The sequence below is a fragment of the Trinickia sp. EG282A genome, assembly GCF_040965455.1.
Lineage (GTDB): Bacteria > Pseudomonadota > Gammaproteobacteria > Burkholderiales > Burkholderiaceae > Trinickia > Trinickia symbiotica.
The window spans coordinates 1-57,671 of the sequence record NZ_JBFRCC010000004.1 but is presented as its reverse complement, the minus strand read 5'-3'; the positions used below and the strand labels follow the sequence as shown (position 1 = coordinate 57,671).

Below are 57,671 nucleotides of genomic sequence, written 5' to 3'. Positions count from 1 at the left end.
TCGCGCAGCCATTCGTCGTCGCCTATGGCATGGACGGCATCGATTCGCAAGCCGTCGAAACGATATTCCTGGAGCCAGTAAAGCGCGTTTTGGGCGAAAAACTCGCGCGTCTCGAGGCGGCGAAAGTCGATCGCCGGACCCCACGGTGTGATCACGTCCTCGCGAAAGAACTGGGGTGCGTACGAAGGCAGATAGTTGCCATCCGGGCCGAAATGGTTGTAGACGACGTCGATGAGCACGGCGAGTCCAAGCTCGTGCGCGCGATCGATCATCGCCTTGAGGTCTTCAGGGCGGCCGTAGGCCGAATCGGGCGCGAACGGAAGTGTTCCATCGTATCCCCAGTTGCGGCGGCCAGGGAAATCGTTGATCGGCATCAGCTCGATGGCAGTGACGCCGAGTTCGGCGATGCGGGGCAGGCGCTTGGCCACGCTCTCGTAGCCGCCGAGCGTACCGACGTGCAGTTCGTAGACGACCATTTCTTCCCATGGCCGACCGAGCCACTGCGATTGCTGCCAGACATAGGCGCGCGGATCGATCACCTCGCTCGGCCCATGCACGTCCTCGGGTTGAAACCGTGAGGCGGGATCGGGAACGGCGGGCCCGTCGGGGCCGCCGAGCCGATAGCGATAGCGCGCGCCTGCGCCGCATTGGGCTTGCGCTTGGAACCAACCGTTGCCCGCCGGCGTCATTTCGACAGCGACCGTCGTGGAGGCGTATTCGATTTCCACGCTGACCGCCGTGTACGCTGGCGCCCAGAAGCGAAACCGCGTGTGTGGCGGCGCGCCGGAAGCGGCATCGATCAGATGGGCGCCGAACGGCAGGCAGTGCGCGTGACGCTGCTGCCGGCGATCGAGCGGATGTTCGGACATGGGGCTCATCCTTGTCTTTGCGTCGTCACCGATAAAAAGTGTAGGTCGGTCTGAGGCCGGCCGTAGCGTAGTCCTGGCTCTAGGGTTGAACGTGCTCTCCGAGCGATCGGGCGACAAGGACGGCGAAGCCGTGCTCACCGAGCTCGAGCGCGTCGCTCTCGAGCGGATGCGGCTCGGCCCCGGGCGCTGTCGTATCGAGCAGCACGTTCCATTCCAGACGGGGAGCCGGCGGCAGGAACGATAGGGGCGTATCGGCGCCGTTGAATATCATCAGCAGCACCTCGGTCGCGCCGTCGAGCCCCGCGCCCGCGCGACGCAGTACCAACGCGCGGCCTTCCGGGTCTTGCCACACTTCGCTCGTGAGCGGCTCGCCTCGCTCGTCGAACCATCCGACGTCCTTGATGCCGGCCAGCACTTCGTTGTCGCCATGCAGAAAGCGGCTATCGCGCAGGAGCGGATGATTCTTGCGCAAGGCGATGAGGCGCGCGGTAAACGTTGCGAGCGATCGCGCCTCTTCCGTATCGGCTTCGATCCAGTCGAGCCACGATGTTTCGTTGTCCTGACAATAAGCGTTGTTGTTGCCCTTCTGCGTGCGCCCGAACTCGTCGCCTGCCGTGAGCATCGGCGTGCCGAGCGACGTGAAGAGGCAGGCGAGCATGGAGCGCATGACGCGGCGGCGCGTTTCGTTGATCGTCGCGTCCTCGGTCGGCCCTTCGGCCCCCCAGTTCGAGCTGCAATTCTCGTTATGGCCGTCCGCGTTGTTTTCGCCGTTCGCTTCGTTGTGCTTTTGCTCGTACGAAACGAGGTCGGCGAGCGTGAAGCCGTCATGCGAGGCGAGGAAGTTGACCGAGGCCCACGGCCGCCTGTAGCGGTGATTGAACAGGTCCGCCGAGCCGGTGATGCGTGCCGCCAGTTCGGCGCGCATGCCCGCGTCCCCGCGCCAGAAACGCCTCACGCAGTCGCGAAATTTGTCGTTCCATTCGGCGAAACCAGGTGGATGCCGGCCGACCTGATAGCCGCCGGGCCCGACGTCCCACGGTTCCGAAATGAGCTTGCGCAGCGACAATACCGGGTCCTGGCGAATCGCATCGAAAAAGCCCGAACCAGGATCGAAGCCGTGGCCTTCGCGCCCGAGCGTCGCGCCGAGGTCGAAGCGAAAGCCATCGACGTGATAGGCGGTCGTCCAGTAGCGCAGCGAATCCATGACCATCTGCAACACGCGCGGGTGCGAGAGATTGACGGTGTTGCCGCATCCCGTGTCGTTGATGTAGTGACGCTCGTCGCCGGGAATCAACCGGTAGTAGCTTGCGTTGTCGAGACCGCGCCAGGAGACGGTCGGCCCGAGCTCGTTGCCCTCGCAGGTGTGGTTGTAGACGACATCGAGAATGACCTCGATGCCGGCGGCATGGAGCTGACGAACCGCAATGCGCATTTCGGAAAGACGCCGAGTCGAGAGGTAAGTCGGATGCGGTGCGAAAAACGCGGCCGTGTTGTAGCCCCAGTAATTCGTGAGATGCCGTTCGAGCAGGAAGCGCTCGTCGAGGAACGCGTGTACCGGCAACAGCTCGATCGCGGTGATGCCCAGCTTGACCAGATGATCGACGAAGCCCGGCGAGGCGAGTGCCGCAAAGCTGCCGCGTTCGTGCGGGCGCAGCTCGCCGTTCATCATCGAGACGCCGCGCAGATGCGCTTCGTAGATGACCGTTTCGCACCACGGCACATCGGGTCGAGCGTCGCGCGACCAGTCGAATGCTTCGTCGATGACGACACATTTCGGCACGGCCGGCGCCGAATCGCGGCGATCGAAGGAAAGATCGAGCCGGCTGGAGTGGACGCGATAGCCGAACATTGCGTCCGACCAGCGGAACCCACCCGTCAACTTCTTCGCGTACGGATCGAGCAGCAGCTTGTGCGGATTGAAGCGATGCCCGTGATGCGGCTGATAGGGTCCATGCGCGCGATAGCCGTACACGGTGCCCGGGTGCGCGCGGGGCAGGTAGCCGTGCCAGACTTCGTCGGTGCACTCGGGAAGAGGCAGCCGTCCAAGCTCTCGATGACCGGTCGGATCGAAGACGCAGAGTTCGACGCGCTGCGCGTTCGCGGAAAACACGGCGAAGTTCACCCCGAGACCATCCCACGTCGCGCCGAGCGGGTGCGGCGTACCGGTTTCGAGCCGGTCGGGTAAAGAGTTCGCCATTCGCTTGCCCCCGTTGTCCCTTGTTCGTTGATATGGACGTCACCGCACGCCCGTTTCAGGGCGCGCGCAGCACGATTGTCGCGAGTGGCGGCAGCACGAGCACGGCCGATTGCGGCTTACCGTGACTCGCAATGCTTTCGGTCACGATCGTCCCGCCGTTGCCGACGTTCGAGCCGCCATAGATGCTTGCATCCGTATTGAGAATTTCGGCCCAGTGCCCCGCGCGTTGCAGGCCGATCCGGTAGCCGTGGCGCGGCACGGGCGTGAAATTGCAGACGATCGTCAACTCCGCGCCGTTGCCGTCGCAGCGTCGATAGGCAAAGACGCTGTTGGCGCTGTCGTCGCCGATGAGCCATTCGAAGCCGCCAGGTTCCGAGTCGGTGGCATAGAGCGCCGGTTCGCTCGCATAGATGCGATTGAGGTCGCGAACGAGCATTTGCACGCCGTGATGCATCGGATCGTCGAGCAGATGCCAGCGCGGCGAGCCGTCGTGATCGAACTCCGCGTCCTGCCCGAACTCGCCGCCCATGAAAAGCAGCTTCTTGCCCGGATGCGTCCACATGAAGCCGAAGTAGGCGCGCAGATTGGCGAAGCGCTGCCAGCGATCTCCGGGCATCTTGCCGAGCAGCGAACCCTTGCCGTGGACGACTTCGTCATGTGAGAGCGGCAGCACGAAGCGTTCGGAGTAGGCGTAGATCATCCCGAACGTCATGCTGTGATGGTGATAGCGGCGGTAGACCGGATCCTCGTGCATGTAGTTGAGCGTGTCGTGCATCCACCCCATGTTCCATTTGAAGTTGAATCCAAGCCCGCCTTGCTCGACCGGCGCGCTGACGCCAGGCCATGCCGTCGATTCCTCGGCCACCGTGATCGCGCCGGGCACGCCGGGCGCATAAGCGACTTCATGATTGACGCGTTTGAGGAAGCTGATCGCTTCGAGGTTCTCGCGGCCTCCGTAGATGTTCGGCACCCACTCGCCGGCCGCGCGCGAGTAGTCGCGATAGAGCATCGAGGCAACGGCGTCCACGCGCAGTCCGTCGACGTGATAGCGCAAAAGCCATGCGAGCGCCGAGGCGATGAGGAACGCGCTGACCTCGTTGCGACCGAGGTTGTAGATCATCGTGTTCCAGTCCTGGTGATACCCCTCGCGCGGATCGGAATGCTCGTAGAGCGCGGTGCCGTCGAACTGGATAAGGCCATGCGCATCGTTCGGAAAGTGCGCGCTGACCCAATCGATGATCACGCCGAGGCCCGCCTCGTGCGCGCGGTTGACGAACTCGGCGAAGCCCTCCGGCGGACCGTAGCGAGCCGACGGCGCGAAAGGCGAAAGCGGCTGATAGCCCCACGATCCGCCGAACGGATGCTCGGCAATCGGCAGAAATTCGACATGGGTGAAGCCCATGCCGAGTGCATACGGGATCAGCCGATCCGCGAGTTCGGACCAATTCAGGCCGCGCCGGCCTTCCTCCTCGACACGCAGCCACGACTCTGCGTGCACTTCATAGATCATGATCGGCGCATGCGGCGTCTGCAGCGCCGCGCGCTTCGTCATCCATTCGCCGTCGGTCCAGGCGAACTGCTCGATGCGGCTCACCTCGGCGACGATCGATGCCGTTGCCGGCGTGCGTTCCGTCTGCATCGCGCAGGGATCGGCTTTCAGCGGGAGCGTATGGCCGTCGTGGCCGACGATTTCGTACTTGTAGCGCCCTCCGGCAGCGAGCCGCGGCACGAAGAGCTCCCAGACGCCCGCGACGTGCCGTAGACGCATCGGATGCCGGCGGCCGTCCCAGGTGTTGAAATCGCCGACCACTGAGACCCGCCGGGCGTTCGGCGCCCACACCGCGAAGCGTACGCCGGGGATGCCGTCCATCGTGCAGGGGCGGGCGCCGAGACATTGCAGCACCGCATAGGGATCGGAGCGCGCGAGTCGGTTGAGCGCGTCTTCGTCGAGCACGGGGCCGAACGAATAGGTGTCCTCGATGTCCTGCTCGACACCGTGCCAGTCGATACGCAGCCGATAGGGCGCCGCACGCTCGACGAATCCGGCGAAAAGACCGGACGGATCGATCGAGGCTAGCCGACCGAGGATCGCGCCGCTATCGCGCTCGATGACGGCGACCGCGGCGGCGCCCGGGAGCATCGCCCGTACGACGTAGCCGTCCGTCGTGCGATGCAGGCCGAGCTTCGAGAACGGATCGGGGTGCTGCGCGTCGACGAGCGCTTGAATGTCGAGCTTGTCGAGCCCGGCGGTGGAGTCGCGCTCGGCGATCGAATGAATGCGAGAGAGGGTGGATTGCTCGTTCATGGCGCGAACCCATGGAAATCAAGGCGATGGGGAAGGCGTACCGGCGCCGTCGTTGCCGTTTTGACGTTTGCCATCGCTGCCGTTACCGCCGCTGTCGCCGCCCTCCTCTCCGTTGTCGGCAGGCGCGGCCGGCTCACCGAGCAGCCGGCTCGCGAGCGCCGCGAGCCCGCGCACGGGAAGCCCGAGCCACGCGGGCCGGTTCGCGGCTTCGTAGCGGACCTCGTAAGCAGCCTTCTCGATGAGGAAAAGGTCGAGCAGCGCCGCCTCGGCTTCCACCGAGACGAGCGGCTTGACCGCCCGGCTCACGGCCTCGCGATAGCCCGCGAGGAAGCTCTCCTCGCCGCGCTCGCGGAAGTATTCATAGAGCGTGCGCTTGCGGTCAGCCGCCTGCGCCGTCAAGGTTTCGAGCGTCGGCTGGGCCGCCGCGCTCGCATACGAGAGCGAGCGCAGGAGCCCCGCCACGTCGACGAGCGGACTTCGCTTCATACGCCGCTCCTCGAGGGGGCGCGCCGGTTCGCCCTCGAAGTCGATCAGATACGCATCGTTCTGCGCGACGAGGACCTGACCGAGGTGAAAATCGCCGTGAACACGGATGCGCAGGGCATCGATTTCGAGCGGCACGTGGGTCTCGAGCGCCTGCACGAGACGCTCGCGCATCTGCATGAGACGTTGCGCCGTCGCGCGCGTCTGCTCGGGCGGATGTTCGCCCGGCTTCGCGAGCTCCGCGGCGAGCACGTCGAACGCGCCGGCGAGCATCGATTGGGCCCCGTCGATCCAGTCGCGCACGTCGGTCGGCGTGACGGCCTCCGGCGCGAAGGCGGGATCGTCGCTGGGCGCGGCGAGCGCGGCATGCAACTCGCCGAGCCGCCGGCCGATGGTGCCGGTGAGGGCGCAGTAGCCCAGGATCTTTTCCGCATCGGGCTCGTCCGTCTCCGCGGCCAGCACCATCTCTTCGATGACGCGGCGCAAGTAATCGAGCGCCCAGTTCCAGGCATCGCCCTGATTGTCGATGAAGCCCTGAATCAGGACGAGCGTGTGCGGCACACCGGCCGGATCGACGCGCACCACTTCGCCGTAAAGAGGCGCCGTATTGGCATAGCCGATCTCGGTCAGATGTCGGCTCATTTCGGCTTCCGGATGGATGCCGCCAACTACGCGCCGCACCAGCTTGAGAACCGCGCGCTCAGCGACGATGAGCGAGCTGTTGGTCTGTTCGGCGGAGATCCAGCGGATTTCCGGTGTTTCGCCCAGGTCGTCGAGCTCGCCGAAACGCGCGGTCGGGATGAAGCGGATCTCGCTTTTTTGCACCGTCTGTATCGCGGCGCGCTCGTGCATCTTTTTCAGCACGCCGTGCGCGAACTGCGGCAATGAGAATGCGTCCGTCAGGTGCCCGATCGTGCGTCCGCGCCGTACCCGGGCGAGCGCGAGCTGCGTGAAGAGCGGCACTGTCGTGTCCGCGCCCCAGGTGATCGCGAGCGGCAGCACATAGCGCTCGGTATGCGTGCCGACGTCGGCTTCGATCTCCGTGAACGCGAAGCCCGCTTGGGGGATCGTCGTCAACGCCGCGAGCCGCACGGCTTTCAGTCTTTGGTCCTTCGAGGCGAACCAGCGGCGCCGGCTCAGATACGACGGCAGCACTTCCGATTCGAGCAACCGCACGTTCTCGGGCGTCGGCCCCGTCTGCTCGGCGCGAATGACGAGCGTGACGAACTCCGGCAATTGCTCGGGGCCCGGCTGAGCCCAGGCGGGACGATCCTCGCGGCTGCAGAGAAGGAACCAGAGGAAGCCGTAAGGCGGGAACGTCAGCAGATAAGTGAGCTGGCCGATGGCCGGAAACACCGAGTCCGCCGTCATTTCGATCGGTACGCGGCCGGCGAACTCGGAGAGGTCGAGCTCGACCGCCTGCGGCGCACGCGAGAGATTGGCCACGCAAAGGATGGGCGGATGGCCCTCGAGCTCGCGCAGGTACGCGAGTATTTTGCGATTCGAGGGCTTCAGAAAACGAATGCTGCCGCGCCCGAACGTATGCGTCGAGCGACGCGTGGCGAGCATGCGGCGCGTCCAGTTCAGCAACGAATGCGGATCGCGTGTTTGCGCTTCGACGTTGACGGCGTCGAACCCGTAAAGCGTGCCCATCAGCGGCGGCAAAACGAGCTGCTCCGGATCCGCGCGCGAGAAGCCGCCGTTACGGTCGGACGACCACTGCATGGGAGTGCGCACGCCGTCTCGATCGCCGAGGTGGATGTTGTCGCCCATGCCGAGCTCGTCGCCGTAGTAGATGACGGGCGTGCCCGGCATGGAGAGCAGCACCGAGTTGATGAGCTCGATGCGGCGCCTGTCGCGCTCCATGAGCGGCGCGAGCCGCCGGCGAATGCCGAGGTTGAGCCGTGCGCGCCGATCGCTCGCATAGGCGTTCCAGAGGTAGTCGCGCTCGGAGTCCGTCACCATCTCGAGCGTCAGCTCGTCATGATTGCGCAGGAAGACCGCCCATTGACAGCTCGGCGGCAGCTCCGGCGTCTGCTTCATGATGTCGGTGATCGGAAAGCGGTCCTCGCTCGCGATCGCCATATAAATGCGCGGCATCAGCGGGAAGTGGAACGCCATGTGGCATTCATCCTCGTTGCCGAAATACTCCTGCACGTCTTCGGGCCATTGATTGGCTTCGGCGAGCAGCATCCGGTTCGGATACTCCGCGTCGATCGTCGCGCGAATCTTCTTCAGAATCGCATGGGTCTCCGGCAGGTTCTCATTGCTCGTCCCCTCGCGCTCGACGAGGTAGGGCACGGCGTCGAGCCTCAATCCGTCGATGCCCATGTCGAGCCAGAAGCGCATGACCGAGAGCACTTCGCGCAGCACCGCCGGGTTGTCGAAGTTGAGGTCCGGCTGGTGAGAGTAGAAGCGATGCCAGTAGTAGGCGCCCGCGACAGGATCGTGGGTCCAGTTCGAGGGCTCGGTGTCGATGAAGATGACACGCGTGCCCAGGTATCTCTGATCGGTGTCGGACCAGACGTAATAGTTGCGATAGTTCGATCCCGCCTTCGCGCGCCGCGCTCGTTGAAACCACGGATGCTGGTCCGACGTGTGATTGATGACGAGCTCGGTCACGACGCGGATGCCGCGCGCATGCGCGCCTTGAATAAAGCGGCGCACATCGGAGAGCGTCCCGTAATCGGGATGGACGCCTCGATAGTCGGCGATGTCATAGCCGTCGTCGCGGCGCGGCGAAGGATAGAACGGGAGCAGCCAGACCGTGTCGACGCCGAGCTCCGCGATGTAGTCGAGCTTCGCGATGAGGCCCTGGAAATCGCCGACGCCGTCGTTGTTTGCGTCGAAGAACGACTTCACGTGGACTTGGTAGATGATCGCGTCTTTGTACCAAAGAGGATCGTCGGCAAGCGGCGAGCGCTTCAAGCGGCGGCTGCCTCGCACCCGGGCGGCATGCACCGCGCTTTCGGCTTTGGCCGCTTCGGTCCCGCGCGGGGCGGACGGCGTGTGTGCCGGCGGCGTATCGATGTGTTGCTCTTCTCGCTTCATGGTCAATCTCCCCCCGGGGTGCCGACGCTCGCCGCGCCCGCCTCCACGTGAGCGCGTGCGTCGCGCGGCAATCCCGCCGCCGGCGCAATGCGCCATATCGAGAAAGGACGCGTATCCGGCTCAAGGCGAATGTGCTGACGGCGTCCACGCCATTCGAAGCGCGCGCCGCTCATCAGATCCGTCACGGCGAGCGCATCCCAGTCGTGCATGCGCCAGCGATCGAGCGTTTGCCATGGCAGATCGATGTCGGCTTCCTGCGGCGCGGACGGATCGAGGCTGATAGCCACCAGGATCACGTTGTCGCGTGCCGCCGTCGCCTTTTCGAAAAAGAGAATGCTGTCGTTGTGAGCGGGCAGGAACGTGAGGCCCAGGTGCGTCTGCAGAGCTAGGTTGGACCTGCGGATTCGATTGAGCGCCGTAATGATGTCGACGATGTTGCCGGGCCGATTCCAGTCCCACGCGCGCAACTGGTACTTCTCCGAGTCGAGGTATTCCTCGCTGTTCGGCAGCGGTGTCGACTCGCAAAGCTCGAAGCCGCAGTAGACCCCCCATAGCCCGGACAGTGTCGCCGCCAGCGCCGCGCGAATCATGAACCCGCCGCGGCCCGAAGCCTGCAGATGGCGCGGATTGATATCGGGCGTATTGACGAAGAACTGAGGGCGGAAATACTCGCGCACGTTCGTTTGCGTGAGCTCCGTCAGATAGTCGATGAAGTCCCGCTTCGATTCGCGCCATGTGAAGTACGTGTACGACTGCGAGAAGCCGAGCTTCGCGAGCCGGTACATGAGGCGCGGGCGCGTGAAAGCCTCCGCAAGAAAAATGATGTCGGGGTGCTGCGCGCGAATGTCGGCGATCATCCATTCCCAGAACGGCAACGGCTTCGTGTGCGGATTGTCGACGCGGAAGATGCGCACGCCCGCGTCGATCCAGAAGCTGATGACATCGCGCAAGGCGAGCCACAGCGCGGGCTTCGCGTCATGCGCATAGAACTCGGGGTTGACGATGTCCTGGTATTTCTTCGGCGGGTTTTCCGCGTAGCGGAGCGTGCCGTCGGGACGCCAGGCGAACCACGATGCATGCTCGCTCAGCCACGGATGATCGGGCGCGCACTGTATCGCGAAGTCGAGCGCGATCTCGAGGCCGTGCTCGTGGGCCGCTCGCAGCATTCGCTTGAAATCGTCGAGCGTGCCGAGCTCGGGGTGCACCGCCGTGTGGCCGCCTTCTTCGCTGCCGATGGCATAGGGGCTGCCCACGTCGCCAGGTTGCGCGTTGAGCGTGTTGTTGCGCCCCTTCCGATTGACTTTGCCGATCGGATGGATCGGTGGAAAGTACAGTACGTCGAAGCCCATGTCGCGAATGCGCGGCAGCTTCGCGATGACGTCGTCGAAAGTGCCGTGGCGGTTCGCATCGTCGCTCATCGAGCGCGGGAATATCTCGTACCAGCTTGCGAACCGAGCGGCGCTGCGTTCCGCGTCGATGCGGTAGACGGTCGCATCGCGCGAGAGGAATGGGCGATGGCGCGCGAGCGCGACGACTTCCGCCGTTTCGGGGGCGAGCAGAAGATCGAGTCGTGCCGGCGAGCTGGCGTGCATGAACTGCGTGGCGAGCTCTTTCAATCGATCGATCGCCGTTCGCTGAGCCTCGTGCGCGCGATGCTCATGACGAATCTCCTGGTGCTCGCCGGTGGCGTCGGCCGTCTCCGCTTCGGCCAGCACGCGCGCAATGAAATGCCGCGCTTCCTCGAGCTCGAGATCGACGGCCTGATTTGCGTTGAGTTTTTTGCGGACGTGATCGACGAGCGAGGCGAAATCGTCGCGCCAGGCGATCACGGTGAACTCGTAGCGCCCCACGCGAGTCGGCGTGATGCGCGCATGCCAGAGATCGAGGCCCGCGGGCTCGGCCGGCGTCATGCTCGTCTCACGCCACGCGACTTCATCGACGGCGCGCCAGATGACGGCGGCGGCGATCTTGTCGTGTCCCTCGCCGAAGACGGCGGCGCTGATCTCCACTTCTTCGCCGACGACGCGCTTGGCGACGAAGCGCCCGCCATCGATCGATGGCGAAACGCTTTCGATCGCGATGCGCGGCGCGGCGATCGCTTCAATGACGGCAGCCGTCGCGGCGCGCTTCGAGCCATGCCGCATCGAGACGCTTGGATTCGCGCTCGCGCGAAAGAGCCGCGCTTCTCCGGGGGCCAGCACGAACGGTTCGAGCGGCTCGGCCGGCGTCGTGCAGGCGCTCGTCATCGGCTTGAATGCGGTGAAGCTGCCGGGTACGCCGTCGAGAAAGCGAGCCGGGTCGGCGAAGGCCGGCGTGTTGAGGTCGGGATTCGCGATCAGAAGCGCGGCCTCGCGCGCGTTGCGCAGGTCGCGGCATTCGCCGCGCAGCAGGGCCGCGACGTTCGCGCCCGCGCCCGACAGCGCACGCAGCTCACCCGTCGTTCGCAACACCGGCGTGTGTTGCTGCAACGAGTTCGCCTGCGCGATTTCGGCGCCCAAATCGAATTGTGCCGCCGCGCATGCCTTGCGGTACTGCTCGGGGCTGCCCGATCGGTAGGAAAGCGGTTCCGCGATACCGTATTCGAAGCCCATTGGCAAGAGCCATCCCGTGCCGAGCGCAACGGCGGCCGCGATGGCACGGCGATAGGCGCGCTCGACGACGACGGCATCGCTTGCCCCTGTGAGCTCCGATGCGAGACGTGAACCATAAGGCGCTTCAGGGAACGCGATCGGTGCGGCGACCTGCACGAGTGCGGCGTGCTCGTCGGCGAGCCAATCTTCGCGGAAGTCCCACCAGCGGACGGACGAGAACACGCTGTCGAAACGAGCCTCCGCGAGTCGGCTGACCTCGCTTCGCGCGAGGCCGGGCGTGGCGGCGAGAAACCGCGCATCCGGATGACGCGTGCGCACGGCCGCGCCGAGTTCGCGCCAGACGTCGATGGGTACGTGATGAGGAGAATCGAAGCGAAAGCCGGCGACGCCCGCTTGCACGAGCGCCAGGAGTCGTTCGCTCCACCAGGCGCCGAGTTGAGCGGCCGCCGCCGGGTCGTCGAAGTTCGCATAGGCCGCGTTGTCCTCGCCGCGTGCGTGGCGTGGGTCGAGGCGCGCGTGCTCGGGTTCGAACGGTCTGAACCAGTGCGGATGGTCGCGGTAAAGTTCGCCGTCGGCCGCCACGCGATCGAGGACAAGATCGACGAGCAGCGCAAGCCCTTGCTCGCGTGCCGCATCGGCGAGCCGACGCAAGGTCTCGTCGGCATCGCGCTCGGATGCGAGAGCGGGATGGAGCCGGCGATGGTCGGCCACGAGCTGCAAATGGCCCGCTGCCCCCGACGCGAACGGCGAGCCGATCAGGACATGATCGAAGCCGAGCGTGGCGGCGTGCTCGAGTTGGGCCGACCAGGCGTCGAGCGGCCCGACGAGCAGAGGATGGATGAAATAGATCCGCGGCGCATACGCTTGTGGTCGTTCCATAGGTGAACAGCCCCTGGTGGCGGACGGCGATGTGGATGGCACGCACTGCGCGCGATCGCATCGCCGAACAAGGCGGCGCTTGATGGCGCGCAGTGCGGTGACGTTCCTTCGGCGTCGGTCCACGTTGGCGGCGAGCTTCAGCGCGCGAATCTGCTAAGCAGGTTGCATGCCGCGCCGGCCGCTGAGATCCCGTCGGCTGACGCCCATCGGACGAAAACAAGTATGCGCGTATCGGCGGCGGACCGTGAGCGGTTTCCGACACGGACAGGGTGGCGGCGCATCGGGTCAAACTGAAAGGTGTAAATCTGACACCGTGCCGCGGTCTATTTTTACATCGTATGTGCCCAATCTGCCGACAATCGTCGTGCCAACGATTGTCTAACGGCGCGGACGCAGCTATATTTCGTCGCAGTGGGCCCCGCCCGCGCCTCTCGCATAATGAAAGTGAAAGACCGCCGGTCGGAAGGGCGGCGTTCAAGACCGGATTCGGGGCGACTCGCCGCCGGCATGTGCCGGCAGGGTCAACGATACGACCTTGGAGCCCACATGACAGCAGATGCCAGAGAGAATCGGCCGAGCGAGGTACCGGCGGCTTTCGCCCGGAGAGAGTTCGTCCTCGGCGCGTGCGCGTCGGCGGCGGCGCTCTCGCTCGCCGCGACGCTCGGCCTTCCGTTCGGCACTGCTTCCGCCTTTGCGTTCGAGCCGCCCGCGGGCGGCGGGCTGAACGCGTTCGTCGCGCTATCTCAGAAGTTGACAGGACGCGCGAGCCTCAATGCGACGCTCGGCAAGCGAATCTACGAAGCACTCGCGCAATCGGACAGCGGCTTCCCGCAAAGCGTCGCCGCGCTCAATACCTGGCTTAAGTCTCACGGCGGTGTGCCGAGCGATACGGTCACGGCCGCCCTCGCCGTCGAGAATCCGCGCCTTGCAAAGACCGTCGGCGACGTCATGCGCGCCTGGTATCTCGGGCTCGTCGGCGAGACGCCGATGACGAAGGTCGTCGCTTACGAAAGCGCCCTCATGTTCGATCCCGTCAAAGACGTGCTGACGATTCCGTCGTATTGCCGCGACGTGCCGTTCTACTGGAGCAAGAAGCCCGGAGGCGGGTAGTCTCCCGCAGGAGATGAACCAGGGCAATGCTCGCCGCCGACACCGACTCGGCGGTCGAAGGCCCGGCAATGCATCGTGTTTCCGCTTGGCATGTGTCTTGCGGACGCGGCTTTCAAAAAAACGTCACGGTCGATCGATTTGGCTTGGCATTGCGCACATGGCTAACAACACTTCCGCCGACGTCGTCGTAGTCGGCTCCGGCGTGGCGGGCGGCCTCGTCGCTCATCAGCTGGCACTCGCCGGCGCGTCCGTGATCGTGCTCGAAGCGGGCCCGCGCATTCCGCGCTGGCAAATCGTCGAGAACTTTCGCAACTCGCCCGCGAAGGCCGACTTTGCGACGCCGTATCCGTCCATGCCGTATGCGCCGCACCCCGAGTACGCGCCGCCGAACGGCTATTTGGTTCAAAAGGGCGACTATCCATATGACTCGCAATATCTGCGCGTGGTAGGCGGCACCACCTGGCACTGGGCCGCCGCGACGTGGCGGCTGGTACCGTCCGACTTCAAGCTGAAGAGCCTTTACGGTGTAGGACGCGACTGGCCTTATCCCTACGACACGCTCGAGCCCTGGTACTACGCGGCCGAAGTGCAACTCGGCGTTTCCGGCCCGGATCTATCGATCGATCTCGGTTCGCCGCGCGCCAAGCCCTATCCGATGCCGCAGCTGCCGCTCTCGTATCTCGACGCGCGCTTCACCGAAACACTGAATGCAAACGGCTTCAAGGTCGTGCCCGAGCCTGTCGCGCGCAACAGCCTTCCATACGATGAACGCCCCACGTGCTGCGGCAACAACAATTGCATGCCGATCTGCCCGATCGCGGCAATGTACAACGGGATCGTCCATGTCGAGAAGGCGGAGCAGGCCGGCGCCCAGCTCGTGCCGCAGGCTATCGTCTATCGCATCGAAGTCGACGACAAAGGGCTCGTCGCGGCCGTCCACTACAAGGATCCGTCGGGTGGCAGCACGCGCGTGACGGGCAAGCTATTCGTTCTCGCGGCAAACGGCATCGAGACGCCGAAGCTGATGCTGATGTCGACGTCCGACAAGTTTCGGCGCGGAGTCGGCAACAGCTCCGATCAGGTGGGCCGTAATCTGATGGACCATCCCGGCACCGGCGTCAGCTTCCTGGCGAACGAAGCGCTCTGGCCTGGCCGCGGGCCGATGGAGATGACCTCAGTCGTGAATTTCCGCGACGGCAAATTCCGCTCCGACTACGCCGCGAAGAAACTGCACCTGTCGAACGGCGTGCCGACGATGGCGATCACGGCGGCGCTGCTCAAAAGAGGCGTGACCGGCGGCGAGCTCGATCGCGAGATCCGCGATCGCGCCTCGCGCACGCTGACGATCAACAGCTTTCACGAGATCCTGCCCGAGCCGCGCAATCGGATCGTGCCGTCGGCCGATCACAAAGACGCGCTCGGTATTCCGCAACCCGAGATTTACTACTCGATCGGCGATTACGTGAAGAAGAGCGCGGCTCACACTCACGAGCTCTATGCGCAGATCGCCGGGCTTTTTGGCGGTACGGAAGTGACGTTCGACGATCACTTCGCCCCGAACAATCACATCATGGGCACGACGATCATGGGAAACGATCCGGCCGATTCGGTCGTCGATGCGGATTGCCGCACGCACGATCATCGAAATCTGTTTCTCGCGACGAGCGGAGTCATGCCCTCGGCGGCTTCGGTCAATTGCACCCTGACCGTTGCCGCACTCGCTTTGCGATTGGCCGACAAGCTCAAGCATGAACTCTGAGATGAAACGGCCCCCACGCTCACTATCGTTCGCTGCCCCCCGAGGGGGTCTCAGCCTCCCTTGGGGCGGCCCGGCGGGAGGCTGAGATGACGAGACAATCCCCTCCCTCGCATCGTTCTCTGCCTCGTCCCGTTCGCATGGCGAGTGTCGCCGCCGCGTTCGCGCTCTTTGCGCTCTATCTGGCGTGGCACGCGGCGAGCGATGCCGATGGGGCGCCCGCCGACGAAATAGCGCTCTCCGCCGCGCTCGCGCAAGGCGGATCGAACTCCGCGACGAGCCCTGATGCGTCGCCCACGTCGGGCCCGACGGCTGGCCTGGCGCAATGGAGCCAGGCGAGCGACGTCGACAATCCGGACCTCGTCAAGCGCGGCGCTTACCTCGCGCGTGCCGGCGATTGCATCGCATGTCACACGGCCGACAAGAGCCGTCCCTTCGCGGGCGGCCTGCCGATCGCGACGCCGTTCGGCACCCTCTACACGCCGAACATTACGCCCGACCCCGACACGGGCATCGGCCGCTGGACCGATGCGGACTTCGTCCGTGCGATGCACGAAGGAATCGGCAAGAGCGGCGAGCGACTCTATCCGGCATTTCCTTACACCGAATACACGCGCATCACCGAGCGCGACGTGCTCGCGATCCGCGCATATTTGAACACGCTCGTGCCCATCCACTACACGCCGCCGCGCAACGATCTGAATTTCCCTTTCAATCAACGTTGGCTGATGTTTTTCTGGAACCTGTTCAATTTCCACGACGGCCGCTTCGTGCCCGATCCGAAGCAAAGCCCTCAATGGAATCGCGGTGCTTACCTGGTTGAAGGGCTCACGCACTGCGAGGAATGCCATACGCCGCGCAACTTCATGCAGGGACTGAAGACGAGCGATCGCTTTTCCGGCGCGCAGCAGGCCGGATGGCGCGCCTTCAACATCACGCCCGACAAGGCCGGCGGCATCGGCAACTGGAGCGACGACGATCTCGTCCGCTACCTCTCGACGGGGGTCGCGCCCGGCCGCGCCAATGCGGCGGGACCGATGGCCGACGTCGTGACCAACAGCACGCAATATCTGACGAGCGACGATCTGCGCGCCATCGGTGTCTATCTGCGCTCGGTGCCGCCCGTTTCGGGGGGGGCGACGCGCTCGCGCGATCAATGGGGCAAGCCGGCCGACGACGTGACCGCGCTGCGCGGCACGGCCGTAAAGGGCGTCAACGGTGCGCAGCTGTTCGTTGCCAACTGCGCGTCCTGTCACGACTGGTCGGGGCAGGGCGTTGGCGGCAACGTGCCGCTTGCCTATCCGTCGCTGATTCATAACAGCGCGACCGGCGCCGGCAACGCCGACAATTTGACGATGGTCATTCTGCATGGCGTGGCGCGGCGCACCAAGGACGCCGATGTGATGATGCCGGGGTTCGGCGACGAGCTGAACGACGAGCAGATCGCCGCCATCGCGAACTACGTGACGCAGCACTTCGGCAACCCGCGGGCGGCCATGACGGCCGCCGACGTTGCCAAGCTGCGCGCGAGGCAGCAGTGATGCGAAATCAGCGCGAGGGGGAAAAGCCAGGACCGCCTGCGGGCACAGGGCTATGATCGCGATATGGAAACGAGCCCCGAACACTTCCCCATCGTTTGCCGGCACGCTGCCAACACCGTTGGCCGCGATTTCATCGTTGGCGATCTGCACGGCTGCGTCGACGCCCTGCGCTACCTGCTGCGCGAAATCGAGTTCGACGGCACGCGTGACCGGCTCTTTTCCGTAGGCGACCTCATCGATCGCGGCAGCCAATCGGAGGAGGCGCTGACGCTGCTCGACAAGCCGTGGTTCCATGCCGTGCTCGGCAACCATGAAGAAGCGCTTTGCCTAGTGGCCGAGGGCAGCATGCGCCGCAACTGGTGGTACAGCATTGGCGGAGAGTGGGCCGATTCACTCTCGGACGAAGCGTTGCTGCACTACGCGCAGCGCTTGCGGACGTTGCCGCTCGCGCGCGTCGTGGGCAGCGGTGCCGAACGTTTCAACATCGTGCACGCCGAATTCTTCGGCAGCGACGCGGATCTCGATGCCGGCGTTTTCACGGAACGCGTGCGGCAGCAAATGCTATGGGGGCGCGAGCTCGCGTTCGGCAATGGCGACCCGGCTCGGCAGGAGGGGCTCTCGGTGACGTACTGCGGCCATACGCCGATGCGCGAGATGGGGCGCATCGGCTCGCAGATATTCGTCGATACCGGTGCGTTCGCGCTGACCGGCAAGCTTACGATCACCGAGGCGCTGACGTCACGCGCATGGTCCGTCTCGCTCGAAACCGCCCTTGCCGAAGGCGCGGCGCAAATGGCGCTGCCCTGATGGCCGCGCAGCGCTAACCGACCTGCTTCAGTTCGAAGACGCTGTCGATCGCGCTGCCGTTCCAGTTGTATTCGAGGTACGCCGCATGGCGGCAGTCGCGCAGGATAGTCGTTTTCAACGCTGCGAGGCATTCGCCGTGCGTATCGCGCACGGATGGATAGACGATGCCCGCCACAGCCGCCGCACGCACGGCACGCCCGAGCGTCTGGCCCGCGCTGTAGTCGGTGGGAGACAGAATGGCCGAATCGATCGTCTCGTCGCCGCGCAAATCGGCGACCTCGCCTTGCGCCGTCACCGTATAGAGCCGCATTTGCTGGCGTATCGGCGGCTCGTTCGTGGCCGCCAGGAACTTCGCCGAGTGAAAGCGCGTTTCGGCGATGGCCGTGCGCGCCTCGCGTGCGCAGTAGAACACGCCGTAGCTGCCGTCCGAGAATCGGCTGCCGAGCGGGTTCAGATGCGTAAAGGCGGCCATGATCGGCCCGGTGCCGGGACCGAAGCGGCGTTCCTCGCGCGGCACGAGATCGAGATCGCCGATCTCCGTGCGGAGTCGATCGTTCGTCAACGATTCGAGCGCATAGAGCGCGTCAAAATCCTCGGGCGAGGCTACGCGATCGAAAAGATTCACCGCGGGAAAGCGCGTGGGAATGACGCGATACGCGGGTGACCAGTCGATGAACGTGAGACGCCAGGGAGCCGTCACGCCCACCCGCCCCGCATCGCGTCGAGATATTGCCGCACGGCGACGAGATCGCTGACATTGCCGGCGAGCATCCGATCGAGTGCGCGGGCGCCGCCGAACGGCGGAGCGCTGTTCGGGCGCTTGACCCAGGCATCGGCTGCGGCATGTTCCGGCAGCAGTATCTGCAGCGCCTTGTAAATGCCGAGCAGCAGCGACAGGCGCTCGAGCGTATCGCGCGTGAGGCGCGCCGATTCAGGGGCGGCCTTCCACTTGAAGAACGTCGAACGGCCGGGCGAGCCGAGCAGGACGAGCTGCTCGTCGATGGAAAGATCCCAGTCGCGGGCGATATTGAAGAACGCACGCAACCCGGCCGCCGACATTTCGGCGACCGAAGCCGTCGCGCCCGAAGGCTTGACGGCGCGCGCGGTGGACGGAAAGCGATGGACGGCGGCGGCAGGCATCTGGTTCATCCAGAAACGGTCTATACGCCGATATTAGTCCATTTCTGGATTTTTACAACCGAGCTGTGGCGGGCCCGCGACGGCTGATGAGCCTGCGGCGCGGCGTTGCCCCCGGTCCGGCAGGCACTGGCAGACGATCAAGCCGGCGACCATGAGCGCGCACCCGTAGATGGCACGCAACGACAGCGTTTCGTCGAGTACGAGCCACCCTGCCAGTGCCGCGAACACGCCTTCCATGCTGAAAATGACGGCCGCATGAGCCGGCGCGGCGTCACGTTGCGTGACGACCTGGATCGTGTAGCCGACGCCGACCGAAAACGCGCCGCTGTAGAGGATCGTCGGCAGCGCGTCGACGATCGCCGATCCGCGAATCGGCTCAATCAGCAGCGCCACGAAGACGCAAATGAAGCCGCACGTCGCGAACTGGACGAAGGAGAGGGCGAGTACATCGATCGAGCGCGCGTAGCGGCCGACGAGCAAAACCTGCAGCGAAACGATGACGGCGCATCCGAGCTGATAGAAGTCGCCGCTTTGGACGACGAACGATTCGTTGACGCTCAGCAGATACATGCCGACGACGGCGAGCAGCGCACCGAGCCATGTGGCCGCCCGGGTCCGGTGTCCGAGGGCGACGCCGAGGATCGGGACGACGATGACATAGAGCGAGCTGATGAATCCGGCGTTCGCAACTTTGGTGTATTGCAGGCCGACCTGTTGCAGCCCGATAGCGATGGACAGCACGACGCCGATCAGCGCGCCGGGCCATGCGCGCGCAGGGGCGTGGACGAGCGCGGCAAGCTCGCCGCGCGAGGCACGCGCCGAGGGCCGCAGACACAACGCGAGGACGACCGCCGAGCCGAGCAGGAAGCGCAGGCCTGTAAACAGAAACGGACCGATCACGTCGAGGCTCAGCCGCTGGGCGACGAACGCCGAGCCCCAGATCATGGCGGCAAACAGCATCAGCAGATTCGCGCGTGCAGGGTTGTTTTGCTTGTTCCTTTCGTGCTTGGACACAGTGATGTGCGTTGAGGATCGATCCGCACCGGCACCAGATCGAGTTTCCGATTGCCATGAGGCTCCGAACTGTGGGGGCCCGTGATCGGCGCGAACGGGCCCTCACAGCCGAGAATGCCGCATCTCGAGGGGCAATGTCGTAGTTGTCCAGCCGTAATGTTGTCCACCGGCGACATGGCCGCTCGTCGGCGGCGACCGCTGATCCTTCTAGGCGAATCGCACGCAGTAAATCGGCGGCAAATGCGCCGAGGCCTGCCGCCAGCTTTCGCCTCCGTCCTCGGACGTCCAGAGGCCGCCGGTCGTCGAGCCCATGGCGAGCCGCTTGCCCGTCGAATCGATGGCGAGCCCGTGCCGATAGACGAGATCGTAGGCCGGCATGTCCGGCAGTCCCGCCGAAAACGACTCGAAGGTGCGCCCGCCGTCGCATGTGCGCGTCACGACGAAGCGGGCATCGACGGGCACGCGACACGCGTCCTTGACGGCCGGGACGAACCAGGCCGTATCGGAATCACGCGGATGGGCGGCGACGGCAAAGCCGAAGCTCGACGGCTTCGCTTCGACGCGCGCCCATTGCGCGCCGCCGTCGATCGATCGAAAAATCGCGCAATGATGTTGCACCCACAGCACGTCCGGGTTGGCCGGACACTGCACGACGCGATGCGGGTCCTGAATGTTCGGATCGTGTCGCCGCTCGGGCGGCATATAGTCGGCCTCCATCCCGTCGGCGGTCGGCCGCCAGCTTGCGCCGCCGTCGTTCGTCTGCCAGATGCCGCCGGACGAAATGCCGATCGTCACATGCCGGCTGTCGCGCGGATCGACGAGGATCGAATGAATGCCCGGATGATCGTAGCCGCCGCCCATCCATTCGCTGCGCTCAGGACGGTCCCACAACGGGCGGTTCAGCGTCCAACTATCGCCGCCGTCGTCCGATCGGAAGAGGCCCCCGGGGATCGTGCCGGCCCAGAGCACACCGGGCTCTTCTGGGCCGCCGGGCTCGAGCGTCCAGATTTGCTCGAGCGTCCAGGACGGCCCGTCCGCGGCGCCTCGGTTGTCCGCGGACGACTGGGATTGAGACTGTGACAGAGCGTCGCCTCGGGCGTCGGCGGATTGCTCTTCCACGAGCGCAACCGCCTCGCGTTCCGGCTGGGGCGGATAGACGGGCACGGCGCATTCTTCCCATTCGCTCGCGCCGGCGCGCCGACGATGCAACTTCACGCCGAAGTGCCCGAGGTTCAGCGCGGCGTAGAGCGTGCCGTCGCGCGGGTCCAGCAGCGCCATGGTGACGGGCTCGCCGAGGAAATGCGGCGTACCCGGGCCGATACCGAACGCCCCGTCGTTCCATGCGAATTCGAACAAGCCCTTGCGGGTACCGACGATCAGCCGATCGCTCATTTTCGATGTCTCCTCGGGTAGCTGTCATCTGCCATTGGCCAGCGGTGTTCGTGCGGCCGCTACCCGCCGGACAGCGCCTGCACGACATAAATCCGGCTCGTTTCGCCGACTTCATCGGAAAGACGCCGTCTGTCGCGCACCGGCCGGCCGTCGACGAAGACAGCGAGGTGGCGGCGTAGCGCGCCTTGATCGTCGAGAATGTAGCCGCGCAGTCGCGGCTCGCCGGCGAACGCGGCCGCGAGCGCTTCATCGACGGATTTCGCGGCGATCTCGCATTCGGGAACGATGATGTGCCGTTGAATCGACGGGGCGAAAAAGAGGTGCGCCATGACTGAGATGCGATGCTCGGGACGAGGCTTAAGTGTAGCCCGTGCATGCGCGCGCCGAAACGCCCTTACCCGCGCTCGATCGATGCCGCGAGAATGCGCAGCGCGGCGGCGGCGCGCGGGTCGCGCATGCGCGAATGCATGACGATCTGCGATTTCGGAAGCGTCGGCAGCGCGGGCAGGCCATTCTTGCCGGCCACTTCCACGAGGCCTGGCGGCGCCACGCGCTTCGCCAATGCGGAGACGGCGAGGCCGGCCGCCAGCGCCGCGCCGACAGCCGCGATCCCGCCACCCACGAACGTCTCCTGCCAAGCGATGTTGGCGCGTTCGAGCGCGCGAATCGCCACGCCGCGTACGCCGCACGGCGGGGCGATCATGGCAAGCGGGAGCGGTTCGCCGGGTTCGGGACGCCAGCCTGGGGCCGCGAGCCAGACGAGCGGCTCAGCGAAAAGCGGCTCGGCATCCGTTCGTGCCGCCCAGGCAGGCGCTTCGTCGGCTTCGTAGCGGACGATGACCGCATCGAGCCGCCGCTCGTCGTATTGCGCGAGGAGCGGAAACGACGAGCCGAGATGCACCTCGAGGATCAACCGCGAATCGTGCCGGTGCAGGTTCTCGACGATCCGTACGAGCTGCGAGCCGACGACGTGCTCACTGATCCCGATCTTCAGCGTGCGCCGCTCGGCCGTCAGCGACGCGAGGGCGCGCTGATGCGCGTCGAGCAGGTCGCGCGCCGAAGCGAGGAATGCGTGCCCGGCCGCCGAGAGCCGCACCGAGCGCGGCGTGCGCTCGAAGAGCAGTTTCCCGATATGCGCCTCGAGGCGCTTTACCTTCAGGCTGACGGCCGATTGAGTCGTGCCGAGCGCGTCGGCGGCGCGCGTGAAGCTGCACAAATCGGCAACATGGATGAACGCGCGCACCGCGTCGAGATCGAGGACCTCAGTCATTTGCGATGTGAATTAATGAAATATCCATGGATGAGTTTTCATTATGGCATGCGGAGGGTAATCTGCGAGCTCGGAAATCGTTCAAATGGAGGCTGCCATGCCGCTCGCTCGCATCTCCCTCGCCGCGGGAAAGTCCGCCGAATACCGCCAAGCATTGACCGAAGGCATCCAGCATGCGCTCGTGGAGACATTCAACGTTCCACCCGACGACCAGTTCATGCTGCTGACGGAGCACCAACCGGGAACGCTCGTCTATAACCGCAGCTACTTCGGCATTGAACGCAGCGACGACTTTGTCGTCATCCAGCTGACGGTGAGCAATACGCGCTCGCTCACCCAAAAGCAGGCGCTATATAAGGGCATCGTCGAACGGCTCGCCGAGCGTCCCGGCCTGCGCAAGGAGGATGTTTTCATCAATCTCGTCGAAGTCCTGCCCGAAAATTGGTCGTTCGGTCTTGGCGACGCGCAGTACGTAAAAAAGTAAGCGATACGCCTGAGGTTTCGTGGGCGGCGCGATGATTGCCTGAACCCCGCGCCGGGCCGCACCGTGCGCGAGATCGCGATGAGTGTGTAATATTGACGGCATGCCCAAGCCCACGAACACCAGCGGACCGCCACGGCACGCCGTGGAGATTGTGCTCGCAGTCGAGCCAAAGGCTGCTGGACAATGGTTTCGCGAATGGGCCGAGAACATTCGCGACGCCGAAGGCGAGGACGCAGCGCGGTCGATCAGCCGCGCTATCGTCGATGTGCTGGAGCATTTGCCCAGCATCGAGACGGCGGCGGCCGACGAGCGCGAAGCGCGCGCGCAGTGCGAGTCGTTGCCGTCGCATCCCATGGCTTTTCGCTGGCAGACATCCGACAGCAGGCCGGTCGCAATCCAATTCGTCAATGCGCTTTCGATCGAGTCCGCGGAAGAGCCGGCGGCTGCACGCTCCGACGCCGGCCAACCGCCAGACGCATCGTTGTTCTGCGAACTGCGCCTGTCTTGCGATGTCGACGACGACGATGCATCCGCTATCGATGCCGGAGCCGATTCCGTCTCCGATGAGCGCAGCGATTCGGCTCGACTGTCCGCAACGCGAGCGGTCTTCGCGGCTGCCCGAATGCTGCTCGATCATCTCCCCGCGTTCCCCGAATCGACGGAGGCGGCAGCCGCCAGCGCCTGCAAAACAAAGTCCCGCGAACCCGTGCGCGCCTCGCGCATCGATCTTGCCGGTGCCCGCACGCCGCATGAAGCTTTGATCGCGATAGCCACGAATATCGCCCGTCAATGGTTCGGCAACGAACGCGGCGTCCGCGAAAGCAGTGAGATCGAGTTCGTGCATCAAATGCGCGTTTCGTTGCGGCGCGCAAAGACGCTCATCAAGACGTTTCCGAGTTGGGTCGACGATGCATGGCGAACGAACGTCGAACCAGGCTTGCAGTGGATCGGCGCGATGCTCGGCGAAGCTCGCGACCTCGATATGCTCGTCGATTCGACACTGCCGGCGCTCGCCGCCGCCGATGCCGATCCGTCGGCATGGTCGGGCGTCATTGCCGCGGCCGATGCGCGCCGCCTCGAAGCGCGAGCCCGTCTGCAGCAGGCGATGCGCTCGCGCCGGTATGCGCAACTTTCGCTCGCATGGCTCGAGTGGCTGGCCAATCAGCATTTTTCGTCAGGCCCGCCGAAACATGCCGGGCGCGCGCTGCGCGAATATGCCGCGAAACGCGCGCGCCGCCATTACAAGCGATTGACGGCGGAGCCGCCGCTGACCTCGCTCGATGCCGCGGGACGGCACCGCCGGCGCATCGAGGCGAAGCGCTTGCGCTATACGCTCGAGTTCTTCGAGCCGCTCGTCGCGCCTCGCAGGCGCCGCAAAATAGCGAAGCAGGTGAGCCGGATCCAATCCGTGCTCGGCGACGCGAACGACGCTGCTGCCGCGCTTCGGTTTCTCGAGGAAGAACGTCTCGATGTAACCGAATACCAGCGTGGCTTTGCGCGCGGCTGGTGCGAGGCTGCCACGCGTGCGGCGGCGCACGAGGCCGACGGTCTGCTAGCTAAGCTTCCGAAGCCGAAGATCGCGCGTGAAGTGGCAGCGTGAAGGATAATGGCGCGACTTGCGCCACGTTTCGCATTGCACATGAGCGTCCCTCCACTATCGTCGACTCCAGCCGCTTCGACTGACCCCGATCACGCCTCGGACGAGAAGCCGCTCGGCCTCGCCGGGTCGCTCTGGTTACGCGCGGACGGCGAAACGTTGGCCGGCGCCGCGCGAATCGCGCTGCTCGCGGCGATCGGCGAGACGGGGTCCATCACCGCCGCGGCAAAGGCCGTCGGCCTCAGCTACAAGGCGGCGTGGGAAGCCGTCGACGCGATGAACAACCTTGCCGGCGTCGCGCTCGTCGTCCGCTCGACCGGCGGCAAGGGCGGCGGCGGCACGACGCTCACGCCGCGCGCCGAGCGCCTCATCGAAACCTATCGCGCGCTCGAGCACGAGCATCGCAAGTTCATCGAGCGGGCAAGTGCGGCGATCGACGATTTCGCGGGCGACTGGGCAATGATCGGGAGAATCGGCATGAAGACGAGTGCACGCAATCAGCTTTATGGGACGGTCGAATCGATCACACGGGGAGCGGTCAACGATGAAGTCGTGCTGAAGTTGCCGGGCGGACAGCAGGTCGTCGCGGTCGTGACGCACGAGAGCGTCGAAGGGCTCGGGCTCGCCGTCGGCAAGCCGGCGTTTTCGCTCGTGAAGGCTTCTTGGATCATGCTGGCCGTCGATGATTCGAAGGGCGCAACGCCGTTGCGCATTTCCGCGCGCAACCGGCTACCCGGGTCGGTCAAGCACGTGACTCAGGGGGCGGTCAACTCCGAAGTCTCGCTGGAACTCGATAGCGCTACCACGGCCGGCACGGCGTCGCCCGCCGTAATGACTGCCATCATCACGAATGAGAGCGTCTCGGCATTAGGCCTGAGCGAAGGTACGCCGGCTATCGCGGTTTTCAAAGCGTCGAGCGTGATCCTCGGTACCACGGACTGAGCAGCGCATCGTTTCTCAGACCAGGTCGATCCCGAGCGCGGCGCTATGCGGGGCTGAGCTGACGGGCGCACGGTGCGACGGTTCGACTCCGGCTTTCCAGCGAGCGCGAATGTAGGGGCGCTCGTGGCCGGAAAGATGAAGTGCGACGTGCGTGATCCAACGTTGCGTCGGCACCCGGACGTCGTGCAACGCCACCGCCAGCATCAGCAGGCTCACCGCCACGGGCACGGCCGAGAGCTTGCCCGGGTGAGCGTCCCAAGCCCACCAGACGAAGAGCACGGCGGCGAGCGCGCCGATGATGCAGCCGGCGATGGCTTCCGACGGCGAATGCGCCTCGAGCACCACGCGGGAGAGCCCGACCGCGACGCCGGCGCCCATGCCAAGCGCGACGCCGAGCACGCGGATCCGTGTCCGCGCCGGCAGCAGCGTCAGAAAAAATCCGACAGGGTAAACAGCGGTCGAGAGCATGGCGTGGCCGCTCACTCCCGTGAAGTCCCATTCGCGGACGCCGACCCCCCAGCCGAGAAAGGCAATCTTCGTCAGCGCGACGATGCAGGATGCCCCGGCAACGATGGCGAGCCATCCCGCCGCGAGGCGCCACGTGTAGCCGAGCGCGAGCCACAGTGCAATGGTCAGTGCAAGAGGCAGCGTGAGACCCGGGCCGCCGAGGCGCGTGATCGTATACCAGAGGTGAAGCGGAAGGTCGTGCATGTCAGTACGCGCGAGGGGGACTTCCCGAGAGGGACTCCCCAACGGGATCCCCTCAGGGGCGCCGTTCGGGGCGGGCCGTGCGCGAGGGCGCTCGGCTTGATGATACGTAAGAACGCGCAAGCCCCCGGACCGGACGACAGGAAAAACGTGCGCGAACGCACAGTATAGCGACTGCACTGCGATCGGGGCTGTGGATAAGAAATCGGGGAAACGAGAATTTACGGATTAAACGGGTGCGCAACGGATTGACATGCCTCGAACATCGACGAAGGGGTAGTATTGTGCACTGCGTCATGGAAGGAAGTTCGCTCAATGACAAAAAGTCTGACGAAAATCTGGCTACACGGCTTCAAGCGGTTAATGACGGGCCTGCCCAAGGTGCAGGCGGACTACCTGCGGGATGTCACGAAAAAGCAGCGGAAGGCGCGCGCCGATAGCGTACGCTCGGCGAAGCGACGGCAGGCGCGCGAAGCGCCGGAATCTCGCGTTCGTCCGCGCGCGGCGGCATGGGCAAAGGGAACATGGACGCGGTCTTATCACTCCGCGCCACCGATGCCGGGCCGCCTCGTCAATCATCTGTCGTATGGCCTCTACGTGCCGCCCACGCGCTCGACGTTGCAGATGCCGCTCGTGGTGATGCTGCACGGATGCAAGCAGACCATCGACGAATTCGCGGCGGGCACGCGGATGAACCTGGTGGCCGATGCGCAAGGATTCGCCGTCGTCTATCCGGAGCAGTCGAAGCACGCGCACGCGCACCGATGCTGGCACTGGTATGACGACCGGGATTCCGCGGGACGCGGGGAAGCGCGCGCTATCGTCTCGCTCGTTGACGAACTCGTCGAGGTGTATGGATTCGACCCGGAGCGCGTCTGCGTCGCGGGTCTTTCGGCCGGCGCGGGACTCGCTTCACTGCTGGCGATCCACTACCCGGAGCGCTTCGCGGCAGTTGGGCTTCACTCGGCACCGGCCTTCGGCGAGGCCCATTCCGGCATGACGGCAATGGACGTCATGCGGCGCGGCGCGCGACACGACCCGGTCGCGCTCGTCGATGCGGCCATCGACGCCGCATCGTACCCGGGCATGCCGGCGGTCATCGTGCAAGGTGACCAGGATGCGGTGGTGGCGTCGCAAAACGCCGAACAGCTCGCGATCGAGTTTCTGCGCGCGAACGGGCTCGTGGACGCCAGCGGTGCGCCGGTCTCGGGCACCATTCGCGAAACGCGGGAGGCGGGGACGATGATTCGCGACTACTCGGCGGGCGGCCGCCGCGTCGTGCGGCTCGTGCGCGTTGCCGACCTCGGCCATGCGTGGGCTGGCGGCGATGATGCGATTCCGTTCCACTCGCGCAAAGGGCCCGATGCGAGCGCGCTGATGTGGGAGTTTTTCCGCTATCAACGCAGACGCAATCGTGTCGTCAGCGCCGCGGTCAAGCGAGCGGCGGCGTCCGGCCGCTGAGCCCCGGGTCGGCGGCCAAGGTGTACGAGTGATGCGTTAACGCGACAGTTTTGACGCATTGCGACAAAGGACTGGCAGGCGATCAGGGTTTTCCCTATAATACGGGTAAATACCTAGGGGTCAACCCTGTCGAGAGGTCCACCATGTTCCTGCTTAGCCGCCTGTTCCTGTTCCTGACGAAATCCGCCGACGAGCGCAAGAAAGAGCGCGACGATGCCTATCTGGCGGAAGCCACCGATCTTTACGATCTCGAGTACCGCATGCGCAAGCTCGACCGCGACGCGGCGACGCCTTCCGCGGCGTGGCTCGGCCAGTACTGAGCAAAGCCAGCTCTGACGAGCCGGCCCGGCCTTATTGCCTGGCCGGCTTTTCAGCGTCCTGCGTGCCGAAGCAACCGCGGTAGGTCGCGTAGAACGAGCAGTAGAGCATCGTCGTCAGCGTGATCGTCGCCGGAAAAAGCACGGCGAATGCATAGTCGTGCGCGTCAAGCGCGTCCATAAGAAACGAAAGCCCGATCGATACGACGATTGCCGTCGCGAACCATAGCGCGGCGTACACGATGAACGCACCGCGGTTGCGCCAGCAGCTGACGAGGCTGAAGAACATTGCCTTGGCGGGCGGCACACCGTGCCACGCGGCGAGAATGGGCGCGAACCAGAAAAGCATCGCCACCGGCACGTAGCAGGCCAGGGCCACGAGCCCGGCGAGCGGCACCGATTTCGTCTTTGCCAGCGTTTCCGGAGACACGCCGGAGACGCCGAGCATCAATTTGAACAAGATCCCCCCATCGGCGAGCGCCGAGCCCGCGAACACGAGCGCGATCGCCGCGACATAGAGGCCGCCGAGCTCGACCAGCCTTCGCGCGGCGAGCCCTCCATACGAACGGAATCCGTCCACCAGTATGGTCGGGAAGACCGGCTTGCCGGCCACCGTGTCGCGACAGGCCGCCATGAACCCGACCGCCACACCCGGAATGAACGCGAGCGGCAGGACGCCGCCTACCATCGGCACGAGCGAGACGATCCACATCGCGAAGAGGTAGGTGAAGAAAATCGTCAGGAACGCCAGCGGGTTGCGGCGAAAGAGCCATATGCCCTGCCGATACCAGACGTAGCCGGTCTTTGCGGGAACTTCGATCAGTTGCATAGCGGGGAAGCGTCGGCGTGCATCACGCGTTCGCGCAGAATGCGCTCGAAATGAGTGGGGTCGTGCGGCTGCAGCATCGCGGCCGCGCGCGGCAGGTAGTAATCGTAAAGGCGCGAGACCCAGAAACGGTACGCGCCCGCACGCAGCATGTCGCGCCAATGCCGGTTTTCTTCCGGCGTGAAGGGGCGCACGGTCTGATACGCGCGCAGCAGCGCCGTGAGCCGGGCGCCATCGAAACGGCCCGTCGCAAGATCGACGCACCAATCGTTGGCCGTCACCGCCACGTCGAAGAGCCACTTGTCGCAGCCCGCGAAATAGAAGTCGAAGAATCCGCCGAGCCGCACCTGGTGATTCGTGCCCGTCGCCGCCGGCGCGAAAAGGACGTTGTCGCGGAAAAGATCGCAATGGCAGGGGCCGCCCGGAAGCGCTGCGTAATCGGCCGATTCGAAGAATGCCTCCTGATGAGCGAGCTCGCCGACAATAAGCTCGCGCTGCGCTCCGTCGACGAACGGCACGATCCGCGGCACCGTTTCTTTCCACCAGGCGAGGCTGCGCAGATTCGGCTGATGCGACTTGAAATCGCGCCCCGCCAGATGCAGGCGCGCGAGCATCTGACCCACTTCCCCGCAATGCTCGGGGCCGGGCGCCAGTTCGGCCTTCCCATCGAGCTTCGTCACGATGGTGGCGGGCTTGCCGTGGAGGATGCCGAAGAGGGCGCCGTCGTCGCGCGGCACAGGATCCGGAACCGGCACACTGTGCGACGCCAGGTGGCGCATCAGATCGAGGTAGAACGGCAGCTGCTCGGCCGTCAGCTTTTCGAAGATCGTGAGGACGAAGGCGCCACGCGTCGTCGTGAGGAAGTAGTTGCTGTTTTCGATGCCCGAGCTGATGCCGCGAAAATCGACGACCTCGCCGAGGTCGTAGTGGCGCATCCATTGCGCGAGGTCGGTTTCGTTGACGACAGTGAATACGGCCATGCGGAGAGCTTCGAAATCGGATTGACGAACGGCAAGGGAGTGCGCTTGGCGCGCCTTGCAACGCACCCGCCGGCAAAAGCCGGCGTTCGGCGGCGCGACAATGAACGTTGGTGAGGCTGACAGAGCGCCACGGCGGGCCGGCCGCTCATGCGTGACGGCCCGGTGACGGGTCCCTTCCTAAAATCAGTAATGCAAGTTGATCGACGGCAGGCGCGTAATTGGCTGACCGCTGTCGTGAGGTTTCGGGGAAGTATCGGGCGACGCGCTCATCTGATAGCGCGTCCCGAAATTTGAGCGAACGTCGATCTCGACGGGCTTGCCTTTGTCGCGGTACTCGGTGATCTCGGTGCCGTTGCCGCTCCTCTCGTAGAAGCTCGGCGTGCGCGGCACGTTGATATCGACTTTCGACGAGACTTCCGCCGCCGGGCGATTGATGGCGTCGAGATCGGGTAGACCCGCGGCTTCGTTGGCGGCGCGCGATGCCGCGTGCGCCTGGGCGGTGTCGGCCGGTTGGGCGGCGGACACACTGCACACGGCAAGCATCGCCGAAACGGCAACGGCGGCGGGGAGATACGGCTTCATAGTGGTTCTCCAAGGGAACCCTTAGATTCTAGCAAATGCGTCCCCCAAAACGGCTTCGCTTGCACACGCACCGGGACACATTTTTTTGAGCGCCGTGGCGCACGTCCCCACGCCTCGATGGCCGAACGGCCAGCGAGGCGGGGCGCGCACCGTTTAGCCACATACTTCGTGGTAATGTCGTTGCATTCGACGAGGCGAAATCCAAACATGAAAAACGATCTGACTCACCATGCGCGGGCAGTGCACCCGAGCGACTTTCCGACCGAAGCCTTCACCGACGCGGCCGATGCCGTCGCGCGGCTCTCCGCGATCTATGAGGCCAATACCGCGTTCCTGCGCGACGCATTCGCGCGCTACCGCCGCAACGAAGCCTTCGCCGAGCATATACGCGCATGCTACCCATTCGTGCGGGTTCAGACTGAAGTCAATACACGCGTCGATTCGCGCCGCTCCTACGGCTTCGTTGCAGGTCCTGGCGTTTATGAAACGACGGTGACGCGCCCCGATCTCTTTGGCAACTACTACCGCGAACAATTGCGGCTTCTTGCGAAGAATCACAGCGTCTCGATCGAAGTCGGCGTATCGCAGCAGCCGATCCCCATTCACTTCGCGTTCGCCGAAGGCATTCACCTCGAAGGCGACCTCGGGCGTGATCGGCTGATGGCGATGCGCGACGTTTTCGATACGCCCGATCTGGCGCAGCTCGACGATCGCATCGTCAACGGCACGTACGAGCCGGCGCCCGGCGAGCCGCATCCGCTCGCGCTCTTTACGGCGCCGCGCGTCGATTTTTCGCTGCATCGGCTCAAGCACTACACGGCGACGTCGCCCACGCATTTTCAGAATTACGTGCTTTATACGAACTATCAGTTTTATATCGACGAATTCACGAAACTCGGGCACGCGCTGATGTCGCCTACCGACGACGAGGAGCTGCGTGCCTACCGATGCCAGTACACGTCGTTCGTCGAGCCTGGCGACCTCGTCACCTACAACGCGAACCTCGGCGAGCAGCCGGACGAAGGCACGGCGCCGGCGCGGCTGCCGCAAATGCCCGCCTATCACCTGAAGCGGGCCGACGGCAGCGGCATCACGATGATCAACATCGGCGTCGGTCCCTCGAACGCGAAGACGATCACCGATCACATCGCCGTATTGCGTCCGCACGCGTGGATCATGCTCGGGCATTGCGCCGGCCTCAGAAACACGCAGCGGCTCGGCGATTACGTGCTGGCACACGGCTACGTGCGCGAGGATCATGTGCTCGACGCCGACCTTCCGCTCTGGGTGCCGATTCCGGCGCTTGCCGAGGTACAGGTCGCGCTCGAGCGGGCCGTCGCGCAGGTGACGCAGCTCGAGGGTGCCGAGCTGAAGCGCGTGATGCGCACGGGGACGGTCGCGAGCGTCGACGATCGGAACTGGGAGCTGCGCGACTATCGAGAGCCGGTGCGGCGGCTTTCGCAGAGCCGCGCGATTGCGCTCGATATGGAAAGCGCGACGATTGCCGCGAACGGCTTCAGATTCCGAGTGCCGTACGGTACGCTGCTTTGCGTATCGGATAAGCCGTTGCACGGAGAGGTGAAGCTGCCCGGCATGGCGGACCAGTTCTATCGCGCTCAGGTCGATCAGCACCTGCAGATCGGGGTGAAGGCCATGGAGCTCTTGCGGATGAACGGGCTCGACCGTCTACACAGCCGCAAGTTGCGCAGTTTTGCCGAGGTGGCGTTCCAGTAGGGAGACGTTGCTGGCGGTCGCGTTCGCGGCGTATCTACGTGTTGAAACATCGTGCTCGACCGTATATACTCGTTTATACGAAAGGGGATTGCGCCATGGCAAAATCGGCCACGCTCAGGATTCAGCAGTGGGGGAACAGCTTGGCTGTTCGCATCCCCGCGGCCGTTGCACGGTCTGCTCACTTCGAGGTGGGGCAGGAGGTCGAAGTGACGACCGACGAGGTGGGCGTGACGGTGAAGCCGGTGGGCCCTCGCAAACTCACACTCGCGGAGAAGCTGGCACAGTTCGACCCCGCGAAACACGGGGGCGAAGCAATGGCGACTGGCGCAGTCGGCGCGGAGGTGGTCTGATGACGGGCGGTGCATGGGTGCCGGACCGACGCGACATTATTTGGATCGATTGCAATCCTCAGATTGGCCGCGAGATGCGAGATTTCCACCCGATGCTGGTCCTCTCGCCGAAACCGTTCAACGAAAAAACCGGAATCGTGATCGGTCTCCCGATGACTACAGCGGCGTTCAACGACACGAACCCGTTTGCAATCAAGTTTCACGGGCCGAAGAACGTTACCAGTTACGTGCTTGGACACCAGCCGAAGTCGTTCGACTGGCGCGCGCGCGGTGCCAAGGCGCATCCGTGGAAGCGTGCGCCCGATGAAGTCTTCACAGCGGCATGCGAGCAGCTGAATCAGATCATCGCGATTAGTGAGTAGGCCGACCTCCTCAATGCTTGAGGCAGTTGTCGGCGTCCTATCCCTTAAAGGATCCATTTATATGATCCGTGCTCAGGATGTTGTTCCAATTAGCGATGTCCGTTCACGACTGACAGAACTGGCCGAGGACGTAGTTGCGGGCGCCGAAAAAATTCTGACGAGAAACGGCGCAGCCGACGTCGCCCTAGTCGACGTCCGTCAGCTCGACTATTACCACGCGCTCGAGGCGGAGCATGGTCGATTGGTCATGCTCGGCGATGCGGAGAGCGGGTTGACGGACGCGCTGAGAGGACGCGTGCAGTCCGAGGCCGAATTCCATAAGTCGCTGCGGCGTCCGCGCACCGTGAAATGACGCGGGTCGATTCCGCCAAAACGTTTGGCGAGCAATTGCAGGCGCGTGAAGAGAGTGGCGCTGACCGCCGTCCACCCCCCGTTTCGCGCCTCAGAGATAGAACATCCGATCCTCTTCCGCCTTGACTGTCTGCGGCTGCGGCTCCTCGCGATCCTCGTAAAACGAAAGCACTGCCTCGAGCACTTGGTCCGGATCGTCGATGACCTTCATCAGGTTCATGTCGCCGGGGCTGATGAGCCCCATCGGCACCATCGAATTCTGGAACCAGTCGAGTAGCCCCTTCCAGAACTCGCCGCCCACGAGAATGATCGGCACGTGGCGCGACTTCTTCGTCTGAATCAGCGTGAGGACTTCGGCAAGCTCGTCGAGCGTGCCGAAGCCGCCCGGCATCACGATGACGGCGTCCGAGTTCTTGACGAACGTGACCTTGCGCGTGAAGAAGTGGCGAAAACGCAGCGAGATGTCCTGCCACTGATTGCCCGACTGCTCGTGCGGCAACTCGATGTTGAGTCCGACGGACGGGGCCTTGCCCGCATGCGCGCCGCGGTTCGCGGCCGCCATGATGCCTGGGCCGCCGCCCGAGATGACGGCGAAGCCCGCGTCGGACAGCTTGCGCGCGATCTGCATCGTCAGCTTGTAGTACGGCGAGTTCGGCTTGAGGCGCGCCGAGCCGTAGATGCTGACGGCCGGGCGGATCTCCGAGAGGTACTCGGTCGCCTCGATGAACTCTGCCATAATCGTGAACATCTGCCACGATGCGCGGGCCTTCTTGGCCGTTGCGCGTTCTTGATCTGCGAGCGATCGCAGACTCGGAATCACTTTTCTAGTCTTGTTCATAATGCTTTTGGAACGAAACCTAAAAGGTAAGACCCTGGTGTTGGTCGATGGATCAAGCTATCTCTATCGGGCTTACCACGCGATGCCTGACTTGCGCGGTCCTGACGGCGAACCGACGGGTGCGCTCTATGGGATCGTCAACATGTTGCGGCGCATGCGCAAGGATGTCACGGCAGAGTATAGCGCGTGCGTGTTCGACGCCAAGGGCAAGACGTTTCGCGACGAGTGGTACCCCGAGTACAAGGCTCATCGTCCGCCGATGCCGGACGACCTGGCGAAACAGATCGAGCCGATCCATTTCGCGGTGCGCGCGCTCGGCTGGCCGTTGCTGATGGTGGACGGCGTCGAGGCGGACGACGTCATCGGCACGCTGGCCGCCGAGGCCGAGCGCGAGGGAATGAACGTCCTCATCTCGACGGGCGACAAGGACCTCGCTCAGCTCGTGAGCCCGCACGTCACGCTCGTCAACACGATGACGAACGAAACGCTCGATCGCGAGGCCGTGATCGCGAAGTTCGGCGTGCCGCCCGAGCGAATCATCGACTACCTTTCGCTCATCGGCGATACGGTCGACAACGTGCCCGGCGTCGCCAAGTGCGGTCCGAAGACCGCCGTCAAGTGGCTCTCGCAATACGAGACGCTCGAGGGCGTCATGGCGAACGCCGCGGAAATCAAAGGCGCCGTCGGCGAGAATCTGCGCCGCGCCCTCGATTTTTTGCCGCTCGGCAAGAAGCTCGTCACGGTCGAGCGCGCATGCGATCTGAAGGACCACGTCGCGTCGATCGAAGAGACATTGACCACGCGCCCGGAATCGCCGCTCGATCTGCGCGAGCTGTTCATGCGCTACGGCTTCCGCACATGGCTGCGCGAAGTGGAAACGCTCATCGAGCAAGTCGAAACGGCGCAGGAGGTCGCGCCCGAAGCGGCCAACGTGCTCGCGGCCGCGCCGGCTCCGACGATCGAGGCGCCGCGCCACTACGAAACCGTGCAGACGTGGGAGCAATTTGACGTCTGGCTGGCCAGAATCGACGCGGCGCCGATCACGTCGTTCGATACCGAGACGACTTCGCTCGATCCGATGGTCGCCGAGATCGTCGGCCTTTCGCTCGCCGTCGAGGCCAACTGCGCCGCGTACATTCCGGTGGCGCATCGCGGCCCGGACCATCCCGAGCAGTTGCCGCGCGATGAAGTGCTCGCGCGACTGAAGCCGTGGCTCGAGAACCCCGAGAAAAAGAAGCTGGGCCAGCACCTCAAATACGACGAGCAGGTGCTGCTCAACCACGGCATCGCATTGAACGGCGTCGAGCACGATACGCTGCTCCAATCGTACGTGCTCGAATCGCACCGTTCGCACGACATGGACAGTCTCGCGATGCGCCACCTCGGGGTCGAGACCATCAAGTACGAGGACGTCTGCGGCAAGGGCGCGGGCCAACTGTGCTTCGACGAGGTTCCCGTCGCGACCGCGGCCGAGTATGCGGCCGAGGACGCGGACGTCACGTACCAACTTCACGAGGCGCTCTATCCGCGCATCGAGTGCGAGCCGGGCCTTTTGCGAGTCTATCGCGATATCGAGATTCCGACGTCGCGCGTCTTGCGCAAGATGGAGCGCAACGGCGTGCTCATCGATAGCGAGCGATTGCGCCGGCAAAGCAACGAAATCGCCACACGCCTCATCGAACTCGAAGCCGAGGCTTACAAGCTGGCGGGCGGCGAGTTCAATCTCGGCTCGCCGAAGCAGATCGGACAGATATTCTTCGAGCGCCTGCAGCTGCCGGTCATCAAGAAGACGCCGAGCGGCGCGCCGTCGACGGACGAAGATGTTTTGCAAAAGCTTGCCGAAGATTATCCGCTGCCGAAGCTGCTGCTCGAGCATCGCGGGTTGTCGAAGCTGAAGTCGACTTATACGGACAAGCTGCCGCGCATGGTCAATCCGCGCACGGGGCGCGTTCATACCAACTACGCGCAGGCCGTCGCGGTAACGGGGCGGCTCGCCTCGAACGATCCCAATTTGCAGAACATTCCGGTGCGCACGGCCGAGGGTCGCCGCATCCGTGAAGCGTTCATCGCACCCGAGGGGCGCAAGATCGTCTCGGCCGATTACTCGCAGATCGAGCTGCGCATCATGGCGCACATCTCCGGCGACGAGTCGCTGCTGGCCTCGTTCGCGAAAGGCGAAGACATCCATCGTGCAACGGCGTCGGAAGTGTTCGGCGTGACGCCGCTCGAAGTGACGGACGATCAGCGCCGCATCGCGAAGGTCATCAATTTCGGCCTGATCTACGGGATGAGCTCGTTCGGCCTCGCGTCGAACCTCGGCATCACGCGCGATGCGGCGAAGCTCTATATCGACCGTTACTTCACCCGTTACCCCGGTGTCGCGCGGTATATGGACGACACGCGCATGAGCGCGAAGGAGAAGGGTTTCGTCGAAACGGTGTTCGGCCGCCGCCTCTGGCTGCCGGAGATCAACGGCGGGAGCGGTCCGCGCCGGCAGGCGGCCGAGCGTGCCGCGATCAACGCGCCGATGCAGGGCACGGCCGCCGATCTCATCAAGATGTCGATGATTGCCGTGCAGGACTGGCTCGAGCGCGAGAACGCGGCGAGCCTCATGATCATGCAGGTTCACGACGAGCTCGTGCTGGAAGTACCGGAAGACGAATTGCCGACCGTTCGCGAGAAGCTGCCTCAGCTCATGTGCGGCGTCGCGGAGCTCAAGGTGCCGCTCGTCGCCGAAGTCGGTGTGGGAGCGAATTGGGAAGAGGCGCACTGAAAACTGGCGGTAGCTGCCCCCCGCGCTCAGCGGTGCGCATCACATCGTGATGCCGGCAACAAGAATCAGCAACGGCAACTACGGAGAATCAGGCATGCATCGTTTCATCGTGGTAGGGGGTGGGGCAGGGGGGCTGGAACTCGCAACGCGGCTTGGCGATCGGTATGGCGGGCGCAAGCGAAAATCCGCTCAGCGCGCGCTCGTTACGCTGGTCGATCGCTATCCGACGCATATCTGGAAACCGTTGTTGCATGAAGTCGCGGCCGGGAGCATGGATCCGTTCACGCAGGAGCTCGAATACCCTGCGCAGGCGCGCTGGCACGGGTTCGAGTTTCAGCAGGGCGAGCTCATCGGCATCGACCGCGCAGCGAAGCGGATCATGCTCGCGCGCGTGATCGACGACGACGGCGCCGAAATCTTGCCGGCACGCGAGCTCGAGTACGACACGCTCGTCATTGCCATCGGCAGCACCACCGCGTTCTTCGGCGTGCCCGGCGCCGAGGAATATTCGATTGCGCTCGATACCGTCGAAGAGGCGGAGCGCTTTCGCAAGAAGCTCATCGCCGCTTGCATGCGCGCCGAGCATCAGGTGCACGTGACCGTCGAGGATGGGCTCGACACGTCGCCTGAAAGCGAGCCGCGCATCCAGATCGCGATCGTCGGCGGCGGCGCGACGGGCGTCGAGCTTTCGGCGGAGCTGCGCAATACGGCACAGGTGCTTTCCGCGTACGGGCTGCACAAGCTCGATCCGAGCCACGATATCGGCCTCGTCGTCATCGAGGCAGGGCCGCGCATTTTGCCCGCGTTGCAAGAGCGTGTCTCGAGCGCAACGGCGGAATTGCTGAGAAATCTAGGCGTCAAGCTGATGACAGGCGAGAGGGTCGCTCAGATCGCGCCCGGCTTCGTGCGTACGGCTAGCGGCAAGACGGTGCGTGCCGATCTGACTGTCTGGGCAGCCGGCATCAAGGCGCCGTCCGTGCTTTCGCGGCTCGACGGGCTGCCCGTGACGAAGCTCGGTCAGCTCGTCGTGCGGCGCACGCTGCAAACGGAAGCCGATGACGATATCTTTGCACTTGGCGATTGTGCCGCGTGCCCATGGCCCAGCCACGACGGCAACGACCGCAAGGTGCCGCCGCGCGCGCAGGCCGCGCACCAGCAGGCGAGCTTTCTGCTGCGCGCGTTCGCCAACCGGCTCGACGGCCGGCCGTTGCCGGAGTTCACTTACCGCGATTTCGGCTCGCTCGTCTCGCTCGGTCACTTCAGCGCAGTCGGCAATCTGATGGGCGGGGTGATCGGCGGCAGCATGCTCGTCGAAGGACTCTTTGCGCGTTTCATGTACATGTCGCTGTACAGGCTGCATATTGCCGCGTTGCACGGTTATCCGCGCATGATGCTCGATACCGTCGCGCACTGGCTGCGGCGCACGACGTTGCCGCGCGTCAAACTGCATTGAGGTGATGCGCCGGCGCCGGTACGTCGGTCGGTCCGCGGCGGGTGGCCTGAAAACAAGGAGCGAAGATGTTGTCACCTGATGTTGATAACCTGGTGCCGCACGTGCCGTTCGATCGCCGCACTTTCCTGAAGGCGGCGATCGGCAGCGGATTTGCTGCGGCGGTGCTGCCGGTCTCGGCGCAGACCATCCATACCGACAGTGAGGGCGTCGAGGCGGGCGAAGTCGGTTTCCGATCGCAAGGTACGCTCGTGCCTGCTTACCGCGCCCAGCCGCAGGGCAAGACGGATCTGCCCGTCGTGGTTGTGCTCCACGAGGCTTTCGCCGTGAACGAACATATCGCCGATGTCTGCCGGCGCTTCGCGAAGCTCGGCTATCTTGCGATCGCCCCGGATCTGTTTTCGCGACAAGGCGATCCGAACGCCTACAAATCGATACAGCAGTTGAATGACGAGCTCTTGAGCAAGGTGCCCGACGCTTCCGTCATGGCCGATCTCGATGCAGCCGTTCAATGGGCCGGCGACCACGGCGGCGACCTGAAACGGCTCGGTGCGGTCGGGTTCTGCTGGGGCGGCAGGCAAGCGTGGCTTTTTGCCGAGCACAATCCCAAGCTGAAGGCTGTCGTCGCGTTTTATGGGTTTCTCGTCGGCAATCCAACCGATTCGAAGCCGTTTAATCCGATAGACCGGGTTGCCGATCTGCACGCGCCCGTACTTGGTCTTTACGGGCTGCAGGACAAGGGCAACCCTCAAGAGTCGATCGAGCGAATGAAGGCTTTGATCGCGCAAGGGCCGCAGGTCGCCCGCGGCTCGCAGTTCGTCGTTTATCCCGATGCTGGCCACGCGTTCTTCGCCGACTATCGGCCGAGCTACCGCAAGGCGGATGCGGAAGACGCGTGGCGCCGCACCCTCGCTTGGCTGCGTGAGCACGGCGTGGCTTAGCCCCGAGAGGGCTTTTGACTCGGCTGGCGAGTCCGCGACGAGCGGCAAGGAGTCCGCTCGCGGTTCGTGCATATAGGCCCAGGGCTAGGGCTTCGCTCCGACCGTAATCGGACGCGACGGCTCCGCGCACCACTCACTCCACGAGCCGGGGTAGAGGGCGGAGCCGTGCAAGCCCGCCACTTCCATCGCCAGTGCATTGTGGCAGGCCGTGACGCCCGAGCCGCACTGCAGAACGACATGTTCGGGCTGCGTCGCTCCGATCGCGGCCTTGAACTCGTCGCGCAGCGTATGCGCGGGCTTGAATCGCCCGTCGCCCGTCAGGTTGTCCTTGAAGAAGCGATTCACGGCGCCGGGGATGTGCCCGGCGACGGGGTCGATCGTTTCGTTTTCGCCGCGGTATCGATCCGGCGAGCGCGCATCGACGACGAGCCGCTCATGCGTCGACAGGTTTTGTTCGAGCGCGTGCGCATCGATCGTGACCGCGAGCGGCGCTCCCGCCTTGAAGTCACCCTTCACGCGGGCCGGCGTCGCCGTATCCAGCTTGTATCCGGCGCCTTGCCAGGCCTGGAGGCCGCCGTCGAGAACGGCGACCGAATCGTGTCCGAGCCAGCGCAAGAGCCACCAGAGCCGTGCGGCGTAAGCGCCGCCCTGCGCGTCATAGGCGACGACCTGCTGGTTCCGCATCAAGCCGCGCGCGGCGAGCGTATCGACGAGCGCGGTGCGCTCGGGCAGCGGGTGCCGCCCGTTCTTCCCGGTCTTTTGCCCCGACAGGTCGTGCTCGAGATGCAGGTAGTGCGCGCCGGGGATATGGCCGGCCGCATAGGCCGCAACGCCTGCGGCCGGATCGGCGAGATCGAAGCTGCAATCGAAGACGAGCACGGACTGCGGCGCGTGCTCGAGACGCTCGGCGAGATTGGTGGCCAGGATCAGCGTCGTGTAATGGGTGTGCGGCATGATGGTCCTCGTGGGGAGCGAAGGCTGAGTGATGCTCAAAGTTTAGGGCCTGTTCACGACGATTTCAGCCGATGTCGGCGCGTGTCGCCGTGCCCGCCGTTCACTGTCGCATGCTCGCACGAAAAAGCGGGCAAGAAGGAAAACCTTCTTGCCCGCCTTGCTGGGGGCGGAAGCCGCTCGCCCGATGGTCGTCAGATCGTACCGAGCTCGCGCCGCAGGAATTCGTGGAAGTGCTGCATACCGTCCTCCATCGGGCTCTGATACGGCCCAACCTGCGACTCGCCGCGCCGCATGAGCGCGAGCCGGCCGGCGTCCATGCGCTCGGCGATCTCGTCGTCCTCGCGGGCCGTTTCCATATAGGCGGCGCGCTCCGCTTCGACGAACTCGCGCTCGAAAAGGGCGATTTCCTCGGGGTAATAAAACTCGACGATGTTCGTCGTCTTGCTCGGGCCGCGCGGGATCAGCCACGACAGCACCAGCACGTGCGGATACCACTCGATCATGAGCCCGGGGTAGTAGACCATCCAAATGGCGCCGTACTCGGGCGGCTGGCCGTCCCTCATGCGCAGGACTTCATCGTGCCATTTGCGGTAGACGGGGCTGCCCGCCTTGGCGAGACCCGCATGAACGCCGACGGTCTGCACGCTGTACCAGTTGCCGAATTCCCACGTGAGATCGTCGCAATTGACGAAGCTGCCGAGGCCCGGGTGGAAAGGTACGACGTGATAGTCCTCGAGGTAGACCTCGATGAAAGTCTTCCAGTTGTAATTGCACTCGTGGACCTCGACGTGATCGAACATGTAGTCCGTGAAATCGAAGTGATTACGCGTGCCGAACTTCGCGAGATCCTTGGCCACGTCGCGTCCCCCGGCCTCGAAAAGGAGGCCGTGCCAGTTCTGCAGCTTCGTGGCGCCGAGATTCAGGCAAGGGTTGTCGGCGAAGTGCGGGGCGCCGAGCAACTCGCCGTCGAGGTTGTAGGTCCAGCGATGCAGCGGGCAGACGATGTTCTGCGTCTGGCCGCGCCCGCCCAGCATGATGGCCTGACGATGACGGCACACGTTCGAGAGCAGCTCGATCCCCGAGCGCTCGTTGCGAACGAGGACGCGGCCCTCGTTTTCGGCGGGCAGCGCAAAATAGCTCCCGACCTCGGGCACCATCAATTCGTGCCCGACGTAACGGGGACCCTTCTTGAAAAGTACTTCCAGTTCGCGCTCGAGAAGCGCTTCGTCAAAGTAAGCCGTGACTGGCAGCTGACTCGAAATTGCCTTCAGCTGCAATGCATTGCTCAGATTGGACATTCCCACTCCCGTGAAGACGTGAAAGCAGTGAACAACCCAACCATCGAAGATTCGATTTGGGGAGCCCGCGATTATACCCTTTCCCCTTTCCGTGGGGCACCTAAGTCCATGATTTGTCCGTCGATTCGACGGCAACAGGGCGTCCGGGCCCGCCGCCCAGGCGGATCCATCGGCCAAACGACGGCCTTTTTGTCTGCTGTTTTGGCGCGCGCGCAACAGTCGGATATCGGTATTGACTGGAAGCAGCTCATATTGAGTTCCCCTTCGTTACCATGTCCCTCTTGCGGCGACGCCGGGCAGGATAGTTGCGCAAACGTTGTGTTGATGCGAACGGCAAAAGGTGCCGGATGGGGCCGACTACCGGCTTTTGCCGTAGAATGTCCGACTTGTTTTTGAATTCACCCTATTTCGATGGCGAAAACCGCACCCGAGGACGCCGCCTCACCCGCACAAAGCGGGCCCGACAGCGAGGGGCCGCTACCCGAGAACTATGAAGCGGCGCTCGCGGAACTGGAGCAGCTCGTCGCTCGAATGGAGGGCGGCGCGCTGAGCCTCGAGGAGTCCCTCGCCGCATATCGGCGCGGCGCGGCGCTCGTGGCCTACTGTCAGCAACAACTGGAAAAGGTGGAGCAGCAAGTGCGCGTACTCGACGGCGAGACGTTGAAGCCTCTGCCCGCCGGCACCCCTGCCGCGGAAGGCGGAGACGACTTATGACCTTTGAAGAATGGATGCGCGCGGTGCTCGCGCGCGTCGAGGCGGCGCTCGAGCGATATCTGCCGGGCCCGCGGATCGAGCCTGCCCGGCTGCACGAAGCGATGCGCTACGCGGCGCTCGGCGGCGGCAAGCGGGTGCGGCCGCTGCTCGTGCATGCGGCCGGCGAACTGACGGGCGCGCGCGCGGCGGCCCTCGAAGCAGCCTCGGCTGCCATCGAGATGATCCACGTCTACTCGCTCGTGCACGACGATATGCCGTGTATGGACGATGACGAGCTGCGGCGCGGCAAGCCGACGGTGCACGTCCAGTACGACGAAGCCACGGCGCTGCTCGTCGGCGACGCATTGCAATCGCAGGCGTTCATCGCGCTGACCGATGCAGCGGCGTTCGACGTGCCGGCTCAGGCCGCGCTCGTGCGCGAGCTTGCGCTGGCGAGCGGGTCGCTCGGCATGGCGGGCGGCCAGGCGATCGATCTCGCGAGCGTCGGCTTGACGCTGACGCGTAGCCAGCTCGAGACAATGCATCGGATGAAAACCGGGGCGCTATTGCGCGCGGCCGTCCGGATGGGCGCGCTCGCGGGCGAGGCGCCCGATGCGGACGCGATGAGTGCGCTCGACCGCTACGCCGCGGCGATCGGGCTGGCGTTCCAGGTCGTCGACGACATTCTCGACGTGACGACGGATTCGGCAACGCTCGGCAAGACGGCGGGCAAGGACGCGAAGGACGGCAAGCCGACCTACGTGTCCATCCTCGGTCTGGAGGCGTCGCGTGCGCTCGCGGCTCAATTGCATCGCGAGGCGCACGAGGCACTAGGCTCATTCGGCGGGCGTGCGCAACGTCTCGCCGAGTTGGCGGACCTGGTGGTGAACCGGGTCAGTTGAACGCTAAGCCCGCCGCCGCGCAAATGCCACGGGGAGCGCGAGAAAAAAGCGGGCGCGTAAGTTTTCCTACAATGGAACGACGATGTACGACTTGCTCAAAACTATCGACGACCCGGCGGACCTTCGCCGTCTCGACCGTCGTCAACTGAAGCCGCTTGCCGACGAGCTGCGCGCGTTCGTGCTCGACAGCGTGTCGCAGACGGGCGGGCACTTGTCGTCCAATCTCGGCACGGTGGAGCTGACGATCGCTCTGCATTACGTGTTCGACACGCCGCACGACCGCATCGTCTGGGACGTCGGCCATCAAACGTACCCGCATAAGATTCTCACGGGGCGCCGCGATCAAATGCACACGCTTCGTCAGCGCCATGGCATTTCGGGTTTCCCGCGCCGCTCGGAATCGGAATACGACACGTTCGGCACGGCCCATTCGAGCACGTCGATCTCGGCCGCGCTCGGCATGGCGATCGCGAACAAGCTCGCGGGCGACAACCGTTTCTCGATCGCCGTCATCGGCGACGGCGCAATGACGGCCGGCATGGCGTTCGAAGCGATGAACAACGCCGGCGTCTGCGACGACGTGCCCTTGCTCGTGATCCTCAACGACAACGACATGTCGATTTCGCCGCCCGTCGGCGCACTGAACCGTCACCTCGCGCGGCTGATGTCGGGCCGTTTCTATGCCGCGGCTCGCGCGGGCGTGGAGCGCGTACTGCGCGTCGCGCCGCCGATGCTCGAGCTTGCGCGCAAGCTCGAAGAGCACGCGAAAGGGATGGTCGTGCCGGCTACGCTCTTCGAGGAGTTCGGCTTCAACTATATCGGCCCGATCGATGGACACGATCTCGATTCGCTGATCCCGACACTGCAGAACATCCGTGAGTTGCGCGGGCCGCAATTCCTTCACGTCGTGACGAAGAAGGGGCAAGGGTACAAGCTCGCAGAGGCCGATCCCGTGCTCTACCACGGCCCTGGCAAATTCAATCCGGCAGAAGGGATCAAGCCGCCCGCGGTACCGCCCAAGAAGACTTATACGCAGGTTTTCGGCGAGTGGCTTTGCGATGCGGCCGAGCTCGATTCGCGCGTGGTCGGGATCACGCCCGCGATGCGCGAGGGCTCCGGTCTTGTCGAATTCGAGAAGCGCTTCCCCGACCGCTACTATGACGTCGGCATTGCCGAGCAGCATGCGGTGACGTTCGCGGGCGGCCTGGCCGTCGAAGGCATGAAGCCCGTCGTCGCCATTTATTCGACGTTTCTGCAGCGCGCCTACGATCAGCTCATTCACGACGTGGCACTTCAGAATCTGCCCGTCGTCTTCGCGATCGACCGCGCCGGGCTCGTCGGCGCGGACGGTGCGACGCACGCGGGCGCCTACGATCTGGCCTTCCTGCGCTGCATTCCGAACATGACGGTCATGGCGCCGTCCGACGAGAACGAATGCCGCCAGATGCTCTACACGGCGCTGCAGCAGTCGAATCCGACGGCGGTGCGGTATCCGCGCGGCGCCGGCATAGGCGTCGCGACGGCCAAGCAGATGTCGGCGATTCCGGTCGGTCGTGGCGAGGTTCGTCGGCAATCGACGGCCGCCAAGGGCAACCGCATCGCCATCCTCGCGTTCGGCACGATGGTCGCGCCGTCGCTCGCGGCGGCCGAGGCGCTCAATGCGACGGTGGCCAACATGCGCTTCGTGAAGCCGATCGATGCCGCGTTGCTGCTCGAGCTTGCGCAAACCCACGATGTGCTCGTGACGGTCGAGGAAGGCTGCATCATGGGTGGCGCCGGGTCCGCTTGCGTGGAAACCCTGCTCGCCAATGGGGTTGTTCGGCCCGTACTACAATTGGGCCTCCCCGACAGCTTCATCGATCACGGCGATCCGGCCAAGTTGTTGGCGGAGTGCGGTCTCGACGGCGCGGGCATCGAAAAATCGATCCGCGCGCGTTTCGTCGAGCCTGCCGCGAAGCTTGCGCAACGCGTCGCGTAACGATGTGGCCGCCGCTTTTCGGCGGCTGCGTTCTTTCCGTAGCGTACTCATGCATGGGCCCCTCGGCCCATGTTTCGTTATATGCAGTGATCTGCATGGCCGGCGCCGATAGGTGCGCGGTATTTCTCGCCGCTGCGCCTTCAAGGACCAAAACAACCATGAATCTCATGAATTCAGCCTTCGCGATGCCCGACGTGCAAAGCTCGCCTGATACGCGGCAAATCTCCATTCAGCGTGTCGGCGTAAAAGGCGTACGTCACCCGCTCGCCGTGCGCACGGCAAACGGCGACGCGCAGGCGACGGTGGGCACCTGGAACCTCGATGTCCATCTGCCCGCCGATCAGAAGGGCACGCACATGTCGCGCTTCGTCGCGCTGCTCGAGGAAAGCAAGGCGCCGCTCGAGTCGGCCACATTGCGCGCGATGCTGGCCGCAATGCTCGCGAAGCTCGAAGCGCCGGCAGGCCGTATCGAGGTGTCGTTTCCGTACTTCGTCAGCAAGACGGCGCCCGTGTCGGGCGTCTCGAGTCTGCTCGATTACGAAGTGACGATGACGGGCGAAATGCGCGACGGGGCGCTGCGCACGTTCGTGCAGGTCCTCGTGCCGGTGACGAGCCTTTGCCCCTGCTCGAAGGAGATCTCGGAATACGGCGCTCACAATCAGCGCTCGCATGTGACGATTCGCGCCGAGCTCACGGGCGACATGTCGGCCGAGGAATTGATCAGGATTGCTGAAGATGAGGCGTCGTGCGAGCTCTGGGGGTTGCTCAAGCGCCCCGACGAGAAGTTCGTGACGGAGCGCGCTTATGAGAATCCGAAGTTCGTCGAGGATCTCGTGCGCGATGTCGCGCAGCGGCTCAACGCGGACGGGCGGATCGTCGCCTACACGCTCGAAGCCGAGAACTTCGAGTCGATCCACAACCACAGCGCTTACGCCGTGATTGAGCACGACAAGCGCCAGCCTGCCGCATAACGGGGTGCGCCGTTAGCGCGCGAGCGAGGCGAGGTCCCAGCGCGGCTTGACGGTGAACGCGTAGTCCCTGCTGGCCTGCTCGGGCCAGCGCTGCAGACGTAAAGCGCCGGCGAGCGCGATCATCGCACCGTTGTCGGTGCAAAGCGACAGGTCCGGGTAGTGCACGTCGAAGCGACGCTTTTGCGCCGCTTGCGAAAGCGCGTCGCGCAGTTGCCGGTTCGCGCCGACGCCGCCCGCCACGACGAGTCGTGTTAGATGCGTCTTCTTCAGCGCGGCGAGCGATTTGGCGACGAGGACGTCGACCGCCGCATCGACGAAACCGCGTGCGAGATCGGCCTTCGCCTGCTCGCAGACGTTCTCGCCGAGCTTCTTCACTTGCGTGAGGACGGCGGTCTTGAGTCCGCTGAAACTGAAATCGAGATCGCCTGAGTGCAGCATCGGCCGCGGCAGCTCCACGGCGCCCGGGGTGCCGTATTCGGCAAGGCGCGAGACTTCGGGGCCGCCCGGATAGCCGAGCCCCAGCAGCTTTGCCGTCTTGTCGAATGCTTCGCCGGCCGCGTCGTCGACGGTTTCGCCGAGCGTTTCGTAGATGCCGACGTCGGTCACGCGCATCAGCTGCGTATGTCCTCCCGAAACGAGCAGCGCGACGAACGGAAACGGCGGCGGTGCTTCGACGAGCAGCGGCGACAGCAAGTGTCCTTCGAGATGATGGATGCCGATCGTCGGCTTGTCCCAAGCCATGGCGAGCGCGTTGGCAACGCTCGCGCCCACGAGCAGCGCGCCGGCCAGGCCGGGGCCTTGCGTGAAGGCGATGGCGTCGACATCGGTGCCGCGCGCGCCCGCGCGCGTGAGGACCTCCTCGAGCAACGGCAGGGCGCGACGGATATGGTCGCGCGAAGCGAGCTCCGGTACGACGCCGCCGTAATCGCGATGCATCGCGATCTGCGAGTGAAGGGCGTGCGCCAGGAGACCGCGCTCGCTGTCATATAGTGCGAGACCGGTCTCGTCGCAGGAGCTTTCGATGCCGAGGACGAGCATGGTGGATGATGCAAAAGGCGGCGGGTGGTGCGATGGAGCCGACTTCCGGCGACATCCTGCGCCCGTCCAACCTTTCGAATGGAAACGGAAAATTATAACAGCGCAGCCATTGGCGGCTGGCTGTCGCCGGGAGCGAGGGCGGCTGCTGGCATTGGATCGAATCGCACCCGTCGGCTAAACATCGATCGAACACGCTACACTGCGCGCCATGGAAGACTTCGATATCGCGGTGATCGGCGCCGGTGCGGCGGGGATGATGTGTGCGGCGGTGGCGGGACAGCGCGGTCGGCGCGTCGTGCTCATCGACCATGCGGCGCGGCTTGCGGAGAAAATCCGAATTTCCGGCGGCGGCCGCTGCAACTTCACGAATCTGCAGGCGAGCCCCGCCAATTATCTGTCGGGCAACCCTCACTTTTGCCGCTCGGCGCTTGCGCGCTATACGCCGCGCGATTTCCTCTCTCTGTTGAAGGCGCATCGCGTCTCATGGCACGAGAAGCACCGCGGGCAGCTGTTCTGCGACCACTCGAGCGAAGCGATCATCGACCTGCTCAAGGCCGAATGCGACACGGGCAAGATCGCCTGGCGGCGGCCCGTGACCGTCGATGCGGTCCGTCATGCGAACGGCAGCGGGTTTGCGCTCGATACGAGCGCGGGCCCGATCGCGGCGCGCGCGCTCATCGTGGCCACGGGCGGACTGTCGATCCCGAAGATCGGCGCGACGGACTTCGCTTATCGGGTGGCCAAGCAGTTTGGGCATAAGCTCGTCGAGCCGCGTCCGGCTCTCGTGCCGTTGACCTTTTCGTCAGACGTTTGGGCGCCGTTCACGGCCCTGTCGGGCGTCTCCCTGGAAGTCGGCGTGGCGACCGGCGAAAAGAAGACTAAGGTAGCCGGGTCGTTCGTCGAAGACCTGCTTTTTACCCATCGCGGTCTATCCGGACCGGGCGTATTGCAGATTTCCAGCTACTGGCAGCCGGGCGAGCCGATCCGGATCGATTTGTTGCCCGATCGCGAGCCTGTCGCCGAATTGCTGCAGGCCAAGAGCGCAACGAAGCGCCAGATCGGCAACCTGATCGCCGAGTGGCTGCCGTCGCGCCTTGCGCACGCCTGGCTCGAAACGCAGGGGCTTTCGCCCGATGCGCGCGTGGCGGACCTTCCCGACAAGACGCTGCGCCGGCTCGGCGAGGCTTTTTCGGTATGGACGCTCGTGCCGAGCGGCACGGAGGGCTACCGCAAGGCGGAGGTGACGAAGGGCGGTGTCGATACGCGAGAGCTGTCGTCGGCCACGATGATGAGCGAGCGCGTTCCGGGGCTCTATTTCATCGGCGAAGCCGTCGACGTAACGGGCTGGCTCGGCGGCTACAATTTTCAATGGGCCTGGGCATCCGGGGTCGCGGCGGGCGAGGCCGCGGCGGAATACGCTCGCAAAACTGAGGCTTGACAGCCGCCTGGCATTAATGCAGATCGTCTGCTATACTCCCGGACCTTTGCCAAGTTTCCGTTAGGAACATGACGATCATCCGCGTTAAAGAAAACGAGCCCTTTGAAGTCGCCATGCGCCGCTTCAAGCGCACGATCGAGAAGAACGGTCTTCTGACCGAGCTTCGTGCGCGCGAGTTTTACGAAAAGCCTACGGCTGAACGCAAGCGTAAGAAAGCTGCCGCAGTGAAGCGCCATTTCAAGCGCCTGCGCAGCCAGATGTTGCCGAAGAAGTTCTACTGATAGCTCTAACGATTTAGCCGCGCCGTGCGGATCAGTCCGTGCGTCGCGCAAAAACCCGCTTGAGGTCGGATCCCAAGCGGGTTTTTGCGCTCGGTAAGCGTTTTCCTTCTGTTTCAACGCGTTCTTCGGGTGAATGATGAGTTTGAAGGATCGGATCAACGACGACATGAAGTCCGCCATGCGCGCGCGCGAATCGGAGCGTCTCGCGACGATTCGCCTGCTGCTCGCGGCGATCAAGCAACGTGAGGTCGATGAGCGTACGACGCTCGACGACACGGCCGTCACGGCCGTCATCGACAAGATGATCAAGCAGCGCAAGGACTCGATCAGCCAGTTCGAAGCCGCGGGCCGCACCGATCTCGTCGACAAGGAAACGGCCGAGCTGGCGGTTCTCGCAGGTTATATGCCGGCGCAGCTTTCGGAAGCCGAAATCGCGGCAGAAGTCCAGGCCGCCGTGGCGCAAACGGGTGCCGCCGGTCCGCAGGACATGGGCAAGGTGATGGGCGTCCTGAAGGGCAAGCTCGCAGGGCGTGCCGACATGACGGCCGTATCGGCGCTCGTCAAAGCTGCGCTCGCCAAATAGCGAAATGCGTGCTCGCGGCCGCGCGAACGCGCGGGGCGGGCTGCGCCGGCGACCCGCAACGTGATTCCGCACTCGTTTCTGCAGGACTTGCTGAACCGCGTCGACATCGTCGATGTGGTGGGCAAATACGTCCAGCTCAAGAAGGGCGGCGCGAACTTTGTCGGCTTATGTCCGTTCCACAACGAGAAAAGCCCGTCGTTTACGGTCAGTCCGACGAAGCAGTTCTATCACTGCTTCGGATGCGGTGCGCACGGCACGGCGATCGGGTTTCTGATGGATCACGCCGGCCTGGCCTTCCCGGAAGCGGTGGGCGAGCTCGCGCAATCGGTGGGGCTGACGGTGCCGCAGGAACCGGCGCCCGGGCGCGCGGGCCCGGCGGGGTCGGCCGGCGAGGCATGGCAGGCCGGCGCGGGCGTGGCGAACGCCAAGACGGCGGCTGCGCTCTCGGACCTCATGCACATTGCTTGCGACTACTACCGCAAAGCGCTGCGCGGCTCGCCCGAGGCGATCCGCTACTTGAAGAAGCGGGGGCTGACGGGCGAGATCGCGGCGCGTTTCGGGCTTGGGTTCGCCCCCGACGGGTGGCAGAACCTGGAGGCTGCTTTTCCCGACTATCGCAGCGATGCGCTCGTCGAGGCGGGACTCGTCATCGTCAGCGACAAGCTCGATAGCGAAGGCCAGCCGCGCCGCTACGACCGCTTTCGCGAACGGATCATGTTTCCGATCCGGAACGTGAAGGGACAGGTGATCGGATTCGGCGGGCGCGTGCTCGAGTCGGGAGAGCCGAAGTATTTGAATTCGCCCGAAACGCCACTATTTAGCAAGGGTAGCGAGCTTTACGGTCTTTTCGAGGCGCGACTTGCGATTCGCGAGGCGCGCTCGGTGTTGGTGGTGGAAGGTTACATGGATGTCGTCGCGCTGGCTCAGCTCGGGTTTCCGAACGCCGTTGCGACCCTCGGTACGGCTTGCACGCCGATCCACGTGCAGAAGCTGTTGCGGCAGACCGATACGGTCATCTTCAGCTTCGACGGCGACGCCGCGGGGCGGCGCGCCGCGCGGCGCGCGCTCGATGCGTGCTTGCCGCATGCGGCGGACAACCGGACGATCAAGTTTCTGTTTCTGCCGCCCGAGCACGATCCGGACAGCTTCATCCGCGAGTTCGGCAAGGAGGCGTTCGCCGAGCAGATCGAGCGAGCGACGCCGCTCTCGCAGTTCATGTTGAGCGAGGTGATTGCTGGCAAGGAATTGGACACGCCCGAAGGCCGGGCCCGCGCGCTCTTCGATGCGAAGCCGCTGCTGCAAGCGCTTCCGCCGAATGCGTTGCGCGCCCAGATCATGCACATGTTCGCGGACCGGCTCGACGTGCCGTTCGAGGAAGTGGCGGCGCTCTCCGAGGTCGATGCGCGGATCGTTGCCGCGGCTCGTTCGGCACCGGCGCGCAGGGACCGTCGGCGCGTGACGGGGATCGAGGAGCGCGCGTTGCGCAATCTGGTCATGTACCCGCGCATCGTTGCAACGTTGGACGAGGAGGCCGAGGAGAGTCTCTTCGCGCAGGCTCATGGCGAGTTGTTCGCAGAGGTGGCGACCCACGCGCGCGAATTGGGCAGTGCAGCAGAATTCCGCTTGCTGTCCGACTTGCTGCGTACGGGGGCGAACGCCTCGACCTTCGAAGAAATTTTTCGGGAAATTCTGGTCTATGATGAAAACGTGCGGGATTTGTTGCTACATAGCCCCGAAAACGACGAAGCCGCCGTCGAACAACAGCGCGAGCGAGAGCGCATCGCTGGCGAAGAACTCCAGGCGGCAATCCTGAAGATGCGCTACGACGCTTGCTGTCAACGGCTCGAGCGCTTGTCGCGGCAGTCGAGGCACACCTCGGACGAGATTGCGGAGGTCGCGGAGCTCAACCGGCAGCGGGCCGAAATGAAGCGCCGCCTTGGGCTTTGACGGGCGGGTACGGGCACGCGTGCTATAATAAAAGGTTTCCAGCGGTTTGATTTTTCAGGTTTTCTTGGCAAGAGGCGCGAAGGCAGACAGGCGAGGCGAGATAGCGATGGCAAAGACGACAGGCGCAAAGGCGACGGCGAAAACAACGGGGACGGGCAAGGCGAAGAGCGTTGCCGGCAAGGTTTCGCCGCGGACGGTGCGCAACGTGTCCGAGGCCAGAAAGGCTTCCGCGAGTGCTTTGGCGGCCGGCGGGAAATCGACGACCAAGGCGGCTGCGCGGGCTTCGGCGGCAGCGGCCGATGTGACCAAGGCGGCGAAATCATCCGCCAAACCGGAGACGAGGCCCGTCGCGAAGCAGACGGGCGCGAAAAGCGGGAGGGGCGCGGCTGCCAGGCCGGACGATTCGGCAGTGCGCGAAACCCAGGTATCCACGGTGCAACCGGCTGAAGTCCAGCAGCCGCGAGTCGAGAATATTGCCGGTACGGCGAACTCCATGACGAAAAAGCTGAACGAAGTTTCCGTCGATGACGACGCAACCCAAGCTGACGAGCAGCACGCTGCCTCGGGCAAAGCCGAAAAGGCCAAGGCGCGCGATCGTCGCGCGAAGGAGAAGGCGCTCCTGAAGGACGCGTTCGCATCGACGCAGCCCGGCACCGCCGAGGAGCTCGAAGAACGGCGTTCGAAGTTGCGCGCGCTGATCAAGCTCGGCAAGGAGCGGGGCTTCCTGACCTATGCCGAGATCAACGATCACCTGCCCGACAACTTCACGGAGACGGAGGCGATCGAGGGCATCATCAGCACGTTCAACGACATGGGCGTGGCGGTGTACGAGCAGGCGCCCGATGCCGAGACGCTGCTGCTGAACGACAACGCGCCCAACGTGGCGTCGGACGACGAGGTCGAGGAAGAGGCCGAAGTCGCGCTTTCGACGGTCGATTCCGAGTTCGGTCGCACGACCGACCCGGTGCGTATGTACATGCGCGAGATGGGTACCGTCGAGCTGCTGACGCGCGAGGGTGAGATCGAGATCGCGAAGCGGATCGAGGACGGCCTCAAGCACATGGTGATGGCGATCTCGGCGTGCCCGACGACGATTGCGGACATCCTGGCGATGGCCGAGCGTGTGGCGAACGACGAAATCCGCATCGACGAGCTCGTCGACGGCCTGATCGATCCGAATGCCGAAGATACGGACGGCTTCTCGGCTCAGGAAGCCGAAGCGATCGAGGCTGACGACGAGGAAGTCGAAGAGGAAGACGAGGAAGAAGAGGAAGAAGACGACGGCACCGCGCAGGCCACGGCCAACGCGGCGCAGCTCGAGGCGTTGAAGCGCACGTCGCTCGACAAGTTCTCGCTGATCAGCGAGTGGTTCGACAAGATGCGTCGTGCGTTCGAGAAGGAGGGCTACAAGTCGAAGTCCTACCTGAAGGCGCAGGAAACGATCCAGGACGAGCTGATGTCGATTCGCTTCACCGCGCGTACCGTCGAGCGGCTTTGCGACACGCTGCGTGCGCAGGTGGACGAAGTGCGCCAAGTCGAGCGTCAGATCCTGCATATCGTCGTCGACAAGTGCGGGATGCCGCGCGCCGAGTTCATCGCGCGTTTCCCGAGCCACGAGACCGACCTCGATTGGGCCGAGCGCATCGTTGGCGAAGGCCACCCGTACAGCGCCGTGCTGTCGCGCAACATTCCGGCGATTCGTGAGCAGCAGCAGCGGCTCATCGATTTGCAGGCGCGCGTGGTGCTGCCGCTGAAGGACCTGAAGGAAACGAACCGCCAGATGGCGGCGGGCGAGTTGAAGGCGCGTCAGGCGAAGCGCGAGATGACCGAGGCCAACCTGCGTCTCGTGATCTCGATCGCGAAGAAGTACACGAACCGCGGCTTGCAGTTCCTCGATCTGATTCAGGAAGGCAACATCGGTTTGATGAAGGCGGTGGACAAGTTCGAATATCGTCGCGGCTACAAGTTCTCGACGTATGCGACGTGGTGGATTCGCCAGGCCATTACGCGTTCGATCGCGGACCAGGCGCGCACGATCCGGATTCCGGTTCACATGATCGAGACGATCAACAAGATGAACCGTATTTCGCGGCAGATTTTGCAGGAGACCGGTCTCGAGCCGGATCCGGCGACGCTGGCCGAGAAGATGGAGATGCCGGAAGACAAGATCCGCAAGATCATGAAGATCGCGAAGGAGCCGATCTCGATGGAAACGCCGATCGGAGACGACGACGATTCGCATCTGGGCGACTTCATCGAAGATACGAACACGGTCGCACCGGCCGACGCGGCGTTGCATGCGAGCATGCGTGATGTCGTGAAGGACGTGCTCGATTCGCTGACGCCGCGCGAGGCGAAGGTGCTGCGGATGCGCTTCGGCATCGAGATGAGCACGGATCATACGCTCGAGGAAGTCGGCAAGCAGTTCGACGTGACGCGTGAGCGGATTCGCCAGATCGAGGCGAAGGCGCTGCGCAAGCTGCGCCACCCGAGCCGTTCCGACAAGTTGAAGTCGTTCCTCGAAGGAAGTTGATCGAGGCGTGCGTTTCACGCGAGACCCGGCGCCATGCCGGGTCTTTTTTTAGGTAGAATCGCGAAGTTTCGGGCCTCTAGCTCATGCTTGGTTAGAGCAGCGGACTTGATGGGTGGTGTCCTACGGCCCGCGAGGGTACGGACATCATCAAAACGGGTTGCCGTCGGGCAAGTTGACTCTGTCCTTCGGTAGAACTGCTCAAATTCGGGGAAACCTCTGTTGTCGGCTTGCCGCTCGAGTTGGCGGGCAACGTGGCGATCCCGAGCGAAGCTCTCGATCTTTCTTCGAGAGAACGTGTAGAGACTGTACGGGCAGGTCGTAAAGACAAGAGACAGTCCAGACCACAAACCCGAAAGGGGTGGCGAAAGCCATAGTGGTACGCATAATCCGTTGGTGCCGGGTTCGACTCCCGGGGGGCCCACCAAAATGTCTTCCCGGATGTTCCGAGAAAGTCTGAAAACCCGCATCGTGTAAGGCGTTGCGGGTTTTTTTATGACCGCCTTGGTCCGCGAATGTCCATTGCCAGCTACCGTCAGCTGACGGTATTTTCGACGGTATACGATAGACTGTGCTGCGCGTCCGCGAAAAAATACCGTCAGGGCCGAGACATGCCGCTTACCGACACCGCCTGCCGTCAAGCCAAAATCAAGGGCAAGCCGTACAAATTGACCGATAGTGGGGGCTTGTACCTGCTGGTCAACCAGGCGGGAAAGTATTGGCGATGGGATTACCGGTATCTCGGCAAGCGCAAGACGATGGCCTTGGGGGTTTATCCTGAGACCTCGTTGGCGAAGGCACGTGAACGCCATCGGGGAGCACGAGAGACCCTGATGGCTGGTGCAGACCCGGCACAGGCTAAGAGGGCGGTTAAGCGTCAGGCTAAACTCGCGGCGTTCCATTCGTTCGAAGCGGTGGCAACGGACTGGTTCGCAAAGCATATGGTCGGGCGCTCCGAGAGCCATAAGGAGCGCATCTGGAACCGCCTCGAGGCAGATATCTTCCCATGGCTTGGGAAGCGCCCTGTGAACGAAATTGAGGCGTCAGAAATCTTGGAGTGCTTGCGCCGCATTGAGGCGCGAGGCGCGATTGAAACGGCTGGCCGCGTGCGTTGGTCATGTAGCAAGGTGTTTCGCTATGCCATCGCCGCCGGCTTAGCGAAGAACGATCCGGCCGAACTATTGAAGGGCGCATTATCTAGACCGACGACGACGCCGTTTCCCACGATCACCGATCCGGTCGCGGTTGGTGCACTGCTCCGTGCGCTGGATGGTCTCCAAGCAACGTTGGTGGTCAGGTGTGCCGCGCGCTTAGCGCCGATAGTATTCGTGCGTCCCGGTGAACTGCGTCACGCCGAATGGAAGGAAATGGATTTGGATAAAGCCGAATGGCGTATCCCGGCGGAGAAGATGAAATCCAGGGCGACTCATGTCGTTCCATTGCCGACGCAGGCGATCGGTATCCTACGCGAACTGAAGCCGCTGACCGGCGCTGCCAAGTACGTCTTTCCAGGAGAGCGAACGCGGGAGCGGCCGATGAGTGAGAACACAATCAATGCGGCGTTGCGTCGGCTTGGATATGCCAAGGACGAATTCACGGGGCATAGCTTCCGCAAGATCGCTTCCACGCTGCTAAACGAATCGCATCTGTGGCATCGCGACGCCATAGAGCGTCAATTGGCGCACGGCGAGCGTGACGAGGTTCGAGCCGCCTATAACTATGCGGAATACCTGCCGGAACGAAAAAAGATGATGCAGTGGTGGGCGGACTACCTTGATCATCTAAAAGCTGGTGCCGATTTGATACCGACTTTGCGAGGGGCTTAGATGTTTTTTGCCCTGGAACCTCCAGACACAGCTGAGTCTCCCCCTGAGATTTCGCCTTGCAGCAGACCGCGTATAAAGTCCGCCAACGGAACGAAAAAGAGATGTTCGGATACCGAACTGGGTGTACACGGCGAAGTTCAAGGAAGCGGCCGCGCAACGAGCGAAAGACGGGCCAGGCGTGAGCGCCGTCGCCCTGGTGTTCAGCGCTTCTCGAAACGCCCGACCTTCAGTCACGATGAACTATCGGCGCAGGATGAAATGCATGTGTCATCGACGCCGACCTCGACGATCAGATTCTCAGCGTAAACCTGCCGTTGCATCCAACATACCTTCAACTCGCTTGTGCACCACTTCCGACTTTAGCTCTACACCAGCGGCGTCGATCAAACGGAAACACAAGGTAGTCGCGCACGGTGAGCGGTTCGGACTGGCCTTTGAGGCCGACTTCCGGCCACTCATTCTTTTTCGGCCAGTGTGCCGTGAGAAAAATGGTGTCCCAGATCGTCGTAAAGAACCCATAGTTTTTGTGCCGGTGATGCGCTTCCGAAGAGTGGTGAATACGGTGGAACTTATTGTCGCCGATGATGTATCGCAGCGGCCCCAGATTGATGCTCGTGCTAGAGTGAGAAAGATGGGCCTGAAAGGTAATCAGCGTCATGGCAACCGCGGGCACGACGCCAGATTCAAAGTGGATCAGCGCCAGTGGTAGTGCTACAAATACTGCGTAAACGAGTGGCTCGGAAACGTAGTGATTGCAATTCCATGCTGTCAGTTCGCGGATCGAGTGATGAGTGGCGTGCATGCGCCACAGCAATGGAACCGCATGCTGAGCGCGGTGCATCCAGTAGTAAAAGAAGTCGCCGGCAATCGCCACCGAGACAGCTGAAAGGACGGTCAAGCCCTTGTTAATGATTATGTTGTCAGAGTGAAGCAACGTGCCGAAATTGATCGTTACGAGCGGCTTAATTCCTAGCCAGCCCAAACTCACAGCGTAGAAATGCCAGATTACCGCGCCGCATCCAATGCGAATAATCCAAGTCCGCACGCCGCGAACGTATGAGGCAAAACTGTTTCGATAAGCCGGAAAGATTAGCTCGAGCGCGACGCATGCGGTAGCGAAGATCGCAATCAGTTCGAATGATTTCACATAGGACAGAGCCATCTCATTAACATCAAGAATGTGCATTTTCTTCTCCGGCGAATCGGTCAAATGCGCCAACATCAGGTCGGAGCGACCCGCGTCAACGCGGCGTCTTCTTCACGGAGCTCATGGGTCCAAAACTTATTGATTCCAACGCAGCCCGATGAATTCGGTTTGGCATCCAGATTGATATCGGCAGCAATAACATCGGATTGCATCTTGCAGGTCATGAAAAATTTCCTTTTCGGGGCGCATTCAGACGGTGATCGTATCGCCGGCACAGCGCGCACTGCAGGATGTACTATGCGACATTTCCAGAAATCGAAAAAATCAATTGTTTGGATAAGATCCATTCGTTCCACGAATGACTGCCCTGAATGACAGACTGAAGGCTCGAGCTTAAGCAGCCAATGAGGCGCGAGTCCCCAATGCTCGAGGTTCAGCGAATCGATCAGTACTACGGCCAGCAGCCACGCGTTACGCGATGTGCCGCTCAGGGTGGCGGACGAGGCTTGCACGGTCGTGCTTGGGCGCAACGGCGACAGGCAAGACGACGCGGCTCAAATGTCTCGTCGGCTTATTGCCCATCAAGGCTGGCGGGATCGCGCCGGGAGGCATCGAAACTATACGCACGCCCGCATCGGGCACCGGCTGGCCTCGGCTACGTCCCCAAGGGATGCGACAAATTTGCCCGTCTGACCGCCGATGAAAACCTCAAGAATCGGTGGTTAGCGGGCGAGCGAAGCGTCGCAACAATGTTCACGCGCCCTTGGTTCGGCTGGACATCCAGGTGGTGCGCACGGGGAAGAACTGCACACCTCCGATCGTGAACGTGCGGACTAACTAGGTCATATGCAGCACGCGTGAGTATTTCGGACGAACGTGACCGGCCGTTTCGGGATCGTGACCGACGATTTCGGCAACGTGACCGACCATTTCGGGAACGTGACCGAGCGGACCGGCAGGCAGGATTGGCGTTGCGCATGACAT

The 57,671-nt window shown here is 63.8% G+C and carries 47 protein-coding genes (1 of these 47 running past the window's edge); 26 read left to right on the top strand and 21 right to left on the bottom strand.

Translation table 11 applies throughout. The features are described from left to right. From treZ to AB4Y31_RS19600, 5 genes are all read right to left on the bottom strand, one after another. On the bottom strand, positions 1-869 hold the start of the coding sequence (gene treZ, locus AB4Y31_RS19620; protein ID WP_368675382.1) for a malto-oligosyltrehalose trehalohydrolase. Its footprint begins 1,075 nt before the window's first position; the window shows 869 of its 1,944 coding nt (coding positions 1-869); it begins with the start codon at positions 867-869; the stop codon falls past the left edge of the window. Positions 870-948: 79 nt separating this feature from the next. Further along, positions 949-3,066, bottom strand: a complete 2,118-nt coding sequence (gene glgX, locus AB4Y31_RS19615; RefSeq protein WP_368675381.1) for a glycogen debranching protein GlgX — start codon at positions 3,064-3,066, stop codon at positions 949-951. A gap of 55 nt (positions 3,067-3,121) precedes the next feature. Further along, positions 3,122-5,335 carry a 1,4-alpha-glucan branching protein GlgB gene (gene glgB, locus AB4Y31_RS19610; protein WP_368675917.1) on the bottom strand — a complete coding sequence of 738 codons (2,214 nt, stop codon included), beginning with the start codon at positions 5,333-5,335 and terminating at the stop codon, positions 3,122-3,124. A 54-nt stretch (positions 5,336-5,389) separates the two neighbouring features. Then, positions 5,390-8,905: a maltose alpha-D-glucosyltransferase gene (gene treS, locus AB4Y31_RS19605; protein ID WP_368675380.1), complete on the bottom strand. Its 3,516-nt coding sequence runs from the start codon at positions 8,903-8,905 to the stop codon at positions 5,390-5,392. Between the two features lie 2 nt (positions 8,906-8,907). Beyond that, positions 8,908-12,375 carry a maltotransferase domain-containing protein gene (locus AB4Y31_RS19600; RefSeq protein WP_368675379.1) on the bottom strand — a complete coding sequence of 1,156 codons (3,468 nt, stop codon included), beginning with the start codon at positions 12,373-12,375 and terminating at the stop codon, positions 8,908-8,910. A 546-nt stretch (positions 12,376-12,921) separates the two neighbouring features. On the opposite strand from AB4Y31_RS19600, the gene AB4Y31_RS19595 reads away from it, so the two are divergent. The 4 genes from AB4Y31_RS19595 to AB4Y31_RS19580 all read left to right on the top strand — a co-directional run bounded on the left by AB4Y31_RS19595 (position 12,922) and on the right by AB4Y31_RS19580 (position 17,589). After that, entirely contained in the window at positions 12,922-13,485 is a 564-nt protein-coding gene (locus tag AB4Y31_RS19595) for a sugar dehydrogenase complex small subunit (RefSeq protein ID WP_368675378.1), read from the top strand. Positions 13,486-13,642: 157 nt separating this feature from the next. Continuing rightward, the gene (locus AB4Y31_RS19590) at positions 13,643-15,244 is read left to right on the top strand and encodes a GMC family oxidoreductase (RefSeq protein WP_368675377.1); all 1,602 of its coding nucleotides are present in this window, start codon (positions 13,643-13,645) and stop codon (positions 15,242-15,244) included. 86 nt (positions 15,245-15,330) lie between these two features. Next, entirely contained in the window at positions 15,331-16,782 is a 1,452-nt protein-coding gene (locus tag AB4Y31_RS19585) for a cytochrome c (protein ID WP_368675376.1), read from the top strand. Positions 16,783-16,845: 63 nt separating this feature from the next. Beyond that, on the top strand, positions 16,846-17,589 hold the full coding sequence (locus AB4Y31_RS19580) for a metallophosphoesterase (protein WP_368675375.1): 744 nt from the start codon (positions 16,846-16,848) through the stop codon (positions 17,587-17,589). Between the two features lie 13 nt (positions 17,590-17,602). Here AB4Y31_RS19580 and AB4Y31_RS19575 read toward each other — a convergent pair whose 3' ends face one another. The 6 genes from AB4Y31_RS19575 to AB4Y31_RS19550 all read right to left on the bottom strand — a co-directional run bounded on the left by AB4Y31_RS19575 (position 17,603) and on the right by AB4Y31_RS19550 (position 22,405). Next, on the bottom strand, positions 17,603-18,295 hold the full coding sequence (locus tag AB4Y31_RS19575) for an RES family NAD+ phosphorylase (protein ID WP_368675374.1): 693 nt from the start codon (positions 18,293-18,295) through the stop codon (positions 17,603-17,605). Beyond that, on the bottom strand, positions 18,286-18,648 hold the full coding sequence (locus AB4Y31_RS19570; RefSeq protein ID WP_051089988.1) for an MbcA/ParS/Xre antitoxin family protein: 363 nt from the start codon (positions 18,646-18,648) through the stop codon (positions 18,286-18,288). Before AB4Y31_RS19570 ends, AB4Y31_RS19575 begins: the two co-directional genes overlap by 10 nt. A 114-nt stretch (positions 18,649-18,762) precedes the next feature. Next, positions 18,763-19,689 carry a DMT family transporter gene (locus AB4Y31_RS19565; protein WP_368675916.1) on the bottom strand — a complete coding sequence of 309 codons (927 nt, stop codon included), beginning with the start codon at positions 19,687-19,689 and terminating at the stop codon, positions 18,763-18,765. Between the two features lie 261 nt (positions 19,690-19,950). Then, complete coding sequence (locus tag AB4Y31_RS19560) at positions 19,951-21,135, bottom strand: WD40/YVTN/BNR-like repeat-containing protein (RefSeq protein ID WP_368675373.1); 1,185 nt, start codon at positions 21,133-21,135, stop codon at positions 19,951-19,953. 59 nt (positions 21,136-21,194) lie between these two features. Further along, positions 21,195-21,464, bottom strand: a complete 270-nt coding sequence (locus AB4Y31_RS19555) for a MoaD/ThiS family protein (RefSeq protein WP_368675372.1) — start codon at positions 21,462-21,464, stop codon at positions 21,195-21,197. A 65-nt stretch (positions 21,465-21,529) separates the two neighbouring features. Further along, on the bottom strand, positions 21,530-22,405 hold the full coding sequence (locus AB4Y31_RS19550) for a LysR family transcriptional regulator (RefSeq protein ID WP_368675371.1): 876 nt from the start codon (positions 22,403-22,405) through the stop codon (positions 21,530-21,532). A gap of 97 nt (positions 22,406-22,502) precedes the next feature. Between AB4Y31_RS19550 and AB4Y31_RS19545 the strand changes: the two genes are divergently transcribed. From AB4Y31_RS19545 to AB4Y31_RS19535, 3 genes are all read left to right on the top strand, one after another. Continuing rightward, positions 22,503-22,889, top strand: coding sequence for a tautomerase family protein (locus AB4Y31_RS19545; protein ID WP_368675370.1), 387 nt, complete (start codon positions 22,503-22,505; stop codon positions 22,887-22,889). 100 nt (positions 22,890-22,989) lie between these two features. After that, positions 22,990-24,489 (top strand): CHAD domain-containing protein, encoded by a 1,500-nt coding sequence (locus AB4Y31_RS19540; protein ID WP_368675369.1) that lies wholly within the window; start codon positions 22,990-22,992, stop codon positions 24,487-24,489. Between the two features lie 39 nt (positions 24,490-24,528). Further along, positions 24,529-25,428 (top strand): TOBE domain-containing protein, encoded by a 900-nt coding sequence (locus AB4Y31_RS19535; protein WP_368675368.1) that lies wholly within the window; start codon positions 24,529-24,531, stop codon positions 25,426-25,428. A gap of 15 nt (positions 25,429-25,443) precedes the next feature. Here AB4Y31_RS19535 and AB4Y31_RS19530 read toward each other — a convergent pair whose 3' ends face one another. Continuing rightward, positions 25,444-26,139, bottom strand: coding sequence for a phosphatase PAP2 family protein (locus AB4Y31_RS19530; protein WP_368675367.1), 696 nt, complete (start codon positions 26,137-26,139; stop codon positions 25,444-25,446). Positions 26,140-26,451: 312 nt separating this feature from the next. Between AB4Y31_RS19530 and AB4Y31_RS19525 the strand changes: the two genes are divergently transcribed. Beyond that, entirely contained in the window at positions 26,452-27,597 is a 1,146-nt protein-coding gene (locus tag AB4Y31_RS19525; protein ID WP_368675366.1) for a PHB depolymerase family esterase, read from the top strand. 143 nt (positions 27,598-27,740) lie between these two features. Next, positions 27,741-27,917, top strand: coding sequence for a DUF3563 family protein (locus AB4Y31_RS19520; protein ID WP_018439757.1), 177 nt, complete (start codon positions 27,741-27,743; stop codon positions 27,915-27,917). Positions 27,918-27,948: 31 nt separating this feature from the next. On the opposite strand, the gene AB4Y31_RS19515 is transcribed toward AB4Y31_RS19520, so the two are convergent. From AB4Y31_RS19515 to AB4Y31_RS19505, 3 genes are all read right to left on the bottom strand, one after another. Next, the gene (locus AB4Y31_RS19515; RefSeq protein WP_018439756.1) at positions 27,949-28,743 is read right to left on the bottom strand and encodes a BPSS1780 family membrane protein; all 795 of its coding nucleotides are present in this window, start codon (positions 28,741-28,743) and stop codon (positions 27,949-27,951) included. After that, entirely contained in the window at positions 28,734-29,720 is a 987-nt protein-coding gene (locus tag AB4Y31_RS19510; protein ID WP_368675365.1) for a homoserine kinase, read from the bottom strand. The genes AB4Y31_RS19515 and AB4Y31_RS19510 overlap by 10 nt, the downstream gene beginning before the upstream one ends. A gap of 183 nt (positions 29,721-29,903) precedes the next feature. Further along, entirely contained in the window at positions 29,904-30,302 is a 399-nt protein-coding gene (locus tag AB4Y31_RS19505; RefSeq protein WP_368675364.1) for a hypothetical protein, read from the bottom strand. Between the two features lie 207 nt (positions 30,303-30,509). Between AB4Y31_RS19505 and AB4Y31_RS19500 the strand changes: the two genes are divergently transcribed. The 4 genes from AB4Y31_RS19500 to AB4Y31_RS19485 all read left to right on the top strand — a co-directional run bounded on the left by AB4Y31_RS19500 (position 30,510) and on the right by AB4Y31_RS19485 (position 33,100). Next, positions 30,510-32,036 (top strand): AMP nucleosidase, encoded by a 1,527-nt coding sequence (locus AB4Y31_RS19500; protein WP_368675363.1) that lies wholly within the window; start codon positions 30,510-30,512, stop codon positions 32,034-32,036. 95 nt (positions 32,037-32,131) lie between these two features. Then, positions 32,132-32,386, top strand: a complete 255-nt coding sequence (locus AB4Y31_RS19495) for an AbrB/MazE/SpoVT family DNA-binding domain-containing protein (RefSeq protein WP_018439752.1) — start codon at positions 32,132-32,134, stop codon at positions 32,384-32,386. Next, positions 32,386-32,748 (top strand): type II toxin-antitoxin system PemK/MazF family toxin, encoded by a 363-nt coding sequence (locus tag AB4Y31_RS19490; protein WP_368675362.1) that lies wholly within the window; start codon positions 32,386-32,388, stop codon positions 32,746-32,748. The genes AB4Y31_RS19495 and AB4Y31_RS19490 overlap by 1 nt, the downstream gene beginning before the upstream one ends. Before the next feature lie 61 nt (positions 32,749-32,809). Then, on the top strand, positions 32,810-33,100 hold the full coding sequence (locus AB4Y31_RS19485; protein WP_368675361.1) for a type II toxin-antitoxin system Phd/YefM family antitoxin: 291 nt from the start codon (positions 32,810-32,812) through the stop codon (positions 33,098-33,100). Positions 33,101-33,190: 90 nt separating this feature from the next. Here AB4Y31_RS19485 and AB4Y31_RS19480 read toward each other — a convergent pair whose 3' ends face one another. Further along, the gene (locus AB4Y31_RS19480; RefSeq protein WP_018439749.1) at positions 33,191-33,937 is read right to left on the bottom strand and encodes a TIGR00730 family Rossman fold protein; all 747 of its coding nucleotides are present in this window, start codon (positions 33,935-33,937) and stop codon (positions 33,191-33,193) included. 1 nt (position 33,938) lies between these two features. On the opposite strand from AB4Y31_RS19480, the gene polA reads away from it, so the two are divergent. The 3 genes from polA (at position 33,939) to AB4Y31_RS19465 (ending at position 39,101) form a co-directional block, all read left to right on the top strand. Continuing rightward, positions 33,939-36,710 carry a DNA polymerase I gene (gene polA / locus AB4Y31_RS19475; protein WP_368675360.1) on the top strand — a complete coding sequence of 924 codons (2,772 nt, stop codon included), beginning with the start codon at positions 33,939-33,941 and terminating at the stop codon, positions 36,708-36,710. Between the two features lie 94 nt (positions 36,711-36,804). After that, a complete protein-coding gene (locus AB4Y31_RS19470) occupies positions 36,805-38,163 on the top strand; it encodes an NAD(P)/FAD-dependent oxidoreductase (RefSeq protein ID WP_368675359.1) in 1,359 nt (452 codons plus the stop codon). 65 nt (positions 38,164-38,228) lie between these two features. Next, positions 38,229-39,101: a dienelactone hydrolase family protein gene (locus tag AB4Y31_RS19465; protein WP_368675358.1), complete on the top strand. Its 873-nt coding sequence runs from the start codon at positions 38,229-38,231 to the stop codon at positions 39,099-39,101. A gap of 84 nt (positions 39,102-39,185) precedes the next feature. On the opposite strand, the gene AB4Y31_RS19460 is transcribed toward AB4Y31_RS19465, so the two are convergent. Continuing rightward, positions 39,186-40,055: a sulfurtransferase gene (locus AB4Y31_RS19460; protein ID WP_368675357.1), complete on the bottom strand. Its 870-nt coding sequence runs from the start codon at positions 40,053-40,055 to the stop codon at positions 39,186-39,188. A gap of 191 nt (positions 40,056-40,246) precedes the next feature. Further along, complete coding sequence (locus AB4Y31_RS19455) at positions 40,247-41,353, bottom strand: SRPBCC family protein (protein WP_368675356.1); 1,107 nt, start codon at positions 41,351-41,353, stop codon at positions 40,247-40,249. A 411-nt stretch (positions 41,354-41,764) separates the two neighbouring features. Here AB4Y31_RS19455 and AB4Y31_RS19450 point away from each other — a divergent pair, with 411 nt between their 5' ends. From AB4Y31_RS19450 to folE2, 4 genes are all read left to right on the top strand, one after another. After that, positions 41,765-42,067 (top strand): exodeoxyribonuclease VII small subunit, encoded by a 303-nt coding sequence (locus tag AB4Y31_RS19450; RefSeq protein WP_018439743.1) that lies wholly within the window; start codon positions 41,765-41,767, stop codon positions 42,065-42,067. After that, positions 42,064-42,948: a polyprenyl synthetase family protein gene (locus tag AB4Y31_RS19445; protein ID WP_368675355.1), complete on the top strand. Its 885-nt coding sequence runs from the start codon at positions 42,064-42,066 to the stop codon at positions 42,946-42,948. Before AB4Y31_RS19450 ends, AB4Y31_RS19445 begins: the two co-directional genes overlap by 4 nt. Positions 42,949-43,030: 82 nt before the next feature. Beyond that, on the top strand, positions 43,031-44,926 hold the full coding sequence (dxs, locus tag AB4Y31_RS19440) for a 1-deoxy-D-xylulose-5-phosphate synthase (RefSeq protein WP_368675354.1): 1,896 nt from the start codon (positions 43,031-43,033) through the stop codon (positions 44,924-44,926). Between the two features lie 158 nt (positions 44,927-45,084). Then, positions 45,085-45,897, top strand: coding sequence for a GTP cyclohydrolase FolE2 (folE2, locus tag AB4Y31_RS19435; protein ID WP_368675353.1), 813 nt, complete (start codon positions 45,085-45,087; stop codon positions 45,895-45,897). Positions 45,898-45,909: 12 nt separating this feature from the next. Here the strand turns inward: folE2 and tsaD are convergent, their stop codons facing one another. Beyond that, the gene (tsaD, locus tag AB4Y31_RS19430) at positions 45,910-46,935 is read right to left on the bottom strand and encodes a tRNA (adenosine(37)-N6)-threonylcarbamoyltransferase complex transferase subunit TsaD (RefSeq protein ID WP_368675352.1); all 1,026 of its coding nucleotides are present in this window, start codon (positions 46,933-46,935) and stop codon (positions 45,910-45,912) included. Positions 46,936-47,143: 208 nt separating this feature from the next. On the opposite strand from tsaD, the gene AB4Y31_RS19425 reads away from it, so the two are divergent. From AB4Y31_RS19425 to AB4Y31_RS19400, 6 genes are all read left to right on the top strand, one after another. Then, entirely contained in the window at positions 47,144-48,373 is a 1,230-nt protein-coding gene (locus AB4Y31_RS19425; RefSeq protein ID WP_368675351.1) for an NAD(P)/FAD-dependent oxidoreductase, read from the top strand. Positions 48,374-48,441: 68 nt separating this feature from the next. Next, entirely contained in the window at positions 48,442-48,654 is a 213-nt protein-coding gene (gene rpsU / locus AB4Y31_RS19420; protein WP_018439737.1) for a 30S ribosomal protein S21, read from the top strand. Between the two features lie 136 nt (positions 48,655-48,790). Next, positions 48,791-49,237 carry a GatB/YqeY domain-containing protein gene (locus tag AB4Y31_RS19415; RefSeq protein WP_026229504.1) on the top strand — a complete coding sequence of 149 codons (447 nt, stop codon included), beginning with the start codon at positions 48,791-48,793 and terminating at the stop codon, positions 49,235-49,237. 60 nt (positions 49,238-49,297) lie between these two features. Then, positions 49,298-51,184 (top strand): DNA primase, encoded by a 1,887-nt coding sequence (dnaG, locus tag AB4Y31_RS19410; RefSeq protein ID WP_368675350.1) that lies wholly within the window; start codon positions 49,298-49,300, stop codon positions 51,182-51,184. Between the two features lie 106 nt (positions 51,185-51,290). Then, positions 51,291-53,717 carry an RNA polymerase sigma factor RpoD gene (gene rpoD, locus AB4Y31_RS19405; RefSeq protein WP_368675349.1) on the top strand — a complete coding sequence of 809 codons (2,427 nt, stop codon included), beginning with the start codon at positions 51,291-51,293 and terminating at the stop codon, positions 53,715-53,717. Positions 53,718-54,325: 608 nt separating this feature from the next. Continuing rightward, positions 54,326-55,540, top strand: coding sequence for a tyrosine-type recombinase/integrase (locus AB4Y31_RS19400; RefSeq protein WP_368675915.1), 1,215 nt, complete (start codon positions 54,326-54,328; stop codon positions 55,538-55,540). A gap of 331 nt (positions 55,541-55,871) precedes the next feature. Here the strand turns inward: AB4Y31_RS19400 and AB4Y31_RS19395 are convergent, their stop codons facing one another. Together AB4Y31_RS19395 and AB4Y31_RS19390 are read right to left on the bottom strand one after the other, a co-directional pair. Then, positions 55,872-56,726: a sterol desaturase family protein gene (locus AB4Y31_RS19395; protein WP_107153845.1), complete on the bottom strand. Its 855-nt coding sequence runs from the start codon at positions 56,724-56,726 to the stop codon at positions 55,872-55,874. Positions 56,727-56,761: 35 nt separating this feature from the next. After that, a complete protein-coding gene (locus AB4Y31_RS19390) occupies positions 56,762-56,911 on the bottom strand; it encodes a hypothetical protein (protein WP_181321973.1) in 150 nt (49 codons plus the stop codon). Positions 56,912-57,671 lie beyond the last annotated feature (760 nt).

Coding starts and splice junctions, on each gene's coding strand:
- glgX (WP_368675381.1), bottom strand. CDS start 3,066: ATGGCGAACTCTTTACCCGACCGGCTCGAAACCGGTACGCCGCACCCG.
- treS (WP_368675380.1), bottom strand. CDS start 8,905: ATGAAGCGAGAAGAGCAACACATCGATACGCCGCCGGCACACACGCCG.
- AB4Y31_RS19600 (WP_368675379.1), bottom strand. CDS start 12,375: ATGGAACGACCACAAGCGTATGCGCCGCGGATCTATTTCATCCATCCT.
- AB4Y31_RS19595 (WP_368675378.1), top strand. CDS start 12,922: ATGACAGCAGATGCCAGAGAGAATCGGCCGAGCGAGGTACCGGCGGCT.
- AB4Y31_RS19590 (WP_368675377.1), top strand. CDS start 13,643: ATGGCTAACAACACTTCCGCCGACGTCGTCGTAGTCGGCTCCGGCGTG.
- AB4Y31_RS19585 (WP_368675376.1), top strand. CDS start 15,331: ATGACGAGACAATCCCCTCCCTCGCATCGTTCTCTGCCTCGTCCCGTT.
- AB4Y31_RS19580 (WP_368675375.1), top strand. CDS start 16,846: ATGGAAACGAGCCCCGAACACTTCCCCATCGTTTGCCGGCACGCTGCC.
- AB4Y31_RS19570 (WP_051089988.1), bottom strand. CDS start 18,648: ATGTCGGCGGCCGGGTTGCGTGCGTTCTTCAATATCGCCCGCGACTGG.
- AB4Y31_RS19565 (WP_368675916.1), bottom strand. CDS start 19,689: ATGCTGTTTGCCGCCATGATCTGGGGCTCGGCGTTCGTCGCCCAGCGG.
- AB4Y31_RS19560 (WP_368675373.1), bottom strand. CDS start 21,135: ATGAGCGATCGGCTGATCGTCGGTACCCGCAAGGGCTTGTTCGAATTC.
- AB4Y31_RS19555 (WP_368675372.1), bottom strand. CDS start 21,464: ATGGCGCACCTCTTTTTCGCCCCGTCGATTCAACGGCACATCATCGTT.
- AB4Y31_RS19550 (WP_368675371.1), bottom strand. CDS start 22,405: ATGACTGAGGTCCTCGATCTCGACGCGGTGCGCGCGTTCATCCATGTT.
- AB4Y31_RS19545 (WP_368675370.1), top strand. CDS start 22,503: ATGCCGCTCGCTCGCATCTCCCTCGCCGCGGGAAAGTCCGCCGAATAC.
- AB4Y31_RS19540 (WP_368675369.1), top strand. CDS start 22,990: ATGCCCAAGCCCACGAACACCAGCGGACCGCCACGGCACGCCGTGGAG.
- AB4Y31_RS19535 (WP_368675368.1), top strand. CDS start 24,529: ATGAGCGTCCCTCCACTATCGTCGACTCCAGCCGCTTCGACTGACCCC.
- AB4Y31_RS19530 (WP_368675367.1), bottom strand. CDS start 26,139: ATGCACGACCTTCCGCTTCACCTCTGGTATACGATCACGCGCCTCGGC.
- AB4Y31_RS19525 (WP_368675366.1), top strand. CDS start 26,452: ATGACAAAAAGTCTGACGAAAATCTGGCTACACGGCTTCAAGCGGTTA.
- AB4Y31_RS19520 (WP_018439757.1), top strand. CDS start 27,741: ATGTTCCTGCTTAGCCGCCTGTTCCTGTTCCTGACGAAATCCGCCGAC.
- AB4Y31_RS19515 (WP_018439756.1), bottom strand. CDS start 28,743: ATGCAACTGATCGAAGTTCCCGCAAAGACCGGCTACGTCTGGTATCGG.
- AB4Y31_RS19510 (WP_368675365.1), bottom strand. CDS start 29,720: ATGGCCGTATTCACTGTCGTCAACGAAACCGACCTCGCGCAATGGATG.
- AB4Y31_RS19505 (WP_368675364.1), bottom strand. CDS start 30,302: ATGAAGCCGTATCTCCCCGCCGCCGTTGCCGTTTCGGCGATGCTTGCC.
- AB4Y31_RS19500 (WP_368675363.1), top strand. CDS start 30,510: ATGAAAAACGATCTGACTCACCATGCGCGGGCAGTGCACCCGAGCGAC.
- AB4Y31_RS19495 (WP_018439752.1), top strand. CDS start 32,132: ATGGCAAAATCGGCCACGCTCAGGATTCAGCAGTGGGGGAACAGCTTG.
- AB4Y31_RS19490 (WP_368675362.1), top strand. CDS start 32,386: ATGACGGGCGGTGCATGGGTGCCGGACCGACGCGACATTATTTGGATC.
- AB4Y31_RS19485 (WP_368675361.1), top strand. CDS start 32,810: ATGATCCGTGCTCAGGATGTTGTTCCAATTAGCGATGTCCGTTCACGA.
- AB4Y31_RS19480 (WP_018439749.1), bottom strand. CDS start 33,937: ATGAACAAGACTAGAAAAGTGATTCCGAGTCTGCGATCGCTCGCAGAT.
- polA (WP_368675360.1), top strand. CDS start 33,939: ATGCTTTTGGAACGAAACCTAAAAGGTAAGACCCTGGTGTTGGTCGAT.
- AB4Y31_RS19470 (WP_368675359.1), top strand. CDS start 36,805: ATGCATCGTTTCATCGTGGTAGGGGGTGGGGCAGGGGGGCTGGAACTC.
- AB4Y31_RS19465 (WP_368675358.1), top strand. CDS start 38,229: ATGTTGTCACCTGATGTTGATAACCTGGTGCCGCACGTGCCGTTCGAT.
- AB4Y31_RS19460 (WP_368675357.1), bottom strand. CDS start 40,055: ATGCCGCACACCCATTACACGACGCTGATCCTGGCCACCAATCTCGCC.
- AB4Y31_RS19455 (WP_368675356.1), bottom strand. CDS start 41,353: ATGTCCAATCTGAGCAATGCATTGCAGCTGAAGGCAATTTCGAGTCAG.
- AB4Y31_RS19450 (WP_018439743.1), top strand. CDS start 41,765: ATGGCGAAAACCGCACCCGAGGACGCCGCCTCACCCGCACAAAGCGGG.
- AB4Y31_RS19445 (WP_368675355.1), top strand. CDS start 42,064: ATGACCTTTGAAGAATGGATGCGCGCGGTGCTCGCGCGCGTCGAGGCG.
- dxs (WP_368675354.1), top strand. CDS start 43,031: ATGTACGACTTGCTCAAAACTATCGACGACCCGGCGGACCTTCGCCGT.
- folE2 (WP_368675353.1), top strand. CDS start 45,085: ATGAATCTCATGAATTCAGCCTTCGCGATGCCCGACGTGCAAAGCTCG.
- tsaD (WP_368675352.1), bottom strand. CDS start 46,935: ATGCTCGTCCTCGGCATCGAAAGCTCCTGCGACGAGACCGGTCTCGCA.
- AB4Y31_RS19425 (WP_368675351.1), top strand. CDS start 47,144: ATGGAAGACTTCGATATCGCGGTGATCGGCGCCGGTGCGGCGGGGATG.
- rpsU (WP_018439737.1), top strand. CDS start 48,442: ATGACGATCATCCGCGTTAAAGAAAACGAGCCCTTTGAAGTCGCCATG.
- AB4Y31_RS19415 (WP_026229504.1), top strand. CDS start 48,791: ATGAGTTTGAAGGATCGGATCAACGACGACATGAAGTCCGCCATGCGC.
- rpoD (WP_368675349.1), top strand. CDS start 51,291: ATGGCAAAGACGACAGGCGCAAAGGCGACGGCGAAAACAACGGGGACG.
- AB4Y31_RS19400 (WP_368675915.1), top strand. CDS start 54,326: ATGCCGCTTACCGACACCGCCTGCCGTCAAGCCAAAATCAAGGGCAAG.
- AB4Y31_RS19395 (WP_107153845.1), bottom strand. CDS start 56,726: ATGCACATTCTTGATGTTAATGAGATGGCTCTGTCCTATGTGAAATCA.
- AB4Y31_RS19390 (WP_181321973.1), bottom strand. CDS start 56,911: ATGACCTGCAAGATGCAATCCGATGTTATTGCTGCCGATATCAATCTG.